Source organism: Phyllobacterium myrsinacearum, from assembly GCF_014138285.1.
Lineage (GTDB): Bacteria > Pseudomonadota > Alphaproteobacteria > Rhizobiales > Rhizobiaceae > Phyllobacterium > Phyllobacterium myrsinacearum_A.
This window is the reverse complement of the sequence record NZ_JACGXN010000004.1, coordinates 57672-115342: the sequence shown is the minus strand read 5'-3', so window position 1 is coordinate 115342 and position 57671 is coordinate 57672. Positions and strand designations below refer to the sequence as shown.

Here is a 57671-nt window from a genome sequence, read left to right as displayed (position 1 = left end):
ATGGTCTGTGTGCTCATCTTCCGCCGCGGCGTTATCGGAGAGCTTTATGCCTCGCGTCTCGGCAAGAAACTCGAGAGCAGCTCCGAGCACTGACATGACAGGCAGCTATGACTACATCATCGTCGGGGCAGGCACGGCAGGCTGTACCTTGGCCAACAGGTTGTCGGAGGATCGGAATGTATCGGTCCTTCTCCTTGAGGCGGGCGGCAAGGACGATTATCCCTGGATTCATATTCCGGTCGGGTATCTCTATTGCATTTCCAATCCCCGGACGGACTGGTGTTTCTCAACCGAGGCCGAACCCGGTCTCAATGGCCGCATTCTGAACTATCCGCGCGGGAAGGTGCTGGGCGGCTGTTCGTCGATCAATGGCATGATCTACATGCGCGGCCAGTCCCGCGATTACGATCTGTGGCGCCAAGATGGATGTACGGGATGGGGATGGGACGATGTCCTGCCGTATTTCCGCAAATCAGAAGATTATTATCTCGGTGCCGACGATTTTCACGGATCCGGCGGCGAATGGCGGGTGGAAGAAGCGCGCTTGCACTGGGATATTCTGGATGCTTTCAGGGATGCAGCCGAGGCGGCGGGAATCCCGCGCACGGACGATTTCAACCGCGGTGACAATGAGGGCAGCTCCTATTTCAAAGTGAACCAGAAACGCGGCATTCGCTGGAACACGGCAAAAGCCTTCCTTCGTCCAGCAAAGAAGCGCCCGAACCTGACAGTCGAGACCGGCGCTCATGTCCGCAAGCTTCTTCTGGAAGACTTGACTGCCAAGGGTGTCGAGATCGAGCAGGCAGGAACGATCCGGACGATCCAGTGCCGCCGCGAAGTGATCCTGGCGGCCGGCGCAGTCGGTTCGCCGCAAGTTCTTGAATTGTCAGGCATCGGACGTGGAGACATCCTGCAGAATGCCGGTATCACGCCGGTTCTCGAACGGCGTTCCGTCGGTGAAAATCTGCAGGACCATCTGCAATTGCGCTGCGCTTATAAGGTGACGGGCATTCCGACGCTCAACGAAAAGGCCAACCGCCTGCTTGGCAAGGCCTCGATCGCTCTGGAGTATCTCTTCAACCAATCCGGGCCGATGTCGATGGCGCCAAGTCAGCTCGGTGTGTTCACCCGTTCCGATCCATCTTTTGAAACTGCAAACCTGCAATATCATGTGCAGCCGCTTTCATTGGAGAAGTTCGGGGAGAACGTCCATCCCTTTCCGGCCTTTACCGCCAGCGTCTGCAATCTCCGGCCGGAAAGCCGCGGTTCGATTCATGTGAAATCGCCTGACTATCGCGCCCATCCGGCTATCCGGCCCAATTACCTTGCAACCGAGAGCGATCGACGCGTTGCCGCGGATTCAATCCGCATCACGCGCAATATCGTCGCGCAGAAACCTTTGCAGCGCTACAGACCCGAAGAGTTCAAACCGGGACCGGAATATCAAAGCGAAGCGGAACTCGTCGAAGCCGCCGGTGCCATAGGCACGACTATCTTTCACCCCGTTGGCACCTGCCGCATGGGCGCCGATCAGGAGTCAGTGGTCGATCCGCAGCTGCGCGTGCGCGGCATAAAGGGACTGCGCATCGCCGACGCATCGGTGATGCCATCCATCACCTCCGGCAACACCAATTCGCCGACAATCATGATTGCCGAAAAGGCTGCCGAGATGATCGGCCGCGCTTGATCATTGGATGGTAATGGGAACAGTCATGGACGCACGCAAACCAACGTAATCGTCTGGCGCGGCAGGAGCAGGCGACGCTTTACGCACTGTTTCAAGTGCATATTTGTCAACCTCTGGATTACCGGAACTGCCCGTTATGCTAGAAGATACAATGTTACCGTCCCGGGTTAAGGTGAATGTTATTCGCACGTTACCTGCTCCCCGATTGCGCCCCCCTGCGCGTCGGGCGTACCGCGCCAGATAGGAGTTTACTTTTTCACTCCAAGTCTGCGCTGCACGCGCAGCGCTGGCTCTCGACACGCTCGGCTGTTGCTTGGCTTCCGTTACAGTATCGGCTTTGACATCAGCAACCTGCGTCTTCACCGGTTTGCGGACAACTTTCTTCGGAACGTCCTTTTTGGGTTCATCCGGTTTCTTCGGTTCCGGTTTGACAACAGGCAGCGGCACTTCCACCTTTGGAAGTTCTACCGTTTCCTCCGGTTTGACTTCCTCCGGTACAACCTGCTCCTCAGGTGTCGGTTCCTCGACGGGTTGAGGCTCCGGCTCGGGTTCAACCGGCTTTTCCTCTTGGATTTCAGGAGCCTGTGCCTCCTGCTGAACGGGCTCCGGTGTGATCTGTTCGGGCTCAACAGGAGGTAGTTCGGCGACAGCTTCCGGTACAACTGGCGCTGGCAGCGGCTCCATATCGATCATCACAGCGGCCGCAACATCGCCCACTTCCGTCTCGGGCTGGTAACTGTACCCGTACCAACCTGCACCGGCGTGCAGACCAACCATCACAATCCCGGCAGCGGACCACAATCCGATCTCGCGCCAGTTCAGCTGAAACTGACCGGCCCTGGGTGCGGCTCGTTCACCGGACATTACTGCGCACTTCCAGTGGGAGACGGTGTTGCCGGCACTGATGGTGCACTTTCAAGCCCGACCAGCGCGATCTTGAGATAGCCGTTGTCGCGCAACGTGTTCATCAAATCCATCAACGCACCGTAATCCACGGCACGATCAGCACGCAGGAATACGCGTGTCTCCTTGTCACCCTGTGTCTTCTGGTCAAGAAACGCACCAAGTGTTTCTTTCGTCACCGTGTCATTGACGATGGCGATCGTATGATCCTCTTTCAGCGTCAGATAGAGCGGTTGCTCGGGACGCGTGGCAGGCGCTGCCGTCGACGCCGGTAGATCGACATTGATATCAACGGTTGCAAGCGGTGCTGCCACCATGAAAATGATCAGCAGAACGAGCATGACGTCGATAAAAGGCGTCACGTTGATTTCGTGGTTTTCCTGCAATTCGTCGTCAGAAACATTGTGTCTGATACCGCCAGCCATGATCTCTAACCTTTATTCTGCTGCTGCAGCGCGAGGCTGATGTACCGGCGGCACTAGCGCAAAATCCACATCACGGCTGACAAGGCGTTCAACGCCAGCCGAGGCATCAGCCAGCAGTTGGCGGTAACCGGTGATCGATCGGGCAAAGACGTTGTAGATGACAACTGCCGGGATAGCCGCAACAAGGCCGATGGCCGTAGCAAGCAACGCTTCGGCGATACCGGGGGCGACAATTGCGAGATTGGTCGTCTGGGATTCCGAAATACCGATGAAGGAATTCATGATGCCCCACACCGTGCCGAAGAGACCAACGAAGGGAGCCGTTGATCCGATTGTAGCGAGCACGCCCGTTCCACGGCTCATGCGGCGACCGGCTTGCGCTTCGATGCGCGACAGACGCGAGGCAACACGTTCCTTCAAACCGTCGGCACCGGCGTAGTTCTGCGCTTCCTGCGACATGCGCACTTCCTCACGGGCAGCGTTGACCAGTTGCGCGCCCGGCCCACCACGCCCTTCAAGCGCCTGTTCCGCATCGCGCAGAGTGCGTGCATTGCCGATGGCATTCAGCGCGCGATAGGCCCGCAGCCTTGCTCCGGCAAGTTCCAGCGTCTTGGCGAGCCAGACAGTCCACGTCACAAGAGAAGCAAAGGCCAGACCGATCATGACGCCCTTCACCACCCAGTCCGCCGCCATGAACATGCCCCATGGAGACAGATTGTGTGGCAGACTGGCCTTGCTTACCGAGGCCGGTGCCGCCGGTACTGCGGCGGTCGGCGATGGGGCCGGGTTTACAACAGGTGCGGGAGCGGGGGTTGCAGGCGCTGATTGCGCGGCAGGGGCAACCGGCGATGCCGGAGCCTGGCCGGTTTGCGGCGCTGGTTGTGATTGGGATGTTTCCGCCTGCGGGGCTTGAGGAGCGGTCTCCTGCGCCATGGCCGGGGCCATCAAGGACAATAACAGGACGGACATTAAGGCACTTGCCCGGATCCCTGCCGAAACATTCCGCATTGGAGAAAACCTGTCTGTACTTTTCCGCATGGCTTGCTGTCTTTCGCTTCTTCCGCCATCTCGGCCACCAAGCCGGGAAAGTCTGTCTGTACCCAGGTGGCTCCAACGTATGGCGGTTCATCAGATGGAGCGGCTTTAATATTCCTGAGTATAATAATCAACTAATAACTTCCGCAACCCCGGCTTTAAAAGCCCGCGTGTTGGGGTTGCTCAATCACTCTGACGGGCATTGTCGCCGTCAAATCCCCGTCGCCAGTAGGCAACAACGTGGTGTTTTGAGCGCTCGTGCTTGCGCTCCTTGCGCAGATAGGCCCGGATTTGCTTGAAATCGGCGAATTCGCAACCAACCCAGACAAACGTATCGGATGAAAGAACCGATGAATCGAGTGTCTGGATCATTTCCGCCAGTCTGCCGGTTGTTCCGGCCGGTGCTCCCAAGCGATAATGCCAGTGCACATCGATCGATGCGGGAGATTTCAGAGCCAGCTGATCCGCAGGTCCGTCAACCTCAAGAATGACGGTTGCTTTCGCGTCCGATGGCAAAGCCTCCAGGATACGGCCGATGGCCGGCAGGGCCGTTTCATCCCCGACCAGAAGGTGCTGGGGCGCATCCAAAACACCTCCCCCACCCGGCCCTGTCATACCGACGATGTCACCCGGTTTGGCGTTGAGCGCCCACGTTGCACCCGGCGTGTCATTCCCGGGATGAACGACCATATCGATATCAACTTCACCGCTGTTCACATCGATATTGCGGATCGTGTAAACGCGGGCAATCAGCGCATCCTCGCCGTCGGGCCAAACCGGCCGACCATCGCGACCCATTGTTGGCCACACCGGCTTTCTGCCTTCAGACACGAACAGCAGGCGGATATGCAGACCACCCACCGCAAAACGGGCCAGGTTCTCCCCACGCAGTCGCACGCGTCGCATGTGCGGTGTCAGATCGTAGGCACTCACCACTCGCATTTCGCGAAAATAGGGAAGATCGGTGCTGGTCAGGCCGTCGCCCATCCATGACAATTGAGGCTTCTCCTCACCCGCGAAGGTCAAAAGATTGTCAGCCAGAACCATGCGGACATAGGCCAGCGATGTTTCGTCGTCTGCCTCAACATCCATCGACAGCACATCACCGGCAATGGTCAGATGCGCTTTGCCATAGTACATCTCAATACGTCCCTGCAGATCATCGCGTTCGACGCGCGCATGTTCGGCAAACACATTGCAAAGTTTGTCGAGCATATCTTGGGGCGCATGGAGTTTGACCGCAGCGGAGCTGCTCAGAACATTCGACATGGCGGACATGGGTATTCTCCTGGCACTTTCCTCCTGCTGCAAGCCCATCAGAGGTTCGCAGAACAAGGTGCCGGGACCCTAATAAAAGATGATTGATTTAGTCAAGTATTAATACGAAAAAATCTCATATGCGACAGATGTCCGCAGGACTCGGATCGAGGCACGAGAACGATCACGCGTGCGTTGAGCTGCGTATGCCTCTCAGACGATACCCCACGCACGGTAACGACCTCTGCCCGTCATTTCGCGCACGCCCAGTTCGGCAATAAGGTTCAGAGCACCACGTGGTGTCACTTTCAGCTCTTTTGCAATCAGGGCAGTTGAAACCATCGGCCGTGATAAAATCAGATCAATCATGCCCGGCAGGCTGGACGTCGAACGCCGATCCTTCAGTTTCCGTTCCATCTGAACCCGGGCAAGAGTCAGACGGTCAATTTCTTTCAAACTGGCCGTCGCAGATGTGTGCGCCGCCTCAAGAAATGCTGTGAGCCGGGTGTTGGGATTACGGGCACGGCGACGATCACGCGGGATGGTGCGCAATCCGGCATTGAAAGCCGGCAAGTGGGCGCGCGTCTTCAAACGCTCACGCAGCATTGAGGCGACGAGCATAGGGCCGAGCCAGTGCTGGTGCTGCAATGGCTCGATTTCTTCCCAGGCATCCCAAAGCAACGCCGCCGCCAGCATAGGCGGCAAATCACGGGTCCGGTCCATCACCAAGAACCATTGCTCCATGCGCCCGTCTTCATCCCAGTCGGGGTCATAAACGAGGGGGTCGCCGTCCGGCGTTTCGTCCCTTGCAGAAGCCCCCCTGCCCCTGGGCTGCGGCTTGCCATTTGTTTCTGGCGATGGTTTCTCACCGGTAGCAGCTTGATTCAGCAGACGTTCTGAACGGTTGAGCAACGCATCCAGCCGCGCCAGTTCTTCTTCAAAGGCATTTTCCGCTTCGGAGCTGGATTCCGGCGGAATATCGACCTCTTGCCGCCTCTGCGGTTCGCTCGCAACAGGTGCGAGAAGGGCGTCAGCTCCCCACCGGCCGCGCAAACTGGCAATACCCTTGGCGCTCAGTGCCCATTGTGCCGGGCTGGCAGCAATCTGGCGGCGAGTCCGCAAGATTGCATGGGCACGCGTGAGTTCGTGCGTCGGTGTTCTGATATCCATGCGGGCATCATGGAGGACCAGATCCTCCACGTGCACAAGCTCGCCTGCCAGCCAGAGCGCGTTGCAGGCCTCCATGAAATGCGAACGCGCAATCCAGCCTTCGTTCTCGCGCAGCAGTCCATCCCTCGACTGGCGGCTACCGAGCTCACCGAAATCACCCTTGCGCGCCACCTTCTCGTCCAGCCGTGCCAACGCGTCTTCCGCAGCCACAATGGGGCGAAGCAGCTCTTTCAGGGAATAGTTTGCAGAATCATAAGCCATTGAAATCATGATAGGCGAATAGTGAAAGTGAAGCTATTACCCAAGAGACAAAACGACGCTTGCAAACATTGGCGTCAGAAGGATGGCCACTGAAGGAAATCTCTCTTGCCTTCACTTGGCTTGGTACCCAAGGCCAGAGACGGGTGATCTTCGATCATGACAGCAATCAAACGGAGAGATGCAGCCGCTTGTAATGCCAACGCGTTGGCAGAGACCGGTGGAATGCCTGCAGCGACCGAGCGCGCTGAAGCGACATACTCCGCAATCAGGCCCGGATCCCTCGTCTGCAAACTGATCGTTCTTGCCAGCTGCGCGAGATTTTCCGAGACGTGATCGGCTATGCCGTGGTCCAGCCGGCCCCACAACAACAGTCGACGCAAGCGGATGATTTCCGCTCCCAGTGTCACCGACGACAAGGCATCATCCAACACTGTCTCTCCCGCACCTCGCATCGTCCGCAGGATGGGCATCAACTGATTGATACGATCATAGGCAAGACTGTTGAACGCCGATGCGTTTGGCACCCGGTCACGCAAACAAAGACGAACAATGTCCGTTCGCAGGGCACCAATCATCCGATTCACCGTCACTTGCGTCCGCTTGGGCAAAACGACAATGAAAACCAGAATGCCTATGAGCACGCCAATCAGAACCGACAGGGAAGTTTCGATAAAAATAGACGGGGCGAATGCCATTGTCTCGTGCGGTTTCAGAAAGACGATAAAATTGATGGAAAAAGCGGTTGCCGGGCCGACATACCGGGGATCGGCCATCAGAATAGCGGCAGGCACGAGGACAGGAACGATGAAAATGGAGAACCAGAAAAGTCCGGGGAAATAAGGCAGGATCAGCTGACTGAGAACAAATGCAAAAGGGACTGCATAAAGAGTGCCCCTGAAAAATCCCCAACTCGTCTGAAGCGGATTTGGCATCGACGCGAAAAGACTGCAAACCACCGCCACGATGATCGCTGCCGCCGCGGCATCTGTATGTTTCGTCTGCATCCAGTAGGCGGTCATAAGGGTTGTTGCAACAATCGCCCTGATCGCATTGACCAGCGCCGTGTTGTGATCGCGATAGACGGGCAATGCCGGCGCTTTTCTGCCTCCAGCGATATATTGCGAACGGCTTTGCAGCGCAGAAAGACCATTCAACGTTGCCTTGAAGCCGTCAATAAACTCACCAAGCAATGTCAAACGGGCCATCATGCCGATCCGGTCATCGCCCCAGGGTTTGTTCTTGAGCTCGACAATCTCCTCCCCGATGACGTCCAGTTCACCCAGCCAGTTTCCGCTGGCGCCTAGCTTGAAGTCGTTTGCCATGGCATCCAGCAGTCTTCCAAGCTTATCACGCAGATTACGCCATGTTTCATCGGACGACGTCCGGTGAGCGACAAGAATATTCACGATCGACAGGCAAGACATGAGATGCCCCACCGTATGCCGGGAATGCCGGCCGTGGGTAACGAGGCTTGGCGCCTCCAGGCGGGCGTGGGCACGCATGGCAGCAAGGGCTTGCGTATCGGCGATCAGCTTTCTATGGGCAGTTTTCAGTTGACCAGAGTCGCTGCCAGCAATGGCATCGCTGGTGTATCGCGCCAGATCGGCAATGCAGTTTTCCAGCCCTTCTACCAGAGCCGTTCGCGCAAGCTGCGGCTGAAAGAACCGGCTGGCAATACCGGCACAGACAATACCGAGCATGATTTCCGTGCAACGGGCATAGGCGACTTCGATCAACAGATGCGACTGGCCAAAGGCAGGCAATGCGATAATCACGGCGGTATAACCAGCAAGGGCTGCACCATAGGATTCCGGGTTGCGCAGCATCGATGCCGCAAAGGTACACAGCGCCACCCACAGAGCGATCGAAGCAACGAAAAGCCATTGTGTATCGCCCGTCGCCGCGGTGATGGCTACGGCAGCCAGCGCGCCGATCAGCGTTCCGGCAAGGCGGAACAAGCCTTTGCTGATGACCATGCCGGCAATGGGTTGTGACACGATGAAGACTGTCATCATCGCCCATTGCGGTTGCTGCAGGTTCAGCGCAAAGGCAACCATGAGCGCAAAGAGTGCCGCGGCGTTGGTTCTGAGCGCGAATACCCAAGCCGTCCTACCGGGCCAGGCTGGATGTTCGGCGATCTTTTGAAGATATGGAATCATGGCGTTCGACCTGGCAGCTCCCAACCCTCGTTATATTTCGCCAGCGGACCACACAATGGAAACAAATTCCCTCTCCATGCGTCTTCTTGCCACCGGGATGGCTCTTCGCGATGCCATCTGCGTTCAACCGTCCCAATGTGTCACAGGCATGACATCCGGCGGGCGCATGATTGATCTCCCGCGATCACCCCAACGAGGACCATTTCATGCGTAGATTTCTCAGTCTGCTGACAGCATTTGTTTTTGTAGGCCTTACCGCAGCTTATGCCAGTGATGCCAAACCCTTCAGTGACAACAAGGAGATCGATCTTTTGACGATTTTGCCCCCTCCGCCCGCTAACGACTCCCAACAGACCAAAGCGGAATTGGGCGAAATTCTCACATTACAGGTCACGCGGACGCCGGAAATGGTTGCACGGGCGCAGGCCGACGCAGAGGAAGATGTCTGGCGGTTTGCCGATGTCATGGGACCTGAGTTCAACAAGGACAAACTGCCGAAACTGGCAGCATTTTTCGACCGGATTGTCGAGACGGAGGGTGCCGTGGTCGATCCCGCAAAGGATGTATTCAAACGCCCCCGCCCGCATCAGTTAAGCGATCTCGTCAAGCCTGCAGTGAAGCTTTCCAACTCCGGTGCATGGCCATCCGGCCATACAACGCTTGGCACGCTCATGGGCATCGTTCTGTCAGATATGGTTCCGGAAAAGAAGGCGGAAATCATGGCCCGTGCCTGGGAATACGGCAACAACCGTATCGTCGGTGGCATTCACTACCGCTCAGATGTGGAAATGGGCAGGATTTCCGGCAGTGTCATTGCAGCGACGATCATGAAGCATGATGACTTTAAAGCCGAATATGAGCCAGCAAAAGCAGAACTGCGTGCAAGTTTGGGGCTCGGCGGCGCCTGACATGATCAGGTAGTCTGCCACGACATGCCCGTCTTGTTTGATAAGGAATCGTAACGGGCGATCGCACTCCGGCGGTCGCCCTCGCCCGGCACACGGGCCTCATGCAAAACAACAGCACGCCGGCGCCTGATTACGCTGCACCGGATGTCTGGTCCGGATTTCGCCGCAAGGTGTTCATTTCCGCCCTTTCCCGCGCCATGTTGCTGACTGCCGTACGCAACGCCGGATGCCGTGACATGAAGACGTTGAAATCACGACGGTCAAGAATGAGAAAATCGCAAAAATCGATGGCGACAACGTCGGCCGTCCGGCGGCCACCACTCAACAATGCCATTTCGCCGAAGAATGCTCCGGGCTCCAGACGCACCGGTTCATCATCAAGCTGGACCTCCACTGCCCCGGAGGCAATGAAATACATGCCGTCACCACGATCTCCGATCCGTATGATTCGCTCGCCCGGAGATGCCGATTTGGGTTTGAACAGCAACAAAAGCTCCTCCTGTGCATGTTCATCCACCTGTGCAAACAACGGGAAGGTGTCGATCAACTGCTGCATTTTAAGCTGATGTTGACGGTTCCTCTCATCGCTGATGGCCCGGATATCGCCAAGCTCGCGAGCAAGTGCTCCCTGCCTCTTCGCACCATAACTTGCAAAGAATGCAGGCCACTTGCGATGGAATGCCTTTTCCCCAATCTCGGCTGCGAAGAACACAAGTGGATTGATGGTGATGGAGAGGATCGCTCCCGCCAGGATAATGTCCTGACCTTCGCGTGGCAGGAGGCCCAGCGAAACACCGAGACCAGCGAGAATGAACGAGAACTCCCCGATCTGCGCGAGGCTCGCCGCCACGGTCAATCCCATGCCGACCGGGAAACGCAGCAAAAGCACGATGCAAAATGCAATCAGGGATTTGCCAAAGATGATGAGCGCAAGAGCCGCCATCACGGCCATGGGTTCCCGAACGAGAATGGACGGATCAAACAGCATGCCGACCGATATGAAAAACAGGACGGAGAATGCATTCTGCAACGGTAGCGAATCGGCCGCCGCCCTATGGCTAAGGTTCGACTCGCTCATCACGACACCAGCAAAAAAAGCACCGAGAGCAAACGAAACCCCGAATATTTCCGTGGCCCCGAAGGCAATACCCAGCGCTATCGCCAGAACCGAAAGGGTGAAGAGCTCGGTTGAACCGGTGCGCGCCACCAAAGTGAGAAGCCAAGGCACCACTTTCGGCCCAAGGAAGATTGCCATCACGGCGAAAGCCCCGACCTTGAGCAGGGTTATCGCAATCGTCAGTGCAAGCGGCATCCCGGCCGCGGCCTGTCCCGCTGTGCCAGTGGCATGCGCGCCGAGAATTTCTGCCAACGCTGGCAGCAGCACGAGCGCCAGAACCATCGCGAGGTCTTCAACGATCAGCCAACCGACCGCCACGCGTCCATTTGCGGAATTCACCAGATTGCGTTCTTCCAGCGCCTTGAGCAAAACAACGGTGCTAGCTACCGACAGACTGAGGCCAAGCACCAGCCCGGCACCGATTCCCCAGCCCCACAGCGCGCTCAGCCCGACACCAAGCAGTGTGGCAAGCACGATCTGGGCAATAGCGCCCGGAACCGCAACCCCTCGAACGGCCAGCAATTCAGAAGCCGAGAAATGCAGTCCAACACCAAACATCAGAAGAATAACGCCCATTTCCGCAAGCTGACCGGCAAGAGCACCGTCGGCAATGAACCCCGGCGTAAAGGGGCCCATCAGTATCCCGGCAACGAGATAACCGACCAGCGGCGGCAGCCGCAGACGGTCCGCGAGATATCCGAATACGGCTGCAAAAACAAAACTGACTGCCACTGTGGCTATTAAGGAAACTTCGTGATGCACGTCCGCCCTTTGGTTTTTGATGATTTCCCACTCTGTGCCGCATGGTTTGCCCCAGTTCAACCCATATAGGCAAGATTGCTCCAGACATAACCTAATTCCACACAGGACAAGCTGTAGACCAGCGTTCAGGCGACCTAAACAGCTTTCGAACGCCGCACGATCTTTTTTTGCCATGTATGGGCCAGCCACGCGGCAAAACTGCCCAACCCGCTGACTGCCGCCAGCTCGGAAAACGCAAGAAAGCCCGGCTCAAGGTGCGCCGCAAAGAAGGTGATCAGCCCGAGGAAATAGCTCGGTACATTGTTGAGGTGTGGCACCGCACGAAGCGACAGGACAATGATGGCAACGACGAAGACCACTGGGCCAAAGGCGAGCGGACCGATGAGCGGCAACAATGTGCCCACTCCGAGGGCGGCGCTCATGCCGAAGGCAACGCCGATCACGAGACAAAGGTAGCTGAACAGTGCGTCCTTTGCTGAGACACCCCGGGTGAAAAATGCGACCCACCCCATAAACATAACCCAGACAGGCCAGCCAACGCTGGCGGCGGCGGTAGCGGCAATTGCTGCGGTGACGGCAGCAGCCAGCCGCAACATGCTGGCTGTTGGGGTGGATTGCGCTATGCGCTGGCTTTGGCCGGCTTCAGCAGGTCTTCAAGGCCAATGCGCCTGAACATTTCGGCACGGACGCGGTCCGCAACACCGTTGACGATTTCCGCGCCATCCTGCGAGGGATCGATATGGGTGCGGAATGGACGGGTTCCGAACGGCATGGCAACCACATCGACAATGGCCGTGGCGACAGCACCCGCGTCCGCATCGGCGGGCTCCAGAGCGGCGAGACCCTGTAGGGCTTTCTCCGGCACACCAGCATAAGGTCCTTCGTTGTATTCTGCAGCACGCTCCTTGTCGGCGGGCGATCCCGAATGGGCAAAGTGATTGGTGCCCTTCGTGAAAGCACCCGGGACGATGATCGCCGTTTCGATGCCCCAGCGGGTAAGTTCTGCAGCGTAGGATACAGCGAGTGAATCCATTGCTGCCTTGGCGGCAAAATAGGGCGACAGATACGGCGGCGTGCCGCCCCTCGTACTGGATGAAGAAACCCAGACGACGAGCCCCTTGCCCTGTTTGCGCAGATAGGGAAGCGCAGCACGATTGACCCGCTGTGTCGACAGCACGTTGACATCATAAAGTTCGGCGAACTGTTCCGGTGTGAAGGCTTCAGCGGGACCGAACGACATATGGCCGGCATTGTGCATGATCACATCGAGACGTCCCGCATCAGCGATGATCTTTGCGATTCCCGCTTCCACGGAAGCGTCAGAAGCAACATCCAGTTCCACCGATCGGAGATCGACGCGATGCTCGGCCGCAAAGGCGGCCGCATCGGCGACCTGTGGTGCGTTACGCCCTTCTGTCGCCCGCATTCCGGCGTAAACCGTATGGCCTGCCTGTGCCAGAGCGCGTGCCGTAAGAGCGCCGAAACCGCTGGAAGCGCCGGTGACAACAATAACTTGCTTGCTCATGATAATAGTCCTTCTGGTTTCTTGATTGTTGAGTGTTGGAAGAGGTTCATCAGGCGACACCGCCATTGGCGCGAACGATCTGGCCGTTGATCCAGCCAGCGTCAGGGCCGACAAGGAAGGAAACCACGCTGGCGATATCGTCGGGCTGGCCCAGCCGCTCGAGCGGCGGCATCTTGGCAAATTGGGCGACAAGCTCGTCGCTCTTGCCGTTGAGGAAAAGGTCCGTGGCAATTGGACCAGGAGCCACTGCATTGACCGTAATGTTGCGGCCGCGCAGTTCCTTGGCAAAGACGTGTGTGAACGCCTCGACAGCCGCTTTGGTGCCGTTATAAACCGCATAACCCGGCATGTTCAGTGCAAGGGTGGTGCTGGAGAAATTGACAATCCGCCCCCCATCGTTCAGGCGTTTGGCGGCTTCGCGCAAGGTGTTGAACGTTCCCTTGACGTTGATGCCAAAATGACGGTCATACTCCTCGTCACTGGTTTCGGCCAATGGAAGCGTCTTGAGAATTCCGGCATTGTTGACGAGCACGTCGACACCACCGAATGCAGTTTCCGCCGCATCGAACATGCGGGCTACTGCCTGTGCATCACTGACGTCAGCCTTGGCGGTCAAAGCGGTACCGCCCGTCTCTTCGATCTCACGGGCCAGTTCTTCAGCCGGTGCAGCGTCTCCGGAATAATTGATGACGACGGTGAAACCGTCCGAAGCCAGGCGCCCGGCAATGGCTGCACCGATACCGCGGGACGCGCCGGTCACAATTGCGATCTTCTTTTTAACTTGTGTCATGGTCTTTCTCCTTCATGTCTGCGCCGCAGCGCTGTTGATGAAGGCACCATGCTCCATTTATCTCTTGGGATAATCATGCGATAATTGGCATCACTATTCGAGAAATGAGAATAATGGACACATTGGATGCCATGCGGGTTTTCGCCCGTGTCGTCGAACGCCGCAGTTTCACACTGGCGGCAGAGGATGTCGGATTGCCGCGCTCGACCGTGACCAACGCAGTTCAGCAGTTGGAGGCGCGCCTTGGCATCGGCCTGTTGCAACGGACCACCCGGCACGTGAGCCCAACGCTGGACGGCGAGGCCTATTACCAGCGCTGCCTGGCGATTCTGGCTGACATTGAGGATGCCGAAGGCGCGTTTGCCGGGGCGAAACCAAAAGGTCCGCTGCGGGTAGACGTGCACGGAACGCTGGCGCGGCACTTTCTTCTGCCCGGATTACCGGCATTCCTGCGGACCTATCCCGAAATTCAGTTCTACATGAGCGAGGGCGACAGGCTCGTTGACCTTGTGCGTGAGGGTGTCGATTGCGTGCTGCGCGTCGGTGATCTCTCCGACAGCGACATGATCGCAAAGCGCGTGGGGATGCTGGAAGAGATAACGCTGGCCTCTCCCGGTTACATCGAGAGGTTCGGCATGCCGGAGCATCCGGATAGACTTGCCGGACACCAGATGGTCGGCTTTCGCTCGACGGCGACAGGCGGAGTTCTGCCGCTCGAGTTCATCGTGAACGGCAGCGTCCGCTTCATCACATTGCCGGCGCCTGTCTGGGTGAATGCTGCGGAGAGCTTTGCCACTGCTGCACGGTTGGGCCTCGGACTTATCCAGATTCCGCGCTACCACGCCGAAGCTGACCTTGCAGCGGGTACGCTCATCCAGATTCTCCCGGACTTTCCACTCTCACCCACGCCTGTATCCCTGCTTTATCCACGCAACAGACAGCTCTCTCCGCGCGTCCGCGTCTTCATAGATTGGATATCGCGAGAGTTTACGGCCTAGGCGATTGTCGGTGTAATTCCCCCATCCACCCGCAAAGCCGCTCCGTTTGTGGCGGCCGAAAGCGGACTGGCCACATAGGCGGCGAGATTGGCAATCTCTTCAGGCTCGATCATCCGCTGAATCAACGACGTCGGGCGCTCTTTCTGGAAAAACTCGGCTTCCATATCTTCAGGCGAAGCATCGGGATTGCTGACAACACTCTTCAGAAAGTCGACAATACCCTCCGAGCGCGTGCTGCCGGGCAGGATCGAATTGACGGTGACTTTTGTGCCCTTGGTCAATCCGGCAAGGCCACGCGATATCGCAAGCTGCGCGGTCTTGGTCATTCCGTAGTGGATCATATCCGGCGGGATGACGAGCGCGGAGTCACTGGCAACGAAGATAATCCGTCCCCAGTTTCTTTCCAGCATACCGGGAAAATACTGGCGGGCCAGACGTGCGCCACCGAGCACATTAATTTCGAAGAACCTGCGCCAGTCCGCGTCGGAAATGTCGGCAAAGGGTTTGGACTCATAGATGCCGAGATTATTGATCAGAATGTCGACCGTGGGGATCTCGGCCGCGAGCACCGCCGCACCTTCAGCTGTACCCGCATCGGCGAGGATGGCACGGACACCGGATTTAGCGTCCGGAGAAGCAGCTTCAACCACTGCGGCAAACGCCTCATCCAGCTTGGATTGCGAGCGCCCGACAATGGCAACATGGGCACGCTCCGCCGCCAGACGTTTGGCGATTGCCAGTCCGATTCCGGCAGTTGACCCGGTAACCAGTGCTGTCTTGTTGGCCAGTTGCAGATCCATAACATTCTCCCCGGACGTCTAAAGCATTCTAGGCGGATAACCGCCCTGGTGGCAGTTGGTTCCCTATTCCTCAACCTGTCTCATAAATCTCGATGGGCAGACCATCGGGATCGGTAAAGAATGTGAAGGCACGCTTGGTATAGGGATCGATCCGGACCGGCTCAGTCTCAATATCCCTTGCCTGCAACCAGACCAGTGTATCAGCCACCGACGTAACGGCGAAGGCAAGATGGCGAAGCCCGCGCGCTTCCGGGCGCGACGGACGTACCGGGGACTGCGGAAAGTGAAACAGCTCGATCTGGGTGTCGCCCGACTTCAGATCACACTTCCATGACTGGCTGTCCGGCCGCCAGTTTTCATCGATAATCTGATAGCCAAGCTTCTCGACGTAGAATTGCTTGGAACGATCGTAATCCCCGCAGATGATTGCGACATGATGAAAACGTGAGAACATCGGTATTCCTATCTATGATCCCGAAAAGCAGTCGCAAGGGTTCGCAAGGCACCGCGAGAACGCGCATCGGACAAGGACGAGTGCATGACGATGTCAAACTCCGGAAGTCGTGGCAAGCCAAGCCGCTCTCCAACCTCCACGGTCCCGATCGGAGCAACGCGCCGGGCCAGTGCAGCAACCGCAAGCCCGATGGAAACCGCGGCACCCACTGCCGCCATGCCGCCGCCAACGAAAACCTCCGTCCACGCTATATCAGCCGCATCAAGAGCGCGTGTAGCAATCGACCGGACACCGCACGAGGATGCCAACGAAGCGAGACGAAGCGGCTCGTGGTCCCTGCGCTGGAAATCGGGCGACGCAAACCAGCCAAACCGGTCTTGCGACAAGACCTCGCCGTCCCGCCGGTTGTCTTCACGGCGGACAATGACAGCATCCAGCGAACCCTTGTCGTAGGCAGCCAGCAAATCACGGGATGTGTCGACATGTACTTCCATGCACAGGGCCGGATCATGGGCGTTCAACCGCGCCAGCAGAACCGGCAGTTCCGGGCCCGCGACGTGTACGTTGATGCCAAGAGCCAGCCTGCGCGGCTGTGAGGAAAGACCTGCAACAGCGCGCTCGTGCGCGGCGAGAAACGCGCGCCCTGCTTCGAGAAACGCCGCACCCTGTACAGACAGGCGAACAAGGCGGGGCGTCCGCTCGATGAGCTTTTGCCCCAATTTCTCTTCCAGCCGCTTCAGTTTTACGCTCACGGCAGCCTGCGACGTATCAAGCGCTTCAGCTGCTTTCGTGAAGCTGCGCAGATCCGCAACCAGAACAAATGCCTGAACTGAATCAACATCGAGGGTGATCATGTGAATACCATATTGTTATCACTGATATAGTTATACATATCATTTTATTATAGATCTACGACCGTTACAATCGCTGTATGCCGCCGAAGGGCAAGGAGCCATTGATGAACGTGCAGATGGAAATCACAAGCGGGCACATCGTCCAGGAAACGGATACCGACCCGCGCCGGTGGCTCGCCCTGGCTGTCCTGCTGACGGGTGCCTTTTTGCCTTTCCTCGACTTCAACGTTGTCAATCTGGCACTCCCCACAATCCGTGAGAGCCTTGGTGCATCGTCAAGCGAGGTGCAATTTGTCATCTCGGCCTATGCTGCCACCTATGCCGTATTCCTGATCACCGGTGGGCGGCTTGGAGACCTGTTCGGGCGCAAGCGGTTTTTCATGACCGGCGTTGCAGGGTTTACCCTTGCATCGGTCGTTTGCAGTGTGGCTTGGTCGCCTTCGATCCTAATTCTCGGTCGAATCCTGCAGGGTTTGACCGCCACGATGATGACGCCACAGATTCTGGCATCGATACGGGTGCTGTTTCCGGCGGCAGAACAGAGCCGTGCTCTCGGCCTTTACGGCGCCACTTTCGGGTTTGCCAATATCAGCGGCCAGATACTCGGCGGGGTACTGGTGTCTTCGCAGCCTTTTGGGCTGACATGGCAAGCAATTTTCCTCATCAATGTGCCGATCGGGTGCGCAGCTTTCATCGGCAGCGTTTTCTACCTGCGTGATTCCCGCTCGTCACATGCCCAGAAACTCGATTTTGGCGGTATCGCCCTTCTGTCACTCACGTTGGGGTTGCTGGTCTACCCGCTGGTTGAAGGCAGGGAAACCGGCTGGCCGATGTGGATACTTGCCATGCTCATCCTATGTCCGATCGTCTTGATCGCATTCATCCGTTTTGAGGCAAAGATATCCGCGCGCGGCGGCGACCCGCTGGTCGAACTTTCCCTGTTCAGGGATGGCGCTTTTGTTATAGGCGTCATCATCGCCCTGGCATTTTACATGTTGTCCTCCTTTTACCTGACCTTCTCGGTCTATCTTCAGGGAGGGTTGCATTTGACGGCCCTAGAAGCCGGACTGGCAACATTGCCTTTCGCGGGGGGATTCTTCGCGGGATCTCTGGTTTCATCCCGTGTGATGCAAGCGCTTGGCACCCGTGCCCTCGCTCTCGGTTTTGCGCTTCAGGTTCTGGGTTTTGGCGGTGTGATCATTGCCGTCAGTCTGCCCCGATTTGCATGGGGGATGGATTTCGGCCTTTTCTGCGCAGGCCTCGGTTTTGGCATGGTGCTGCCATCCATCATCAAGGCTGTCATCGGCGGAGTCGACCAGAGGCACGCCGGATTGGTCTCCGGCCTCATGATATCAACATTTCAGGTCGGAGCAGCCCTCGGCATCGCCATCATAGGCGGCATCTTCTATACAGCACTCGGGTCAGGCCAGAACATCGCGAGCTATCAATACGCCTTCAGCGTTGCGCTTGGCTGCAATGTCTTTCTGTTGGTGCTGTGTGGTGTGCTGTCTCTGTGGCTTGCCAACACAGGCAGCAGCAATGCAGATGACCCCGTGCCCATGGAGGGATGAGACTCCGCGATACGCCTGAGCTGCCGATCCCTACCAGGTGCTGAAACGTACACCTGCACGAAGCTGATGGGTTTTGATTCCGTTGTCACGAACCGTCACATCGCCCGCCTTATACAAATCCGCACCATTGATGTCTGAATAGCGATAACCCAGATCCAGTTTGAGATTTGGGGTTACGTCAACGGCCACACCCGCCATGAGTGCCCATGCAAAACGGTTGGTGTCACTGGATGTGAGCCCGGAATAGACGGGGCCCACGAAATCGTAATTGACGTTGGCGATTCCAACACCGCCGCCAACATAGGGTGTAATGCCATAATATTTACCCAGATCCACATAGGCATTCACCATCCCCTCCCAGAGTTTGGCAGTGGTATCGAAATAGGTTGTATCCCGCTGGCTATAGCCGACCGTCACGTCTCCGCGCAGATAATCGTTGAACTGATAGCCGACGCCGAGGAACGGGGAAAATCCACGCTTCATTTCATAATCGGCCGGTGCGGTACCTCCGACATAATCAACATTGGCTTTTACGTCAGATTTGAAGTTGTAAGCCACATCGCCGCGCAAGTACCAGCCCGAAGCCTGTTCGACTGGTACAAATGCCGGCACGTCTTGCGGATAAGTCGCTGAACCGAGATCGGCGGCGAGAACATGTCCTCCAAGCAATGGAAGAAGAGCAGCTGCCGAAAGAAGTATTCTCTTGAAACGCATCATCAATCCCCGAAATCGTCATCGTGGGGAATTTCCCCTTTCCTACATCCTAGGTTGTGCTCGTTAAGTTCCGGTTAAGCATGATTTCAAGTTCCACCATGATCTCGACCCGGTTCCCAACGGTGTGCAAGAGCTCCGGCTACGCGCACAGTATCTGTTGTCGAGACTGGTGATCCGAAAAGCAGGCTGAACCTTCCGGATTGCATTGCTGATCGCAGTGAATAAGCTTTCAATACGACTCACCGTAACCTGATCAAGAAGCCGCATTCATGAAACTGTTCTTTGCCAGCCAGCAAATGGCACACCAACCCAAACAGTATATGATCAACGGCAGGATTACCGACCCACTTGAAAATCCGGCACGGGCCCACACGCTGATTGAGGCCCTGACACAACTGGGCTTCTCTCAGGAAGAACCCCACGATTCTGGACTTGATCCCATACGTGCCGTCCACGCGGATCACTATGTCGCTTTCCTGCAGACCGCCTATGAGAGATTCATGCAATTGCCGAATCATGGCCCCGAAGTCTTGCCGAACGTCAATGCCTATCAAGGGGCTGGGCAGGATTTCGCCGCTCGTCCTCGCCCGCGCCCAACAGGTATTCTTGGTCAGGCTGGCTGGTACATCAACGGCCTTTCCTGCGCGATGATGGAGCATACCTACGCTTCCGCCTATGCTTCCGCCCAGACAGCCATTGCCGCCGCCGATGTCATCTTGAATGGTGCCCGGGAGTCTTTCGCCCTGTGCCGTCCACCCGGCCATCACGCCTATGCCGACCGGGCGGCAGGATTCTGCTATTTCAACAATGCAGCCATTATCGCCCAACAATTGCGCAAGCGGCATGATCGGGTAGCAATCATCGATTTCGATACGCATCACGGGGATGGCACCCAAGCCATTTTCTACACGCGCGACGACGTGTTCTTCGGGTCCACCCATACGGATCCGTCGAACTACTATCCGCACTACAGCGGGTATGCCGATGAAACCGGTGCCGGTGCGGGCCAAGGTACCAACCTCAATCTGCCCTTGTCCGAGGGCAGCGGCGACGAGGCCTTTATTGAAGCCAATCGCGCGTTGGCCGATGCCGTTGTAAAGCACGGATCGACAGCGCTGGTCATTTCAGCCGGTTGGGATGCGCATCACAATGACCCTCTGTCAAAACTCAAGGTGACAACGGAGGCCTATGCCGAAATCGGAGCCGTTTGGGGTGCCGTCGACCTGCCGGCTGTCATCGTTCAGGAGGGAGGCTATTCGCTGAGCGCCGTCGCCGAGGCCGCACCCCGCTTCATGGCCGCCTATCAAGCATCACGCCGCAAGTCATAGGCAGAACTTTTTGGAAAAGCAGGGGCAAAGAAATGACTCAAATAACCATTGAGAGACAGCCTATCCGGGCGGCTTTGGGAGCCTTCGTCGGCACCATGATCGAGTGGTACGATTTTTACATCTACGGTACGGCGGCCGCCCTTGTATTTGGTGATGTATTCTTTGCTTCGACCGATCCCATCATGGGCATCCTTGCGTCTCTTGGAACCTTTGCAATCGGCTTTATCGCCCGGCCTTTCGGTGCTTTGCTGTTCGGTCATTTTGGCGACAAGGTAGGTCGTAAGAAATCCCTGATCATCACACTGCTGTTGATGGGCGTCGCCACGGTTCTCATTGGCCTTCTGCCCAGTTTTCATTCCATCGGATTGACGGCAGCTATTCTTCTCGTGGCCTTGCGTCTGGTGCAAGGCATCGCGGTCGGCGGAGAATGGGGTGGCGCCGTTCTGATCGCGGCGGAACACGCGCCACCACGCTGGCGGACTTTTCTGGCATCCGCCCCGCAATATGGCAGTCCTGTCGGGCTTATCCTGGCGACTCTCGCCTTCCGCACCGTCTCCGACCTGCCTCAGGAGGATTTCCTGCGTTGGGGCTGGCGTGTACCCTTCCTGCTGAGTGGTGTCCTGATCATCTTTGCCTTCATCATTCGTGCTGGGATCAATGAGAGCCCGGAACTTCTTGAGCGCCTCAAGGAGAAATCGGTCCAGAGCGTCATTCCGGCCAAGGAAATATTCCAGACAAAGAAAATGTCTCTGCTGCTCGGCATGGGATTATGCCTGCTCGGCGTGGCAGGCTTCTATTTCATCACCACATTGATGATGACATTCACAACCACGTCGCTCGGGATCAATCGTTCCGATATGCTGGAGCTGATCTCGTGGGTTGGTGTGGTCGAGCTGTTCGCCTTCCCCGCCGGTTCCTATATCGCAACCCGATATGGCGAACGCTTTCTGCTGGTTGCCATGGCGACCGCAGCGTTGATCTTTGCGATTCCAATGATGATGCTCATCGTCTCTGGAAACCTCACGAACATCTATATTGCCATACTGGGGGCAACGGTGTTTCTAGCGGCCCATTACGCCGTCATGGCGCCATTCCTGACCCGCGCCTTCCCGGTGCATTTGCGGTACACAGGGATTTCACTGTCTTCTTCCCTGAGCGGCGCCATTTTCAGTGGGCTGACTCCGATGATCGGCGTCTGGCTCGTGCATAAATATGGAGTTCAATGGGCACCGCTGGCCATACTCTTTATATTCATCGCTGGCGCGAGCCTTATATCCAGCCTCCTGCTACCCGTGGACGACAGTGCCTCGGAAACAGGCACGGCGAGCACGGCTGACGCAGTCCAAAGCAAAGCTTGAGCTGACCTCCGACACCCCAGCGACAAACATCGGGTGTCGGAGTGCCGTCGTTTTTCTGAAGGGATTTCTGTATGCCAGCACCGTGTGGAGACATCCTGTCGTGACCGAATTTGCACCCATACAATTGGGAGCAAACATATAGCGTTCAGCTACCCTGTGTTGTAAACTGGGTAACTGAAAGGTTCGGGAGATTCCTGCCAGTCTCGCAAAATTTACACACTGCCATCCATTTTTGCCTCCAGCTCATTGCACCAAACGGTTTCAAAAGGAGGATTTCAACAAAATACAACCTATTGGAATTGTTCAGAATTCAGCTTATTTGACAGCTTACGGTTATCCATGGAAAAAAGTCTAACACGCTACATCTGGTCGAACACACGGTTCCAGCAAATATGGATATTGACGGTCGTTGCGGCCTCGATGATCCCGTATTTCCTGTCGTTCGACTTGCCGAAACAGATTGTCAACGGCCCCATACAGGGCACGGGATTTGAAGCGGAAGGTGCGACGCAGACCTTCATGCGCATCCAGTACAATCTGCCCTATTTCGGCAAGGTGATGTTTTTTGAAGGGCTTCAGCTGACGCGCTTCCAGATGCTGATGGCCTTGAGCCTGGTGTTTCTGCTGCTTGTCGTGATCAACGGCCTCTTCAAGCTCTACATCAACACCTACAAGGGCCGGCTTGGCGAGCGCATGCTGCGCCGCATCCGTTTTGAATTGATCGACCGCGTTCTGCGCTTTCCCCCAAGCCAGTTCAAGCGGGTGAAATCGGCCGAAATCGCGACCATGATCAAGGATGAGGTGGAGCCCATGGGCGGTTTCACCGGTGACGCGTTTGTCCAGCCTGCCCTTCTTGGCGGACAAGCCATTACAGCGCTCGTCTTCATTATCCTGCAGAATTTCTGGCTGGGCATGATTGCGGCCGGCATCGTCGCCGTACAAGGCGTAGTCATTCCACGCATGCGCAAAAGATTGCTTGAGCTCGGCCGTCAGCGCCAGTTGACTGCACGCGAGCTGTCAGGCCGCGTAGGCGAGATTGTCGATGGCATCGGCACCATCCACGGCAACGATACGTCCAATTACGAGCGCGCGGACATTGCAGCCCGTCTCGGGCTGATCTTCTCCATCCGCTACGATCTGTATCAATGGAAGTTCCTGGTCAAATTCATCAACAATTTCCTCGCGCAGGTGACGCCCTTCCTGTTTTATTCCATCGGCGGCGTTCTCGCCTTGCAGGGCCGGCTTGATATCGGCCAGCTTGTTGCTGTCATCAATGCCTATAAAGATCTGCCCGGCCCCTTGAAGGAACTGATCGACTGGGATCAGTCACGCCAGGACGTTCAGGTCAAGTATGCGCAGGTTGTCGAACAGTTCAACGTAGATATGCTTGTGGACCCACACATCCAGGCGGTTGTTCATGAACCCGTCGGCAAACTGGAACATTCGCTGAATGCGGTGAATCTTACACTGTCTGACGACAGCGGCGCGCGCCTCGTCGAGCATGTTTCGCTTGAGATCAAGCTCGGCGAGACTGTTGCGATTGTCGGCAACAGCGGCAGCGGCGGGGAAGCGATTGCCGAGGCGTTTGCGCGCCTCATCTGGCCCGACTCCGGCCGGATCACCATTGACGGCAAGGATATTCTTGAACTCCCGGAATCCATTACCGGTCGTCGTATCGGCTATGCTGCTTCGGATGCCTATTTCTTCCATGGATCGCTGCGCGACAATCTCCTGTACGGTCTCAAGCATGCACCCTTGACCAAGGTCGAGTACGAAGGTGCGAAGGCGATCAAGTACAAATGGGATATCAACGAAGCACGCCTCGCCGGCAATCCTGACCTTGATCTCAACAGCGACTGGGTCGACTATCAATCTGCGGGTGTCACGGGTCCCCACGATCTTTTCAGTGTCGTGCGGCCAGTGCTTGAAGCGGTCATGATCTCGCAGGATATTGTCGACCTGGCGCTTCGGTCACAGGTTGACACGACTACCCATTCCGACCTGACAAACCGCATTGTGGAACTTCGGCAGGCCCTGCGCAAAAGCCTCAAGGAGGAGGATCTTGATGGGCTTGTGGTGCCCTTTGAACCGAAAGCCTACAATCCGCAGGCGACTATTGGCGAGAATTTGCTTTTCGGTACTGTAAAGCGACCGATGATGACCAATTTGAAGCTTGCTGCCCATCCGTATTTCCGCTCCATATTGCGGGAAAGCGGTCTGAATATCGATCTTTACAATATGGGTCTTGAGATCGCGGCCAACGCGATAGAACTGTTCCAGGACTTACCACCGGACCATCCGTTCTTCCAGCAGCTGACATTTATGACCGCCGATGATATCCCAACCTATCAGTTGCTGTTGCAGAAGCTGCAGGGGCGCGATTTTGATGCCGCCTCTCCCGACGAGCGGTCCAGTATCATCCGCTTGAGCTTTGCCTATATCGAACCAAGACACCGCTTTGGTCTTTTGACCGATGAACTCATGGCCAAGATCGTTGATGCGCGTCTACGCTTCCACAAGAATTTGCCTGATGATCTGAAAGCCGTAGTTGAACGGTATGATGCCAAGAAATTCATAGAGTCCGCCAACCTGATGGACAATGTTCTCTTCGGGAGAATCGGGTTCACCCAGGCAGACGGACCGGATCGCATACGCGTCATTCTTCGTGACCTTTTCGACAAGCTTGGTCTTTATGACAGCGTGCTGTCCATTGGACTTGATTTCGATGTCGGCTCTGGCGGAAAACGCATTACCAACGTGCAACGACAGAAACTGAACGTCGCCAGGGCTCTGCTCAAGCGGGCTGATTATGTGATCTTCAATCGTCCATTGCCTGCCCTTGATCAGCGCGTGCAGGATCAGATCATGCGCAATATCTTGCAAGACCTGCATGAAGAGGGTCATGCGCCCGCAATCATCTGGGTGCTGGCCAATTCTTCTCTGGCAAACTTGTTTGATCGCGTCCTTGTTTTCGACCGTGGGACTTTGGTTGAAGACGGAACCCACGCGACTCTTTTGGAGAAAAACGGTATATTCAAAGAACTCGTATCGTAATAGTCTGTGGTGTGGGTAGAATAACACTTTGGGGTAGTGGACGTTCATGCTTCTGAAAGACGAAGTCGAAATGCTGCGGCGGATTCCGCTGTTTTCCGGTGTGGCGCCAGCAAAGCTGAAGCTTCTGGCGTTTACGTCGGATCGTGTCAGCTATCGGGCTGATCAGGCCCTGTTCCGCCAAGGAGATATGGCCGACGCCGCCTACGTGATCCTCTCCGGTACCGCCGATGTCAGCGTTGATACGCCCAGCGGCCAGATCAAGGTAGCCGAAGTCGAGCATGATTCCATTGTTGGCGAAATTGCAATTCTCTGCGACGTGCTGCGCACCGCCACCGTAACCGCATCGACGCCTCTTGAAGCCCTGCGTATCAGCAAGGAACATTTTCTCAAGCTGTTGAGCGATTATCCTGAGATGACCATCGAGATCATGCGGGTTCTGGCTAGCCGGCTAAGCCATACGACGGCCGAACTGTCGGAAGAGCGCAGCAAGCACTGACCCGGATTTTGCAAAGCGTCAAATTTTATCGATCCTGCCGCTAGCAAGGTCGATCCTGAAATTGCGTGACGGCAGGCCAGAGAAATAGCGGCCCATCATCTGCAGCATCAGGGCAAAATGTGCCTGCGCGCCGCCAATCTGTATTGCATTGGAACCAGCAAAAACAGCGATCAGGGCCCGATAGATTTCCTGCCTTGCTGCAGATATGCGATCAAGCGCCATTTCGCTTGCCATGCGCAGGCGATACCAGTCGCCCAGAAGTTCCAGTGCCGTCATCCTGTCAAAATGCTCGAGCCCAATATCTTCACTCGCGAGAAGTGCCTGTATTTTGGCTTTGGTCTCGGGGCGTCCGCGTTCCGCATGAACGAGAATGATTGTTGCATCCATGTCCACCGGCTGCTCGAAAAGGCTGAGCGTGAGGAGATCGCCAAGAGTGAGCAGCGGTAATATGCGCGCAATATCCTTAGGCCACTCCCGCCTGAGATAGCGATGCACGACCAGTTGATCAACGTGTTCGGATATGAAGGCGCCATAATCCACGGCGTCCAGCATGTTCCCGACATTCTTGCCGGTCAGTTTGATTTCGGTGCGGTACTGGTCATTCAGGACGGGATCGATCGGCTGATCATCAATACTGATCGTTTCGATGTGCAGACTCTGTTCCATGAAGGTGATGACCTTGAAAGCAGGCGGGAAAGCGACGAGTGACGGCACCCCGACGTTAACGAGCCAGGACGCACCCTTCTCCGCTCGCGCTGTATCATTGACGTGAAGATGGCCGCTGAAATGAATCCGTACACCGGCCTGCATCATGGCGGCGGCAACATCAGGAAGCGGCGTGCGTTTGACCGAGCTGGTATTGCCGATCAGTTGTTTTTCATCCGCATGCGTATCGTCCAGAATATCCAGCATCGGGTAGTGCGAAAATGTAAGAAGATGCTTACCTTCGATCTCTGCACGTGCGGAAACACTCTTTATCCAGTCGATAACAAACCGCTTGTGATGCAGCATAGTATTCCAGCCTGCATTGGTGCTGTCGATGAATGCTCCGGAATCGCCTCGCTCGAAATCACCATCACGCGGCACGAATACATTGGCATCGATCATCAGTAGCCAGAGACCTGGAATTGGCTCGACCAGATAGGATGTATCCATAAGCTGATATTCGTTCGTCCCGTCCGCCGAGCGGATCGGGTAAAGCCGTCCGGCGGGATTGTCATCCAGCCCGAAGGGTGTTTCCCAATGAATATCCGTCACCCGCCTGAAAAATCCGAAGTCAGGCAATGCCTGCAGCCCCTCCGGATAGCCCTGACAGTACATCTTGTCCGTAACGACCATACCATCGGCATCCTCGTCAATGAACGCGCTGTCACTGGCCACGATCGTGTAGCTGCCGTCAGGATTCAACAATCGCTTGGCGTGATGCCGGCCTTTGGGGCCAAAAATATCATGATTTCCGGGAACCGCCGTGAAGATCAGCCCATGCGCTTGCGTGTACCCATCCAGCAGTTGCCGAAGCGCCTTGAGCGTGGAGACTTGTCCATCGTCGGAATAATCGCCAAGCAACACCACATGCTTGATGCTCCGGCTGACGACATCGTCAAGCGCGGTGCGCAGCGCAAAATAGCTTTCGTTGAAAACCCGCGTGGAACGCACCGTGTCCGTCAAGCGCCGGGCCGTCATACGTCGACCACCAGCGGCTACTCCGGCGAAATCATAGTCGCCATAAAGATCATGAAAGTGGGCATCTGCGATGACTGCGAGGGAGGGAAATGTGGCCGATGACATGAATCAGATGTTCCAATGATTTTATACATTTGTATCAGCGATTGTCATAAAGCTTAAAAAACAAATCACTATCGCCTACATATGCTGAATGGCAGACTTTTATTGCGCACTTAGCCAATAAAACAAAATCCAAGCCTCGCATAACGTCTGCAGTTTGGTTACGATGACCAAAAAAACGGGGAATTGGGTGTGAGAAACGTATGAGCGAAGAGATATTTCGGGTGAAATTCTGGGGAACGCGTGGCAGCGTACCAGTATCCGGCCCCGAATTTGAACGTTATGGCGGAAACACGTCATGTATCGAAGTACGCTGCGGCGAGCATAGACTGATTTTTGACGGGGGCTCCGGCTTGCGTCAGGCTGGTGATGCCGTGTCCGGTGAGGGTGTGGACAACCTCGACATCATCTTCACCCATTGTCACTATGACCACATTATCGGCTTGCCCTATTTCGCCCCGCTTTACAATCCAATGATGAATGTGCGGCTTTGGTCCGGTCATCTCTCAGGTATTATGACCACACGGGAAATGGTTCGCCAATTCATGCGCCCGCCATGGTTTCCCGTTGAGCCGGATATTTGCAAGGCAAGTCTCAGCTTTCGTGATTTTCGATCCGGCGACATTCTCACCCCGCACGAGGGTGTCGCAATCCGCACAGATAGTCTTAATCATCCCGGCGGTTGCATTGGCTATCGCGTCGAATGGGCAGGCAAGGTGCTGGCGCTCATTTACGACACGGAGCATGAAGCCGGCATCCTCGATCCTGCCGTGCTTGGTCTGATCGACGGAGCAGATCTCGTTGTGTATGATTGTACCTATACGGAAGATGAAATGCCGCGCCGCTTCGGCTACGGCCATTCTACCTGGCAGCACGGCGTGAAGCTGGCAGCTGCTGGAAAGGTTAACCAGCTTGCGCTCTTCCATCATGCACCATCGCGCACGGATGACGAGATAGACCGCTTTGAGCAATTGGCGAAGAAGCGCTTCGCCGGGACTTTTGCGGCGCGTGACGGTCAGATCATTGATCTCTAATGTTAACTTTGGCTCTTCATTAGCTCATTGATGGAGAGCCAGCGCCCGCCGGGCGTCTTTGCCACGACCTGGAAAAGCTTCTTCAGGAACGCCCATGCAGACTCATCGTGGACAAGATGGTGGGTCAGAATTCCGATTGGCTCGGAACTTCCGTCAAACCGCTGGCGCAACTCTGTCACGATAGCGGCGACAAGTTCCGCATGGTCGCGGCAACCTTTGGTGCCGTGCCAGTCCATCAGATCGACATGGGTGTTAACTGCAGGCAGTGAATTTGCCGGCTTTTTTGCCGCTCCAAACACCGATAGCGCCTGGAATCCGCAATCACCGAGATAAGGCAGCAGCGCTGGATCAATCCGGTTCCATGGCGGGACAAGTACGGGCACAAATCGTATCGGATGGAGCTTGGCAAGAAGTCTGCAACCATCCTGCAGTTGCTCAAGAACCAGCGCGCGCGGACGATCCGGGCCGAGTTCCTGTTTTTTCCGGTCCTTTGGCGCATTATTCTCGTGCGACCAGCCATGGACCGCCACAGAGACCCAACGTTCGCTTTCGAGGCGTTTGACCAACGGTTCCCCCGTATGCGCGGGAATCACGGCAAGTGTCAGAGGCACTTTGGATTCACCGGCGAGTTGGAGCAGGCGATCCAGCGCGTCTGTTGGCTCGACAGCATCGTCATCCCGCAACCAGAATCGGGCACTGCGATTAGCGTGAATCCAACGTGCAAGCTCGGCTTGCAGGGGCTGCCAGATTGGATCGTCCGTCATTGACTTCCTCCCATTGCATTTTTGAGCAGCGCATCAAGCCGTCCTGCGGCAACCTCCAGCGATCTCTCCTGCAACACAAAACGGCGCGCCGCTGTGCCCATTGATAACCGAAGATCGCTATCGTCGAGCAGGCTGGCGATAGCGTCAGCATAGGCCTGCGCATCATTTTCGTGCGTGAGGAAACCCGTCACACCATCATGAACCACTTCCGGCACACCCGCTGTCGCCTGTGCAACCACGGGCAAACCTGCCGCCTGCGCCTCCAGATAAGCGATCCCATAGGCTTCGCCGCAACCGGGCCAGACATAGATTCCACCTTCTTCCAACAACGCGGCAACCTCTTGCGCGTTCCGTTGGCCCAACCAGCTTATTCGCTCGCCAAATGCTGAAAACAGGGCTTTCACTTCGTTCTCGACCGGTCCGTCGCCGACAATAGTCAGCGTCCATTCGCGGTCACCGATCAGGGACAAAGATCTCGCCAGCATCTCATAGCTGTGCAGCTTGTCGCCGGGCCGCATCATCGCCACTGTCACAAGCCTATGCGGATGAGCCGCAACCGGCCCACTGCGAAAGGGATCAACATCGATAAACGGCTTCAGCCTTGCAAGTCGTGCACCTGGAATGTTCGCGGCAAGACCGTTCATATCCCGTTGCGTAAAACAGAGATTAACCGAGGCACCACGCACCGCTTCAGCCACCAATATCTGCGTCTCGGCCCAACCGGTGGCATTACGGCGCGGCGAATAGGATGCTTCCGCCGTGACATAGGGAATATCCAAAGCGATCGACAGAGCGGGACCGATCAGATCAGGCGCCTTGTAATAGGGATGGTAGCAGAACCAGAGATCGGGTTTTGCATCTGCGCCCCATAGACCCGAGAGACGTTCAATCTCCCTTTGCGCACTGGCCGCGATACGTTGCCGGTCTTCAAAAATGGGTAACTTCGAAAAACTGCGGAGCCCGGAAACCACCTCCACGCTATGGCCAGCCTTCTGAAGCGCAGCAATCAGCAAGCGGGCCATTTGCCGGTCACCCGAGGGAACCGGATGACTGGGTGATTTCAAGGGAGCATAAAACGCGACCTGCATGCGCAAGCGATCCAGTATTTCACAATCGTTTCAACCATTTCGGCGAATATCGGCCGATTCCTTCAAATCTATAGCCGGTTCAGGCCTCCTGACACTAACAATCTTTTGATCGCCATCACGCAACCGTTTGTCAAAAAGCCATCATTGCGCTTGAACGCACGCCTATGGCTCGCCAAATCAGGTGGGCTCGCATAAGCTTCCAATGAAGTGCGAAGGACGTCATATCAGGCAAGGCGCGGGGGATTGATTCGGCATTTATGACAATAGTGGCTACAGCACCCATGCTTTCCGAGCGGTCCTTGCGCAGGGCACGACTGGCATCAGGCCTGATCATGCTCACATTCCTGACGTTGCATCTGGCAAACCATTCCCTCAATCTCATTTCACTTTCTGCCGCTGAAGAGGGCCGCCGCTGGTTTCTGTTCATCTGGCGCAATCCCGTTGGTACCGTGATCTTTTACGGAGCAGCGATCACCCATGTCATTCTGGTCATGCGATCGCTTTATATGCGCCGTACACTTTATATGCCTCTTGGCGAGGCCCTGCAGATTATCCTTGGACTGCTGATACCCGTTCTGATCATCGAGCACGTGGTCGGTACACGCATCCGCTACGAGATATCCAACTACTATGACAGCTACGAGGCTGTCATACGGGGGTTCTGGATCACCTCGCCTTTCAATGGCATCAAACAAACGGTCGCGCTGATTGTCATCTGGTGTCACGGCTGCATTGGCGTGCATTTCTGGCTGCGTTACAGGCAATGGTATCAGCAGGCGGCTCCCGTGCTGCTGACCGTTGCCATACTCCTGCCGGTTCTTGCACTGCTTGGTTTTGCCAATACGGGTCGAACGATCGCCAATATGTCGCCCGCTTCCGGTTACGGCGAATATCCCTCGTCCGGCTATCAGGGCCATAAGAATTACAATTCCACCCGCTACACCTCCCCTGCCGAACGCACCGAGGTCAAGGAGGACGAATTCCTCATCAAAACCGGGCTTTATGGCGCTTTCGCCGGCGGTCTCGCGCTCGTTCTTGCCATGCGCGTTTATCGGCGCTGGCGCGAGCGGGCCAGCCAGATCCAAATCCGCTACGCCGATGGCCAAAGCGTCCGGGTACCCCTCGGCTTCAGCGTCCTCGAGGCAAGCCGGCTTGGCGGCATACCGCATTACGCTGTGTGCGGCGGCAAGGGCCGGTGTTCAACGTGCCGTGTCCAGGTTCTGGAGGGGGCTGAAACACTGCCGCCGCCGCAGCCCATCGAACAGGCGACCCTGACCCGTATCGGCGCCGATCACGGCGTCCGGCTCGCCTGTCAGTTGCATCCGACGAGCGATATCAGTGTTGTTCCGCTTCTTGTCCCAAGTCTTGAAAGCATTGTTCCAACGGGTAGCCAGCAGGCAAGTCCAGGGCGTGAGCGCGAAATCGCGATCCTGTTCTGCGATATCCGCAGCTTCACCATGCTCACCGAGGCGCGATTGCCTTATGACATCGTTTTTCTGCTCAACCGGTACTTCGCCATTGTCGGTCAAGCTGTAGAGCGCTCCGGCGGCCGCCTCGACAAATTCATTGGCGACGGTGCAATGGCACTGTTCGGACTGAACAGCTCTGCAGCGGACGCCTGCAGCAATGCGCTGAAAGCGGCAACGATCATCGTCAAGGAAATCGAGCGGCTCAACGGTGAACTTGCTGGCGAACTCAGTATTCCCTTGCGCGTGGCCATCGGTATTCATACCGGCCCGGCTATCGTTGGAGCCATGGGCTATGGCGCGGTTAAAAGCCTGACCGCAATTGGCGATACGGTCAACGTGGCCAGTCGGCTGGAAACTGTCGCCAAGGAATTCGATGTGACACTCGTCGTTTCAGAGCCGGTAATCACCTTGGCGGGTTCCGATACGACTGGCCTCGACGTGCGTGAGGTGGCTATCCGCGGACGGGCCCTGCCCCTTCGCGTTTATATCGTTCCACAGGAAAGCAGCGTTCGCTTCGTGTGACGTAGCCTGATATTCTGTTCGCGGAGAGTTGCAGTATATTATAAGCACGGGGCGGACGGTGATAAACATCAAGGCATGGCGGCGAGGCTTCCAGAAAGCCAGAAACCGCGCGGCAGGACATTTTTTCGACACACGCTATGGCCGTGAACTGATGATCAGCGCGATGGATCCGCGGGTGCTGACCATGACGGTCAACTGCGGTGATCACGTCATGACTTTCTCACCGAGCGACTATATTGGCAGGAAAATCTTCCGCAAAGGGCATTTCGAGCGGCATCATGTCAGCCGGTTGCTGTCTGTCCTCAAAGACATGCAGCTTTTGCCGGAAGGCACTACCCTGCTTGAACTTGGCGGCAATATCGGCACGCAAACCGTATACTTCAGTCTGAGCAGATCCTTCGCGCGTATCATCAGTGTTGAACCGGATCCGCGCAATTTCGAGTTGTTAAAGTCGAACATTGCCCAGAATTCAATCGAAGACCGGGTGACGCTGGTCAATTGCGCTGCAGGCGATCACGACGGAGAAATCGACTTCTTCCAGCATTCCAGCAACCATGGAAAGAGCAGCACGAACCGCCAGAGCAAATCAGACACCAGGATCGTCGTACCGGTTCGCCGGGTCGACGGCATCCTTGATGAAGCCGCTGTTCCACCGAATCAGGTCGGCCTGATATGGATGGACATCGAAGGCCATGAGCCCATCGCTTGCCGTTCGATGGAAGTCCTGCTTTCCCGCAGAGTGCCGCTGTATCTCGAGTTTTCACCGAATTTTTATGGGCCAGACCAGGCGGCAGCGTTCGTCAGATACCTGACGGGTTTTTATGATGACTGTCTCGTTTTTCACCACGGCAAACCCTTGGCGATGAAAGTCAGGGCTCTGCCGATCGATCAGGGCCAGTTCGACGTGCTGCTTTTCGGATAATTACCTGCGGCGATACAGAAAATAGCGACCCGGTTTGACGCTGTGTGGCAGAGGCAGGAGTTCGAGTTCCGGGTGATCAAGCGCCAGACCGCTGGCAACGATGCCGTGAGGGACCAGCAGATCGGCCGCAAGTTGAGGCAACCATGTAAGCGTAACGGCATCCTGATCCGGATAGCCCGTACCGATATCAGCATGGACCAGAGCCGCGTTGATTCCGGCAAAACTTTGCGCCGTCTCCTTGATCTCTCCGATCACCATGTTTTCAGGATCCGGCGTGGAACTCTTATAGGCGTGGGAGGCTCGATCAAACGCGATGATACGCCGGTCAGGGAACCGCTCGCGCAGATGGTCATAGGTGCGGCCGTTACCCAACCCGAGCTCGAGCACGGGGCCCGGCAATTCCCTCACGGTGTTTGAGATATGATTGAGGATATCACGCTGGGCCGTCATGCGGCGGATAAAGCTATCGAGGCGGCTCATGATGATCGGGTATCCATATTGTCAATTTTATGCCAGCCCGGCTTATCAGCCCGTGTGAACCGGGTCGACCACCGGCATGGGTCTATCCGGTAGATTCTTTTTGATCAGACACGGGGGAACCCTTGTTTTCCTGCTGTTTTAAACCGCCTTTCCGGCTCTGTTACAAATCGTGTTTTCTTTAACTTGACTCTTTTTCTCATGTTCTTGTATAGCTGCACACGCGACAGTTGTTGAGCCATGATTATTTCAAATTTTGAAATAATCATGGCAACACTACATGCTGACTCGAATGCCAATACGACAACTTCTTAAAAAGAATAAAGATCATGTCAAAAGAACAATATCTTCATGATGAAAATGTTCTTGTAGATGCACTGATTAAATATAAAAATAAGCTATTGGTTATTGCTGAAAGCGTACTTCATTCGCATGCTCAAGCGGAAGATATATTTCACGATGCGATCGTTAAAGCTTGCACCATGCAGACGAGTTGCATTCATTGTCCAGTCGGATACGCCTGCCGTATGGTGTATAATCTTGCACTGGATGAAGCGCGAAAGCGGCAATACGAGAAGAACAATCTGATGCCTATGGACGGCGTGGATTCAGTGCCGGCGCCTTGCGTAAACGCTCTCGACTGCATGGTTATGACCGAGGCATTGAACAAGGTTTTGGCATCACTGAAGGAACTGCCGAAGCGCACCCATGACGCATTCATCCGCCATCGAATCGAAGGCGTTCCGCAGAAGGATATTGCGGAAGAGCTCGGCGTTTCACGCACCCTTGTCAATTTCATGATCAAGGATGCGCACCGCTATTGCGAGCAATCCCTCAAAGCGGCTTAGCAGCCCTGCGCGGCCGTATAAGCAACAGCGCAAACACCGGCCCACCCAGGAGGGTAGCAATCAATCCCGTTGGCAATTGCCACGGGAAATACGCCGTACGGCCGATGAAATCCGCGACGGCCATCAGCAGTGCACCGAACAGGGCTGTTCCGAGAAGATGTGGAAAACCGCGTGTCAGGCCCAGACGCTGGGCCAGATGCGGCGCCATCAGGCCGACAAAGCTCAATGGTCCGACGACAAGCGTGGCAATGGCGGTAAGCAAGGCTGAAAAACCAAGAATGAGTATCCGGAATGTCCGGACATTGACCCCGTGCGAATGCGCCGACATTTCACCCAGAGCGAAGTGTTGCAATGGACGAAGGAAAACGGAAACCGCGATCATGGCAATGACAGCGCATACAAGCGAGATAACAGCAGCAGAGCTGGTAACACTGTAGGTAGAGCCGGTCATCCAGCTGATCAATGACATCGCTCGCGGGTCACCGGACGCAAGAATGACGGAAACGAGCGCCGTCAGAAAGGCGCTCAACGAGACGCCGATAATGAGAAACTGGTTGCCCGACTGTGCCTTGTGCCAGCTCATGGCAAACAGCGCCGCGAGTACCGCTGCTGCCCCGAGAAAGCCGCCAAGCAACCGGTGACCGTAGTCAGGCTGTGCAACAACAAACAGGACGCAAAGCAAACCAAAGGCCGTACCAGCACTGACGCCAAGCACTTCAGGGCTCGCCATGGAATTTCCGGTCAGGCGCTGCAGTAGGCTGCCGGCAAGAGCAAGCATCATGCCCGCCGAAATTGCCGCAACCAATCTCGGCAATCGCCACTGCAACAAGGACTCCAGCATTTTGCCGGTGTGAATTGTCCAGGATGAATCAACGCCCCTGCCAACGAAGATCGCAGCAACGCAAGCACATATCAGGAGTACAGCAAGCATGGTCAGCAGCAATTGCGGGTGCCGGCTTTTTCGGATGGCCGGAGCAGCGGTCGTCGGCTGTCCAACGGACTTGCGGCGCAACATGACGATCAACAAGGCAGGCACGCCGATCAGCGCGGTCACAGCACCAGTCGGGAGCACGATACCGGTGACCGTCGATTGCAATTGCAGGATCTGATCGATCAGAACAAGAAGTCCGGCACCAACAAGCGGCGCTGTAATCAGCCGGTCCTTGATACGTCGCGCGCCGATTGCGCGGGCAATGGCAGGTGAAGCAAGCCCCAGAAAGCCAATAATACCCACAACACTCACCGTAAACGTCGTCAACGCAACGGCAACCGCGAGGGTGAGAGCTCTGGTGGTGTGAAGCTTCATGCCCAGCCCCTTTGCCGCATCGCCCAGGGTCAGCACATTCAACTGCCGCGCCAACAGAAATGCAAACGCTGTAAAAACAGCGATCTTCGGCAAGAGCGCACTCACATCGCGCCAATCATTCTGGTTCAGGGACCCGCCTCCCCAGACAAACAGGCCTGCGAGATAATGATCATTCATCAACACCAGAATGGTCACGATGGCTGTGCAATAAAGCCCCATCACAAGCCCCGTCAGGATGACGGTGACGGGCTGAAACTGGAAGCGCCACGCCACGGCAAAAACAATGGCCATGGCCGCGAAACCGCCAATGGCGGTGGTCAAGTCACGATTCCAGCCGAGGAGTGCCGGAAACCACAGGATTGCGATACCAAGTGCCAGTTGAGCTCCGGCTTCAACGCCCAATGTCGAGGGCGACGCCAGCGGATTGCGCAACACGTGCTGGAACAGTGTGCCGGAAAGTCCCAGCGCAAAGCCGCAGACAGCAGACATGGCAAGGCGCGGCAACAGGCTGTAATGCAGGAGGACAGCCTCCCCGTCGCTCGCCGATGGCGGCAGAAAAACCGCCTGAATGCCGAGCCTGGTGATCATCGGCCAAAGATTGATAGCCGCCACGCCAAGTCCGAATAGCCAAAGGACGCCGGTCCAGACCAGGCGTTGCGATGAGGATGTACGCAGCATCTAGACTTTTACCTCCGCCAGAAGACGGGCGAAGCGGGAGACAGATGGCAATGCGCCGAACATCAGCACGCTCGCCATACGCTGGGCATGCCCTTTCTGGACAAAGGGCATGGCCTGCCACAAAGGACTTCCCGCCAATCCGGCAAGAACATCCGGCGGAACGGGATCCATGTAGAAGACCCTGTTGTCACCAATGGAGATCAGATCGGCAAGTCCGGCATCGCCGAAACCCCATTCATTGGTTCGTTTCGTCCAGGCATTTTGCAGTTCGAGCCGGTCGAGAACGTCCTGAAAGATACCGCCGGGACCGTAAACACGGAGATTGCGCGCATCCAGAAACGTGATGATGGCGAGTTTCTGTTCGGCAAGACGGCGTGTCGCTTTCTTCGCCGCTTGCAGGTCCCGCTCCGTACGGTCAATCAGATCCTGCGCCTGCTGCGGCCGTCCCACGAGTTGACCGAGCTCCTGCGTCGCGCGCACGATATGCGGATAGGGCGAAGACCCAAGCGCGTGGATAGGAAAAGATTTGACTGGCGCTATTTTTTCCAGCTGTGGCCTGATCCATTCAAGATAGGGTGTCGAGATGATGAGATCGGGCTGCAGCAATTGCAGCATTTCCATATTGATCTCATAGCTGGAACCGACATTGGCAATGCCTGGCGGCAACGGTGGCTCCATGACCCAGTCGTACCAGCCTTGCGTGTCGACCAGACCCGCGGGCGGAGTACCGAATTCAATCAGTGTCTGCGCCAGTCCGTAGTCGAGTGACACCACGCGCGGCCCTGCAGCCCTGCCCGGACGCGCGGACACCAACGAAGCGAGCGCGGCGGTTGAGCCAAATAGAAAATCACGGCGACACAGCGCTGCCATTACCAGAATCCCGATCCTTAGAGAACGTAGCTGATGGGCGATTGTGTTTCCGGATGCCGGAAAATACCCATGCGAACTCCGTAAATGGCATTGAGCTTGTCAGCCGTGATCAGCGCGTCGGTTGCATCATGGGCCACAAGCTTGCCACCCGAAAGGGCAATCAGCCTGTCGCAATAGCGTGCAGCCATGTTGATATCGTGCAGGACAATCAGAACTGAGCGATTGTGCTCGTGTGCCAGCGTCTGGATGAGGCTCATCACCTCTATTTGATGATTGATATCAAGCGCCGAGATCGGCTCGTCAAGCAGAAGACATTCCGTGTCCTGCGCGATGAGCATGGCGAGGAAGGCGCGCTGGCGCTCGCCGCCGGACAAGGTATCGACGATGCGATCGGCAAAGGGTGTCAGACCTGTCAGTTCCAGAGCCTCGGACACTTTGGTGCGGTCGGTCAAGGAAAACCGACCAAGTGCCCCGTGCCACGGATAGCGGCCGAGCGACACCACTTCCCTGACAGTCATGCCGTCCGTGTCAGGCGTCTGTTGCGGCAGATAGGCAACCTTCCTGGCGTAGTCCTTTGGCCGGAATGATCCGAGCGGCTGGCCGTGATATTCGGCCTGGCCGTGCGTGGGCGCCTGAAAACGGGCGAGGATTTTCAGGAGCGTCGATTTCCCCGAACCGTTATGGCCGAGAATACCGACGACCTCGCCTTTCGGAACATCCAGTGTCAGCGGATGAAGCAGCGTTCTTCCATCAATGTCAAAACCGACTCCGCTAAGTGAAAAAGACGTTCCGTTCATTTTGTACCTGACCTTAAAATTTCGCTGAAAGTACGCCCTTGATAACCCGGCCTTCGCCATAAATGCACATAGGATCGCCAGCGGCATCCGCCGAACAGTTGCCATAGTAAGTCTTGTCGAAAAGATTGCTCGCCTTTAGCGTTCCTTTCCACCCATTCTTCTCATAGCTCAGTTCGGCGTCGACAAGTGTATAGGCATCAATATTGATCTTGTTGGCATTGTCACCAAAACTGCTGCCGACATAGCGAACACCTGCGCCAACATTCAAGCCTTGCAGCACCCCAGTGTCGAAATTATACTTTGCCCACAAAGACGCCTGATGTTCGGGAACCAGAGAAGGGCGGTTGCCCTGCTCACCAGCCGTGTTGCTCGATGTAATTTCCGCATCAAGATAGGTGTAGCTTCCCGTCAGACTTACTCCGTGAAAAAGATTGACGACGCTTTCAAGCTCGAAGCCGCGATGGCGGATTTCACCAGTCTGTATTGTGTTCGTAGGATCTGCGAGATCCGGCGTCGTAACGTTCGTCTTGGTGATCTGGAATACCGAAGCCGTGACAGTACCAGGGAAGAAGTCCGGCTCATATTTTACGCCAGCTTCATATTGGGTTCCCTTTGTCGGACTGAATGTCTGACCGCTCGCATCGACGCCAATATTCGTTTTAAAAGATTCAGAATAACTGACATACGGCGTCAAGCCATTATCAAAGAGATAGCCAAGTCCAGCCTGCCATGTGAACGCCTGATCCGACTGGTCTGAGCTACTGGCGGGATCGAGCCGATTGTTTGTCTTGTTGTCAATCCAGGCTTGGCGCCCACCCAAAGTGACTACCCAGTGATCATCAATCTTGGCGTGGGTCTGCGCATAAAGGCCCACTTGGCTGATTGTCTGTCTCAGATCCTCGTAGATTGGTGGATTGGCAATATCGAGACCGTAAATGGGATTCAGGATATCAAGGTTTGGGCCATTGCCGAAACCTTTCTGTCCGTCGAGCGTGTAACGATTGTAATCAAGTCCAAAGAGCAGCGTATTCTTGATACGCTCTGACTCATAAGTATACTCGGCATTGTTGTCGACGCTAAAGGCCGATGCCTTCTGATCCACCGTAAAAGCAGTACGCGGCATAGTCCGATCATCTATCATGCTATTGCTGTAATAGAGATGACGATAGTCGGTATCCTCAGCCGAATAACGGAGCTTCTGACGGATTTTCCATGCTTCGTTGAACGTATGTTCGAAATCATAACCGATCGAGCCATGATTGGCGTGAAACCGGTCGAAATTCGGATCGGCGGTTGTAAAGCTGCGGGAAAGCTGCCCATAGGACGCCGGATATTGAACGCCAGCGAGAGGCAAGAAGTAATTGGGTGTCAGCTTATCCCACTGATAGTTTGCAAGAACTGTCAAAGAGGTATCAGCGCTCGGTGACCATGTTATGGCTGGCGCAATGAAGACGCGATCATTCTCGGAAAAATCCTTTTCCTGTTGGCCATCACGGAACAGACCGGTCAAACGATATGTCCAGATGCCGTCCTTATCCAACGGACCGCCCGCGTCGAGGCCGACTTCATAGCTGTTGAATGTTCCATAGCTGGCATAAGCACTGTAAAGTGGGTCTTTTGTCGGACGCTTGGTCACCGCGTTGATAATGCCGCCTACTTCGTTTTCACCATAGAGAACGGACGCAGGGCCCTTCAACACTTCAACACGCTCCAGCCCATAGGGCTCGATCTTGAAGCCGGAAAAATCGAGTGTCTTTTGTGGCAGCCCGTCACGGAACATGGAATTGGAACCCGCATCAAAGCCGCGGATATTGACCTGAGTGAATCGATCATCCACCCCCCAAGGCGACGCTGTCACGCCAGCTGTATACGCCAACGTATCCTCAATACGCTGGTTGGAGCGGTCATCCATCTGTTCGCGTGTGATAACGGATATGGATTGCGGGATCTCGCGTAACGGCGTGCTGGTTTTCGTGCCTGTCGTTGTATTCTTGGCAAGATATCCATTACCGGGGCCGGTGGCATCATCATTGCTGTTGATGATGATCGGGTTGAGTTCAATGGTGGGCGCCTGCTGCGCCCCTGCAACACCAGCGGTCATGAGCGTTGCCAGAGATGTCGTGATCAGCAGATGTCCATAAAAGCGCTTGCCGCTCCCCGCAGAATTGACCCCGTTCGAAACCACTGCCCCGCAACCCCGCATGACCACACCCCTGTTAAAACCCTGAGACTATTTGATATTTAATATGAGTGTTACCCTCACATTCAAAACATGACTACATTTGTCATCTTAGTGAAGTCAAGGCGCGCCCGACGAAATGTCCGCCTTTTTCCCGCGCCTTGATCAACTTTGTGCTGTGTGTGTCGTGTCTACAACTTGGCCACGTGAAGGGCCTGCTGGATGTCGTTCCAGATGACTTCAGGCTCCTCGAGACCGACGGCGAAACGGATCGTCTGGGGATTGACACCAAACCGCACGAAGGAGGTCATGCGATCAGGGATCTGCAAAGCGGCCTTGGCCGGCACTACGAGCGTTTCCGGCCCTCCCCAACTGACGCCGAGACGGATATGGCGCAACGCATTGACGAAACGCGCGACGTCGATATCGGGGCTCAGGTCGAAGGCAAACAGGCCGGAGAATCCCGTCAAGGTCTTCTTTCCCGGATGATCCGAGAAGGCCGGATGACGGACAAGCGCGATATCGTCGTGCTGCTGCAGATGCTTGGCCAGCACGAGCCCGTTGTGCATATGCTCTTTCAGCCGCACCTTCAGAGTCCGCATGCCGCGCAACAACAGCCAGGCCTCGAAAGGCGAGAGCTTTGCACCTATATAGGGATAGGTTGAGCTGTTGATCTTGGCGATCAGATCACGTGGCCCGACGACAACGCCAGCCACTGTATCGCTGTGACCGCCCAGATATTTCGAAGCCGCATGGATGACAATATCGACACCATGCTGGATGGGCTTCTGAAAGAGCGGCGTCGCCCAGGAATTATCGATGACCGTTGTCACCCCATATTCCTTGGCCATCGTCGTCAAGGCTTCGATATCCTGCAATTCGAAAACCATGGATGTCGGGTTTTCCAGATAGAGCAGTTTCGCACCGGGCAGGGCCGCGCGCACTTCGTCATGATTGGATGGATCGACGAAATCCACAGTCACACCAAACCGGGCAAGCAATTTCACGAACAGTCGGTAAATATCATTATAGAGATGCTGAACGGCAACCACGCGGTCGCCGGCTTCAACGAGGCTCAGAATTGTTGCGGTAATCGCGGCAGTACCACTGGAGAAGCCGCGACCGTCTTCCGCACCTTCAAGACGGGCTGTCAGCAGCTCGAACTCGCGCACGGTCGGATTGTCACCGCGTGAATAGATGTAATTGCGCGAACGACCGGCAAAGACATCTTCCATCGCTTCATAGGTGTCATAGGTAAAGAGCGACGTCTGGAAGATTGGCGGTGAGACGGCGTTGAAAGCTGCCATTTCGACCGGCGAGAACAGGTCATCAGGCATTTCCATTGGATCGAATTCATGGGGTGGCATGGATTTGTTCATGATGCCCTCTCAGACACGGTGTTGTTGCAGGTTGCGATGGGAAGATGAGATGTGGCGGTTTGGCTGCGCAGTTGGCGCGGTTCAACGGCTGCCTTCATGGCGCTGGGACCCAGAGCCTGTCATCGAAAAAGCGTTCGCGCAGCAGCATGACAAGCATGGCGCGCTTATGCGGAAAATCGAAGTGCTTCACTTTGGAAAACCCGGAGCGGTCGAGATTGCGGATCTGCTGCTCATGACTGGCGCGCGGCTCACCCACAATACGCTGCGTACGCGGGTCATCGAGAAACATGAAATGCATCAGCGAGGGCAGCCAAGCGGTGATCCATTGCTTGCCGCGATAGGCAGGTTCGCCGATCGCCACATGCCAACCACGGTCGTAATCCTGCGCGTCGTAATAGGGTCCGAGGCGGTTTTCCTTGGCCCAATAGACCTCGAAATAACCGAATGGCACACCATTGAAACAGCCGATCAGGGCAAGGATATGCGGATCCTGCAGCCGGTCCTCGAGAATGGCGGCGTGTTTTTCCCTGTCCCCACCGTCTTCCCAAATCACGTTGACCTGCTCGTCATTCATCCAACGGTGGAAGTGATCAAGATCCACCTGCGGGTCAGCAGCGCGGAACGAAAGGGTTTGGTCAAGCCAGGGGATATAACGTTCGTAGACTGTACCGACTGGCTTGCGTGACCGCTTGGGATGATACTGACCATTGGTCAGGGTATGCACCTGCGGGTGCGGGTAGGCAGGATTTGCGACCCACGGCATCGGCCACTGCCAGAATTCCCTGACATCAACCGTCAACGTGTTGCCGGCGCGTAAACCAAGTGGAAAATCCGACGGCTGCACATTGTCGACTTCAACCAGGTTGATCGTCCGCGACTGCGCCGAAAGGAACTCGATGGCTGATGCCAGAACAGGAACGGTTTCATCCACATTCAGATCAGGCAACCGAACCCGGACGGTGCTGGCCCCAGTTTCAACATCCGCAAGGTAACGCCCCGCTGCGGTCAAAACCAGCAGCTGGCCTGACGTTTTCATTTGCGCAGATTTCAGGAAACACGACAGCCCCGAAGCTGGAAACCGCGAAACATTGGTTTCTTTGGTGATATTGGAAACAAGAGTCATAGCGCACTCCGCAGCCTGTTCACTGGCAAGATTTGACAAGGTGATTTCTACAGAGACGGTCAGCGCGGCTTTCGATTTAGCCAAACTTTGAAAAATTTTTCTTCTGTTCCGCTTAAATCGGATGCGGGCTCATCCGTCTCTTGGTCATGTCTTTATTCTGCAAGGAGCCCGCATGATGTCGAATGCCGAGACGTCGCCAGAGACCTGGAGCATCGTTCGCGATCAGGAACACCGCTATTCTGTCTGGTCCAATGACAAGGCTCTGCCGATCGGCTGGAGCAAGGAAAGTTTCATTGGCACTCGCGAGGAATGCCTTGTCGAAATCAAGAAAATCTGGGTTGACCCGCGGCCGCTCGCCTTGCGGCAGGCGATGGCGTGATTGCCGGCCATTCCTTTCAGACAACAGATCGGTGACAACATGAACAAACTCTTCGCTCAACCCGAGACGAATGAACTCGCTTCGGTGGATGACATCGCCAATAGCGCGATCAACAGCTTTCCGCTGACATTGGCGCAAAAGCGCATCTGGTCGCTGGAGCAGATCGGCAATAGCACGGTGTTTCCCTTTCAGGTGCTTTCCCTGCAATGGGAGCAGCACGTAGCACTTGATCAACTGCATGATGCCTTGGACCGATTGGCACAACGGCACAGTGCCTTGCGCACACGCTTTCGCCGTTTTGCCGGTGGTCGTATTGAGCAGTTCTCTCTTCCGGGCGATGTCCCATCGAATGAAATCGTTGGCAGTGACAGCAATCCCCTGAGTACCGGGGAAGCCGAAACGGAAAAAGCTGGTTTTATCGCCCGCCCCTTTGATCTCCTGAATGGTGTATCCGCCCGCTACCAATTGATCGTTGCCAGCAATGATCAACTGATCTCGACAATTGTTCTGCATCCCATCGTCTGCGATGAGGCCGCGCTTGCCATCCTGCGCAGTGATCTCATCGCGCTGGTCGAGGGCACGGAATTGCTGCCACTCCAAACCGACAGCCTGCAGCGCGGGCTGCACGAAGAAGCGTGGCTCGACACATCGGCATTCACGGCGGCACTCGCCCATTGGCGCGATCTGATCGGCGAAGAATATAACGCGACGACGCTGCCGACCCGCTTTAACGCGAGCGGATATGCCGGTACCAGACGCAAACACGTGCCGTTCACCGTGGCTGCCAATCTTTGGAACCGCGTCAATACTTATGCCCAATCGAAGGGTCTGAAAGCCGAGCTGCTGCTCTCAGCTGCTTTCGCCATTCTTCTGGCGCGCTACAGCGGCACATATTCCTTGCAATACGGCACATTGCTCACGGCCCGCAATGCGGCTGAGCAACTGACGATTGCCCGTACGGAGCAGATTATTCCACTCAAATTGGAGTTGACATCGCGGGCCGCCGTTCTCGACGTTTGTGCCGCGCTCATTTCTGCAGTGGCAGCTGGAGCCGACAATCTTGTTCCATTCGAACGCCTGGTTCAGGAAATCCAGACGCACGAGGAACGGGAACAGGACGCCATCGTCAAATCCCTGTTCGAGTTCCGCCACCCAACATCACATTCCGTGCTGGCCGGCGACCACGCACCCTTTGTTGCTCCACGTTCGGATGCGGAACTCGCGCTGGTTTTGACCCCGAATGCGGACGGCGGACTTGCAGGTCTGTTCGACTATGCCGAAGACATCTATGAACCTGCATTGATCCAGCGCGCCGCCATCCACTTCACACGGATCTTGTCCCAGGGAATTGCCGGAGAACAGATCCGCATCAAGGATCTCGAGCTTATCGCCGACGATGAACTTGATATCCTCTCAGCCCCCTATGAGGACGAAGGCGTCAATGACGACAGGGCGGTGCATGAACACATCGCCGCCCATGCGCAGCGGACACCTGACAAGACAGCTATCATCTTTGCCGATGAGGTCTGGAGCCACAGCAAGCTTGACCGCAGCGCCAACCAGCTTGCCCACCGCCTGATCAGACTTGGCGTGGGTGCAGACGTCAGCGTGGCGATCGCCGTCAAACGCTCTCCCGAGGCTATCGTCGGCATTCTCGCCACGCTCAAAGCAGGCGGTGCCTATATTCCGGTCGAGCCGGATCATCCGACCAGCCGCAACCACCATATCCTCCGCGATGGCGGCGTGAAGGTTATCCTGACGCACAGCTGGCTGCTTGACCGCATTCCGGAAGGTCTTGATGCGGTCATTCTGGAACTTGACAAGCTCGACCTGTCGGAGGAGCCAGACAGCGTTCCTGCGGTCAAGGTCCACAAGGACCAGCTTGCCTACATCATGTACACATCGGGCTCGACCGGACTGCCCAAGGGCGTTGCTGTCGAGCATGGGCCTTTGACCCATCACATGCAGAACACCTCGCGCGTCTACGGCATGAGCGCGGAATCGCGCGAGCTGCCATTCCTGCCTTTCAGCTCCGACGGCGGTCACGAGCGCTGGATGAATCCCCTGATGGAAGGCGGCAGCATCATTCTGCCGGACCAGCCCCTGTGGACCCCTGAAGAAACACTGACCGCCATGCGCAAGCATGGCGCCAACAATGCCAGCATTCCGACAACCTATCTGCAGCAATTGGCCGAGTGGGCTGACCTGACCGACAGCGCACCACCGATGCGGCTCTATTCCTTCGGTGGAGAGGGTCTTGCCCAGCAGACATTCGATCTTCTCTCCACAGCATTGAAGTCCGAATGGCTGATCAATGGCTACGGCCCCACCGAAACCATCATGACCCCGATGGTCTGGAAGGTGCGCGCTGGAGAGAAATTTGAAGGCACCTACGCACCGATCGGCCGTGCGGTCGGAAATCGCCGCGTCTACGTCCTTGATCCGGACCTCAATCCCTGCCCCGTCGGTGTGACGGGCGAACTTTACATCGCCGGTGAAGGCATGGCGCGCGGCTATATCGGCAAAGCCGATACGACAGCCGACCGATTCATTCCCGACCCGTTTTCCAAGGAGGGCGGGCGTCTTTATCGCTCCGGCGACCTGACGCGCTGGCGGGAAGACGGCACGGTCGAATTCGTGGGCCGTGTTGACCATCAGGTCAAGCTGCGCGGCTACCGCATCGAGCTTGGCGAAATTGAAGCTGCCCTGCTCCAGCTTGACGGCGTTGGCGAGGCTCTCGTCGTCCTGCGGGATGATGAAGCCACGAGGCAGAAGATGCTGGTGGCCTACGTCGTACCGAAACAGGGCGTTGACCTGGATGTGACGGAGATGCACTCGGCGCTGGAGCGCCTGCTTCCGGCCTACATGGTGCCGTCGGCCATTGTCCCGCTCAAGGCGATGCCGATCAATCCCAACAGCAAGCTCGACCGCTTCGCTCTGCCCGCACCAACGCCGCTGAAGCGGAACATTGTCGAGCCGGAAAATGCGATCGAGGAGGAAATCCGCGATATCTGGCAGGATATCCTGAAAACCAGTCAGATCAGCGTCGAGGACAATTTCTTCGCCATCGGTGGCAATTCTCTCGGAGCTATCCGCATTCTCACCGCCCTGCGGCAACGCAAGCCGCAGAACAGGACGACGATTGCCGATCTGTTCAACAATCCGACGATCCGCTCGTTCGCAGAGGTCGTTGAAAACGGCAATAGCGAGGCGGGCAGCGAAGTGATCGTGCTGCGGGCATCGGGAACCAAACCCGTTCTCTATTGCTTCCCCGGCCTTCTCGTCAGCACCCGTGAATATGTCAAACTCGTCGACTATCTCGGCGCAGATCAGCCCGCCACCGGCTTCATCTGCTATTCGCTCTCCGAACAGAAGGAGATCGGGTCATCCGTCGACGATATCATTCAGGGTTATGTGGATTACATCCGCCGCGAAAGCAAAGGCCAGCCTTGCTATTTCCTCGGCTGGTCGTGGGGTGGTCTGCTTGCCTATGAAACCGCGCGCAAGCTCGGCGACGAGATCGATCTGCGTCTGATCACCATGGTCGACGTTTGCGATCTCGGTACGGAATTTGCGATCGGCGCCAAGCCTCGCTTCAAGCCGGGCGAACGCGATCAGTTGCATGCAACCGTGCAGGAATGGCTGTCCCGCACCGCCATGCGGGCCGAATGGGATCGCCTGCTCAATGTCATGGACGAAGATACCTACGAGCAGTTCCTGCGCTTTGTCGGCGACGAGAAAGACGAGCTGCCGACAGACGGTCCGGATATCAGCAGCCGCGAACACACATTCTGGATCCTGATCGACAACGCCCTGATATTCAGGCGTCACGAACTGAAGCCGCATGACGTGCCGATCCATTCCTGGGCGGCCGACGACAGCCTGAATCGGGGTCTCAACCTGATCGACTGGCGGCGCTACTCACCCCGAGCAAATCCGGCGGAAATTATCTCTGGCACCAACCATCTGCACGTAATCGGATCACAGGCATTCCACAGCCGTCTCTCCCACCGGCTGGACGAGGCCCGATAGGGCCTTTTGGAATCAAGATCACGGAAAGGAATTCTGATGACTGCCATGTTTGCGAACAATGATCATATGCGCCAGCCAAACGAGACTCTCGATCTGGCGGGTATCGGTGTCGGACCTTCCAACCTGAGCCTTGCTGCCCTGCTCGACAGCGTCGGCGACCTCAAGGCACATTTCTACGAGCGGCGGGCAGGTTTTGACTGGCACCCGGGCATGATGCTCCCGGATGTCGAACTGCAATCGTCCTATCTGAAGGATCTTGTCACGCCTGTGATGCCGACCAGTCCCTGGTCGTTCGTATCCTATCTCGTGGCTCACAAACGTCTTTATGCGTTTCTCAATGCTCAGTACGATGCGGTACCCCGACGAGAGTTCGCGCAATATCTCGCGTGGGTGGCCGGACAACTCGACAATCTCTCGTTTGATGCCACCGTCCGTGAGGTCAAGCATGACAAAGACCGGTTCATGGTGCAGTTCGACAACGGTAGCGTGGCGGCGAAAAACATTGTGCTGGGAACTGGCACCAGCCCGTTTGTGCCATCATGGGCAACGCCGTTCCTCGGAGATCGCTGCTTCCACAATTCCGAAGCCAAGTTCCGCCTGCCGGACCTCAATGTCTCACGTGTCGCCATTATCGGCGGGGGTCAGAGCGGTGGCGAAGTGGTTGAAGCCCTGCTCAATGCAAAGGCCGGATTGAAGGAACTCAACTGGTTCAGCCGACGTCACAATTTCGAACCGATCAACGATACGGCCTTCTCCAATCAGGTGTTCTCTCCGGAATATGTCTATGCGTACCTCAACCTCAACAATGATCAGAAGCTGGAGGCACTCAAAGCCTCGATCCTGACCAGCGACGGCCTTTCGCTGTCAACAATCAATTCGATCTACCGCCGGCTCTACAGCCTGCGTTACCTCGAAGGCCGGGACATCGAAGCGAAACTCTCTCCCAACCGCGACGTGATCCAGGTGGAGGCCGACAAGGACGGTTATCGCCTGATTGTGCGCAACCGCTTTGACGGCGGCGTCGAGGTTGCACACGCCGATGCGATCATTCTCGCCACGGGATATCAGTTCAAGCTGCCCGACGCCCTGTCCGGTTTGCAGGATCGCATCCAGTTCGACCGCAACAGCCGGCCTGCTCTCAATGACGAATATTGCCTTAACTGGAATGGCCCCAAACAGAATCGCATCTTTGCCCAGAATGCCGGCCGCTACAGCCACGGCATTGCCGATTCTCAATTGAGCCTGATGGCATGGCGCAGCGCCCACATCATCAACACACTCACAGGCCACGAGCACTTTGATCTGGAGCCGCACGACTCGCAGGTCAACTGGCTGTCGAGCGGTCACGAGACTCTCGGCCAGTCTATCGCCGTGGACTACTAAAATCAGAAAGCGGAATCGGGCAGGCTGTGCTGGCGGAAAACCAGCCCTGCCCGGTTGGATTGCACTGAAACCGCAATCATGTGACCTTCAGGCGACCGAAACAGGCGGTGGTGCCAGTTGACCCTATCGCATGACAGATCATGTTCCACACGAATTTCCCGGCTTACTGTATCGACCTGTACATTCAGACGATGCGGCTCGACAGTCAGCCCGTGGCCGGTGGCTTTCAAAAAACTCTCTTTCAAAGTCCAGTAGGCGAGCAGTAATGACTGACGCTCGGGGCCACGAAGCATGGAGAGTGTTGCCGATTCGGCGGCCGAACAGATGAGTTGAGACGTCCCGGTCTCGATTGCCGTAGATCGCGTTTCCGCATCCACCCCAACAGCAGAACAGTCGCGGCTAACCCCAAGCACCGCCAGACCATTGGTATTGCTGAGATTGAATGCCAGCGCAGTTTCTCCGACAAGATAGGGCTTGCCGTGCTCTCCGGTAACAATGTTCAAGCCTTCCGCAATTCCTCCGAGATAGGACGACAAGACACTGCGTTGCAGATAACGTCCCGCCATGAAGCCGATAGCATCCGTGTCAAATCGAAAGCTTGCGGCACGGTCCTGTTCCGGCAAAGTGAGTGTCGATTTGACCTTGTTCCAATCGGTTTTGCCTGACCTATAGTCCCACCACCAGATATCAACTGCTGGTTGATGCTCGCCAATCGCTGTTGCGCTGGCTTTGGGCAGGTCCAAGAGAAGACCGTATGGCAGCATCTCGCCTCTGTCCTTCTCTCCGGGGGCATCACACAGTCTGGTGCGGCTTTACAACGGCAAAGGCGGTCTGGATTGCGCGATTAACCGCGACGGGCAGCAAAGACATATGATTTTCGCCCGCGTGGATTTCAAACGCCGTCCGGATTGGCTGGCCGGACAAATTGTTCAGGCGGTTCATGAGTTCGACGGAATAAACATCATTCCGCGTGATCTTCTTCTGCGCCAGCCGATCTGCCTCATCGCGGGCACCACGCTGAAAGGGCGCCAGCTTGTCCGTTTCATACTCTCCACAGGATAGAAAAAGTTCGGCACCCGGCCGCGTGGCATGCATTGCTTCAAATTGGGGAAGAAATGCGTTGATCGCACAATTCTCCCAGTAGATCGATGCGCTTGCCGCAATCCACGTTGTAAAAGCCGAAGGGCGCGTAAACAGGCTGTAGAGAACGAAAAGTCCACCGAAGGAATGACCAAAGATCGCTTGGCGATTGCGATCAATCGGAATATCCGCTTCGATTACCGGTTTGACCTGATCTTCAATGAACGTCAGAAACTCCTCCGAACCGCCGGTCTTTACCTCCGGACTGTTTTCAAAGAAGGGTGGATAGGTCTGACCGGGAGGAGGCCCCAGATCCCATGAGCGGCGTAACGGGTCATAAGCTCCGTCAACCGGGTAACCAATTGTCACAATGACTCCGTAAGTCACATTGGTGCCGCTCGGATAACTCGCCTGCGCTCTCATCGCATCCACAGCCGTGGCGATCACTGCATTTCCATCGGTCATATAGAGAATCGGCCATCCATTCTCTGGCGGCTCTCCACCGGGGCGGTAAACAAATATCCGATAAGTCTGACCATTCTGATTCGAAACCACATCATGAAAGGTGGTGTTGCCGATGGTAGCCGATGATGCGGAGGGGAATGCTGTCATTGTTCCATACTTGCAATACTGAAAGGCGACATTCCTCTGCCGCGACCGGCTTGCGCCGCGCAAACCTGCCATGCTGTTATTAAACATGAGCATAATGGTCAATATTTATTCTGCACCGCCGGATTTCACGTTCAACAGTATATACGCCATAGTGCCAAACGACAGCCTCGCTGAGTTGTGGGACTGCTTCCGATCCCATGATCGTCAAAAGCCTTGGGAACACAGAGATTGATATGGAAAACAGTCACGCTAACCATATATTTGTTTCTATTGAGACGATTATGGAAACCTCTTGCAGAAAAGCAGGTAATTTCCGATATTTACTCTGATATAAAAACGCTCTCCCTTCAACTATATATATAGCTTACATAGTAATTAAAGATTTTGCCTTGGAAGTATCGAGCGAAGTGAGAAGCAGTTTATGAATACACATGAGAAACTTATAGAGTCCATGGCAAGGGCGATCCATTCGCAGAAATATACTGGAAGCCAGAGCTGGGACAATATTCCTGAGTTCGTCCGCCAGACATATCGGGAATATGCGAAAGCGGCGCTGCCCGTAGTGTATAATGTCATGAGAGATCCCACCAACGAGATGATTGACGCAGCCAATCGGGCCCGGCCCTCGGTGACATCAAGAACGATTCAGGCCGCTGTGGATGCTTCGCCGCTCAATCCAAACGGCAAGATCTAGGCAGGATCATTCAAAAGAATCGATGTTGCAACGTCATGCACTGACGACGAATGCCTTTTCATCCCTATAAAATTACGCAGCAATCATCGGCCAGCTTTCTTCACTGCTGTTTTGCGTCAATGTGCGATCCATACAAGTCGATGGATCCCTTTTTATCGTCCACTTCATGAAACCTCTGTAAAAATATACAGATCACGACAAACAGATATTATAAACGTCATTTTTACATCTATATATTCAATATACATATTGAAAATAATGTTCAAAACTCTTATACGCGAAACAATTGTTTGGTATTGTATGGATTACATAAATTTGTATCTAAATTTGGCATTAATCAATTCATTTGAAAAACTTAGAAAAGTTATTTCTTTAGTTGCTATTTCTGTGAATTTCCTCGTAGTCTAGAACTCCTTGAATGTCTAAAGTTTATCTTCGACTTCTAGTGCAGAAGTTGCTTGAGGGTATTTGGGTTTTTTTGGGGGAGAAATGTATAAAAATCCTATGGAACGTTCTGAATACAGATCTCTTTCGAGTTCAAGCGACGGCATATCTAATAATATTGAGAAGATTGACGAGAGCTGGCGTTGGTCTAGTTTTCCTGACGAGCAGGGGCGCTATGGCTTCAAGCGTCAAATATGCACACTTCAACAAACATCCATTGTGTATGGCGAGACAAGCGGCAGACTCGAAGTTGTATCAAATGGTGTGGGCGCGACATTAAGCTTTGTTTTCATGCTGAAGGGCGCGATTGATCTTATTGATACCAAGAATCGCAAGATACAGAACATAGCTGCCGGAAGTGCTACGAGTGTATTTGATCGCCCGGGCGTCAAGGCCAAGCTTTATCCCGGCAGCTCCTGGGTAACATATCTGGTGCCAGTGCCGACCTTGCGTGAGCATTTCGAACGCCTGATGCGCAGGCCCTATTTTCAGGAGCTCGCATTCTCACCCTTGCATGATTTTCGCACCGGCAGCGCTTCCGCGCTCTACCAGACGCTTTGCTACGTCAGCGAAGATATAGCGGCGGCCTCAACCTCGGGACGGGAAGTTCTGGCCAGCGTTTATGAGCGGTTGCTGCTTGCAAAACTGTTCATGACAAAGCCTGACAATGTCAGCGCCTTGAACAACCAATCCTCCCGCAGAATTTCGCCACGCTATCTGCAAAGCGCCGAGGCATTCATGCGCGAAAACATTCACAACTCGATCACGCTTGACGACATTGCAGCCGCTGCCGGGTGCAGCTCACGCGCCCTGCAACGCATGTTCAAGGAATATCGCGACGCGAGCCCTATGCACATTCTGTGCGAATACAGATTGTCGGCTGCCCATGATGCGATTGTCAGCGGCAGCGCGAGAAACGTAACGGATCTAGCCATGCATCTGCAGTTTTCAAATCCGGGGCGGTTTTCCTCCTTGTACCGGAACGCATATGGAATGAGCCCGTCGGCTATGATGCGATTTCATGAAAAGAGCGCGTAAAACATGCTGAGAAGGCGAGTTGGTCTTTTGTACCCAATCGGCGTCATGCCACAACGTTTCCCTTATCGGCAGTTCGGATCGGAGAGATCAGCATCGACGGTGTTGTTCATGTCGATGACATTGGCCCTTGCCTTGTCCGGCTGCGCCCTCCCCAGTTCCGGCCCTTCCGCTAAACAGGTTATCGAGCAGCGCAAAACCGAAACCCACACCAATTATGCCATGGTGGATGTGAACGACGCTGTTCTTTCCTATGCTGCAACGCGACCCCGTGAAAGCCTGGTCAATCGTTTTGGCTCAGGCCCGCGAACAACAGACCTGCGCATTGCGGTCGGCGATATAGTCGGCGTCAATCTTTGGGAAGCCCCTCCCGGCAGCCTGTTCGGCGGCACCATGATGTCGTCCGGCCTGCAGCAATCATCCGGTGGCTCCACAACTATTCCACCGCAAACGGTCTCGGGCGACCGCACCATTGCTGTTCCCTATGCGGGCCGTATCTCCGTGGCAGGGCGCACGCCTTCCGAGGTGGAACATCAGATCGCGGCGGCACTCGAGGGCAAGGCGGTTCAACCCCAGGCTCTGGTCACCATTCAGCGAAGCACGGCAAATTCTGTTACTGTAACCGGTGAAGTCGCATCCGGCGCACGTATTTCCCTGACCGGTGCCGGAGAACGTGTTCTCGACGCCATTGCCTCTTCCGGAGGTATCCGGGCGGCGGCCAGCGAAAGCATCATTCGATTGACGCGAAACGGCGTTACCGCCCGCATTCCGTTTGATGTCCTTATCGAAAACCCCGCCGAAAACATCCGGTTAAGATCGGGGGATCTTATTACCGTTGTGCGTGAACCGCGTACCATCCTCGTGCTGGGTGCAGCTGGCCGCAATGCCGAGATTCCATTCGAAGCATCACGTATCTCGATGGCCGATGCCCTTGCGAAGGCCGCTGGTCTGAATGACAACCGCGCTGATGCAAATGGCGTTTTTGTCTTGCGGTATGAGCTTGCATCCGTCGCACGCCGGTTCCTGCCCGCAGGCAGTCCGCTCATCAATTCCGGCGAATATGTTCCCGTTGTTTATCGTTTTGCGATGAAGAACACGAGTACACTGCTGGCCATGCAAAGATTTGAAATGCAGCCTCGCGATGTTATTTATATTGCCAATGCTTCCGGCGCCGAATGGCAAAAGGTCATGGCAATCTTCCAGGGTGTCGCTTCACCGGCGCTCTCAGCCACATCTATCGGTATAAATGCGGCAGCCGTAGGCAGATAAACTACAATTGAGGAGATGAAATTCTACGCATTCGTCCGTGGAATACTCATACAACTGAAACTATCACTGTCCTATGTCTTCCATTCAGGAACAGCTCTAGTGAGAATACATCATGCCATCCCAGTCGTTGCTCCATCTCCACGAGATTGCAAACTTCAAGCGCCAGGATCTGGAAATAGCCGTGCAGAATCTTGCGCGGAGCGCCTATCTTGGTGATCACACGGCAATAGCCCGTATCTTGGGACGTTATAAGTTTTACATAGATACGCGCGATCGCGGATTTGGATCGCATCTGCTGCTAGATGGTTTCTGGGAAATCTGGCTGACACAGTTTTGCGCACGCAATATTAAGGCCGGAATGTTTGCCGTCGATGTGGGTGCCAATTTTGGCTATTACTCCGTTTTGCTTGCGGAACTCGTGGGTGCTTCGGGGAAACTCCTGGCAGTTGAACCAAATCCCCATGCCATGGATTTCTTAGCCCGAAGTATTGATCTGAACGGTTTTCTGGGGCGGTCTCAACTTGAGCAAAGAGTTTTGGGCGACCAAAAACTCGGCACTGCACCACTCTTCATCCCCCATAACGAACCCAAGAATGCAACAGTTGTAGAAAACGAATTTATAGCAAATCCCGCCGCAGGTTTGCTCGTTGATGTTCCGGTGACAACTCTGGATGACCTCTGTGCATCATATGACCACGTCAATTTCATCAAGATTGATGCTGAAGGCGCCGAGCAGCGCATTTTTGAAGGCATGCAACAAACGATTGAACGTCACAAACCTATGATTGTTATGGAGTTTAATGCGGCGCGATACTTAAATGGGGCTGAATTCATCGATAGATTAACAAGTGTGTATGGTGCGTTGCGGCGGCTGGACTTCAAAGGGCAAACGCATGTCGTAAGCAGACAGGAATTGCTCAGTGAAAACGTCGGCGAAGATTGGCTTTTAGTCATTTGTGATCACGAGCCAGCATAACGTGTTCACATCGATGCAATTTAACATCTCGGAAAGAAAGACGCCGCCATGGTGAAAACCGTTCTCTATGATGGCCTCAATATATCATTAAAAAAAGGTACAGGCGTTGCCACGTACGTACGCAGTTTAATTAAGACGGCTCAAAGCCTTGGTCATAAAACGGGTGTTGTTCACGCGATCCAAGGTGCTCCACCAAAGACTCCTTTATTGCGGGAAGTTGTACTTTTTGATGACACGAGTGTGCAACCGCTCGGACCCGTCGCAACAGGACGCCGCTGGCTTCGTCGACGTATTGCTGCACCATTTGGCATAAAGCCTGTCCGCATTCCTTTATCCGGAACTGTCATTACGATGTCGCAAGAAACCAATCTTGGCGATGCAGATATATTTTATGCGGACAACGATATTTTTCAGCTCGCCCGTTCTCATTTCAAATTATACGGCAACCGACTCCAACTTGATATCAAGGACAAGCCCGATCTGTGGCATTGCACATATCCAATGCCGCTCAGTGTTCGTGATACTTTAAATATCTATACGATTCACGATCTCGTACCGTTGCGGCTGCCTTACCTGACTGAAGACAATAAGCGTTACCATTATAATATGCTGCGCCATTTGGTGAAAACTGCTGATCATATTGTTACAGTTTCCGAGAGCTCGCGCCGGGATATCATCAACATTTTAAAGGTGGACGAAAAGCGTGTCACAAATACATATCAAGCGGCACATGTTCCGCTAAAACTACGCAACAAGCCGGATGATGTTGTTGCTGATGAAATTTCCGGAATATTCAACTTGGACTGGAAAAAGTATTTCCTTTTTTTCGGTGCTTTCGAGCCAAAGAAAAATCTATTCCGGTTGGTCGAAGCTTATCTGGCAGCGAAAGTTGATTTACCCTTGATCATTGTTGGCGCGCCAGGCTGGAAAGGTGATAAGGCTCAGCAATTGGTGGATGATGAACGTTTCCGGTTTTATATGCATGCGGAGGACCGCATAGTTCCAGGCCGTCGAATCCATCGCTTTGATTTTGTCTCTTATCCACTGCTTGTTAGCCTCATCCGTGGAGCGCGATCTGTTTTGTTTCCTTCGTTGTATGAGGGATTTGGCCTGCCAATTTTGGAATCAATGCAACTTGGAACACCGGTCCTCACTTCTACGGAAGGCTCCGTTCCGGAAGTTGCTGGCGAGGCTGCGCTAATGATCGACCCGTACGATACAGATGCGCTACGCAAAGCGATAAAAGCTCTTGCAAGTGATGATGACCTTTGTGACCATCTCTCCAAAGTTGGTCCGAAACAGGCGGAGCGTTTCTCCCCGGAACGATACCAGCAAGCAATTGGAGCGCTTTATGACAATCTCCTTGATGGGAGATAAATTATAACGAGCGGACAAAGCCAATGACACTCTTGGTTGCATTTGGAATGCCGGGAATTATGTCATCGTGGGGGCTTGCAGCTTTGCATGCGATTGCCCGTGAAGCATTCGTTGACTATTGCACTTTTCAGATCGGAACATTGCCGGATCTGAAAAGTGCCTGGGATAACAGGACCAGCGAGAATGTTATTGTAACGGCGCAACATCCTGATGCACAGCTTTGCGCATTTCTAATGCGATCCAAAACGCCATACATATTATTTAGCGAGAATGCTCTGGATTCGGTACTTTATCTTGCACGGCACATGGAGCGTCAGGACGCAAGTATTGTTCAAGCGATATCGGCTAGCATTGCATGTCTGTCGCAATTGAAAAAGCATCCCTTTCTCGTCCATTTTGATCGCGAGAAAATTGGAGCAACACCGATCCATCTTATCCTCGCACACATTTGCCGGCAGTTTGGCATATCATTGTCAACCGGCGGCATGGTGCGATGTTTAAAAAGTCTCGGTTTTGATCCAGTCCAATCAAGGGCCCAGATTGATCAAATTCCAACGTTTGAACAGTCTGCTGCAAAGATCAATTATTGCTATAGCGCCCCCGGAACAAGGCATGAGGATATCCCGGAGAATCTACAGGGAATGGCTAGAGGGGCGCTTGCGCCATTTGATCACAAAATTCTGAATGGTGAGGTGTCGGGAATAGTCTGGCCTCAGGAAAGTTTTCTGTTGGCCGACAAGGGTGGAGAACCAGCCGAGGGAGAGATTACACTCGTAGGACGGGCGCGTTGCCTGGTCTACGGCCCCTATTTTCACCTTCCATCAGGCGAATGGACCGCAAAATATTCTTTGGGCATCGAGCAGAATGTCTATGGGCAAATCTTTACGATCGAGGTGCATAGCGATGGCCTGTTGAGTAAAATTCGAGTCAGACCTTCGGGAACCGGATCGTTCGCCGCCGAAGCAGCCTTCCGTATCGACAGTCCCAAGACACCAATCGAAATTCGCCTCTTTACGGATACCGGTTCGATTGAAGGTTCGATTGCCTATTGGTCTGTTGAACTGACCGCGATCGGCTTGAGAAATCATGATTCTGACCCGCCCCTCGACATGGTTCCGGAATACAATCAAGATGAGGCAGAAACGGCTCCAGAAAAAGTTAACCATGCGGAATGATGTAACTTCTGACGATGCAATACAAAATGCGACACGCGCATACAGTTAGCGACTATATTTAGCTATTCCCAGATAACTAAAGTATATCCAGTAAATATATTCTATGTCACTCTTCCACTTGAAGTTGGTCTTTTTAAGGTGGAAGTCATGCAGAAATTCGGTGCTATCGGTTTGTTCCTCGCGGCTACAGTATTTGCAGGCAATGCCTACGCTGCTGATGCGGTGTCTGAAGCGCCTCCGGAGGCAGTATTCACGGAACCAGCATTCACCTGGACAGGTTTCTACGCCGGTGTGAATGCGGGCTATGGCTTTGCCGGTGATGATAAAGTCGGTTTGCGTTCCTTTGGC

At 55.2% G+C, this 57671-nt stretch carries 49 protein-coding genes (2 of these 49 cut by a window edge); 23 read left to right on the top strand and 26 right to left on the bottom strand.

All coding sequences use genetic code 11. The annotated features are described in order from the left end of the window. Together FHW16_RS15225 and FHW16_RS15220 are read left to right on the top strand one after the other, a co-directional pair. Positions 1–93 carry the 3' portion of a branched-chain amino acid ABC transporter permease gene (locus tag FHW16_RS15225; RefSeq protein ID WP_432652037.1) on the top strand. It extends 837 nt beyond the left edge of the window, so the window shows 93 of its 930 coding nt (coding positions 838–930); the start codon falls outside the window, past its left edge; its stop codon occupies positions 91–93. Position 94: 1 nt separating this feature from the next. Then, the gene (locus FHW16_RS15220) at positions 95–1687 is read left to right on the top strand and encodes a GMC family oxidoreductase (protein ID WP_182550068.1); all 1593 of its coding nucleotides are present in this window, start codon (positions 95–97) and stop codon (positions 1685–1687) included. Here FHW16_RS15220 and FHW16_RS15215 read toward each other — a convergent pair whose 3' ends face one another. The 6 genes from FHW16_RS15215 to FHW16_RS15190 all read right to left on the bottom strand — a co-directional run bounded on the left by FHW16_RS15215 (position 1688) and on the right by FHW16_RS15190 (position 8897). Further along, complete coding sequence (locus tag FHW16_RS15215) at positions 1688–2551, bottom strand: TonB family protein (RefSeq protein WP_182550067.1); 864 nt, start codon at positions 2549–2551, stop codon at positions 1688–1690. After that, positions 2551–3015: a TonB system transport protein ExbD gene (exbD, locus tag FHW16_RS15210; RefSeq protein WP_182550066.1), complete on the bottom strand. Its 465-nt coding sequence runs from the start codon at positions 3013–3015 to the stop codon at positions 2551–2553. Before exbD ends, FHW16_RS15215 begins: the two co-directional genes overlap by 1 nt. Positions 3016–3027: 12 nt before the next feature. After that, the gene (gene exbB, locus FHW16_RS15205; RefSeq protein ID WP_432652033.1) at positions 3028–4023 is read right to left on the bottom strand and encodes a tonB-system energizer ExbB; all 996 of its coding nucleotides are present in this window, start codon (positions 4021–4023) and stop codon (positions 3028–3030) included. A 210-nt stretch (positions 4024–4233) separates the two neighbouring features. Continuing rightward, entirely contained in the window at positions 4234–5328 is a 1095-nt protein-coding gene (locus FHW16_RS15200) for a siderophore-interacting protein (RefSeq protein WP_182550064.1), read from the bottom strand. A 192-nt stretch (positions 5329–5520) separates the two neighbouring features. Then, positions 5521–6738 (bottom strand): RHE_PE00001 family protein, encoded by a 1218-nt coding sequence (locus FHW16_RS15195; RefSeq protein WP_182550063.1) that lies wholly within the window; start codon positions 6736–6738, stop codon positions 5521–5523. Positions 6739–6812: 74 nt separating this feature from the next. Continuing rightward, positions 6813–8897 (bottom strand): FUSC family protein, encoded by a 2085-nt coding sequence (locus FHW16_RS15190; protein WP_182550062.1) that lies wholly within the window; start codon positions 8895–8897, stop codon positions 6813–6815. A 206-nt stretch (positions 8898–9103) separates the two neighbouring features. On the opposite strand from FHW16_RS15190, the gene FHW16_RS15185 reads away from it, so the two are divergent. Further along, positions 9104–9805, top strand: a complete 702-nt coding sequence (locus tag FHW16_RS15185) for an acid phosphatase (RefSeq protein ID WP_182550061.1) — start codon at positions 9104–9106, stop codon at positions 9803–9805. Positions 9806–9935: 130 nt separating this feature from the next. On the opposite strand, the gene FHW16_RS15180 is transcribed toward FHW16_RS15185, so the two are convergent. The 4 genes from FHW16_RS15180 to FHW16_RS15165 form a co-directional block, all read right to left on the bottom strand. Further along, positions 9936–11684, bottom strand: coding sequence for a cation:proton antiporter (locus FHW16_RS15180; protein ID WP_182550060.1), 1749 nt, complete (start codon positions 11682–11684; stop codon positions 9936–9938). Positions 11685–11818: 134 nt separating this feature from the next. Next, entirely contained in the window at positions 11819–12280 is a 462-nt protein-coding gene (locus FHW16_RS15175) for a DUF1097 domain-containing protein (protein WP_182550059.1), read from the bottom strand. Positions 12281–12303: 23 nt separating this feature from the next. Next, a complete protein-coding gene (locus FHW16_RS15170; RefSeq protein ID WP_182550058.1) occupies positions 12304–13209 on the bottom strand; it encodes an SDR family oxidoreductase in 906 nt (301 codons plus the stop codon). A 49-nt stretch (positions 13210–13258) separates the two neighbouring features. Continuing rightward, positions 13259–13999 carry an SDR family oxidoreductase gene (locus FHW16_RS15165; RefSeq protein ID WP_182550057.1) on the bottom strand — a complete coding sequence of 247 codons (741 nt, stop codon included), beginning with the start codon at positions 13997–13999 and terminating at the stop codon, positions 13259–13261. Between the two features lie 113 nt (positions 14000–14112). Between FHW16_RS15165 and FHW16_RS15160 the strand changes: the two genes are divergently transcribed. Next, the gene (locus FHW16_RS15160) at positions 14113–14997 is read left to right on the top strand and encodes a LysR family transcriptional regulator (protein ID WP_182550056.1); all 885 of its coding nucleotides are present in this window, start codon (positions 14113–14115) and stop codon (positions 14995–14997) included. On the opposite strand, the gene FHW16_RS15155 is transcribed toward FHW16_RS15160, so the two are convergent. The 3 genes from FHW16_RS15155 to FHW16_RS15145 all read right to left on the bottom strand — a co-directional run bounded on the left by FHW16_RS15155 (position 14994) and on the right by FHW16_RS15145 (position 17105). Further along, a complete protein-coding gene (locus FHW16_RS15155) occupies positions 14994–15797 on the bottom strand; it encodes an SDR family NAD(P)-dependent oxidoreductase (protein WP_182550055.1) in 804 nt (267 codons plus the stop codon). The genes FHW16_RS15160 and FHW16_RS15155 overlap by 4 nt on opposite strands. Positions 15798–15867: 70 nt before the next feature. After that, positions 15868–16251, bottom strand: coding sequence for an SMU1112c/YaeR family gloxylase I-like metalloprotein (gene gloA2, locus FHW16_RS15150; protein ID WP_182550054.1), 384 nt, complete (start codon positions 16249–16251; stop codon positions 15868–15870). Positions 16252–16259: 8 nt separating this feature from the next. Then, positions 16260–17105, bottom strand: a complete 846-nt coding sequence (locus FHW16_RS15145; RefSeq protein WP_182550053.1) for a LysR family transcriptional regulator — start codon at positions 17103–17105, stop codon at positions 16260–16262. 104 nt (positions 17106–17209) lie between these two features. Between FHW16_RS15145 and FHW16_RS15140 the strand changes: the two genes are divergently transcribed. After that, positions 17210–18676: an MFS transporter gene (locus FHW16_RS15140; protein ID WP_182550052.1), complete on the top strand. Its 1467-nt coding sequence runs from the start codon at positions 17210–17212 to the stop codon at positions 18674–18676. Between the two features lie 30 nt (positions 18677–18706). On the opposite strand, the gene FHW16_RS15135 is transcribed toward FHW16_RS15140, so the two are convergent. Then, positions 18707–19393 (bottom strand): outer membrane protein, encoded by a 687-nt coding sequence (locus FHW16_RS15135; protein ID WP_210278147.1) that lies wholly within the window; start codon positions 19391–19393, stop codon positions 18707–18709. A gap of 266 nt (positions 19394–19659) precedes the next feature. Here FHW16_RS15135 and FHW16_RS15130 point away from each other — a divergent pair, with 266 nt between their 5' ends. From FHW16_RS15130 to FHW16_RS15115, 4 genes are all read left to right on the top strand, one after another. Beyond that, the gene (locus tag FHW16_RS15130; RefSeq protein ID WP_182550050.1) at positions 19660–20718 is read left to right on the top strand and encodes a histone deacetylase family protein; all 1059 of its coding nucleotides are present in this window, start codon (positions 19660–19662) and stop codon (positions 20716–20718) included. Between the two features lie 32 nt (positions 20719–20750). Then, positions 20751–22076 carry an MFS transporter gene (locus tag FHW16_RS15125; RefSeq protein WP_182550049.1) on the top strand — a complete coding sequence of 442 codons (1326 nt, stop codon included), beginning with the start codon at positions 20751–20753 and terminating at the stop codon, positions 22074–22076. A gap of 339 nt (positions 22077–22415) precedes the next feature. Beyond that, on the top strand, positions 22416–25130 hold the full coding sequence (locus FHW16_RS15120) for an ABC transporter ATP-binding protein (RefSeq protein WP_182550048.1): 2715 nt from the start codon (positions 22416–22418) through the stop codon (positions 25128–25130). Between the two features lie 46 nt (positions 25131–25176). Beyond that, positions 25177–25626 (top strand): cyclic nucleotide-binding domain-containing protein, encoded by a 450-nt coding sequence (locus tag FHW16_RS15115; protein WP_182550047.1) that lies wholly within the window; start codon positions 25177–25179, stop codon positions 25624–25626. Positions 25627–25644: 18 nt separating this feature from the next. Here the strand turns inward: FHW16_RS15115 and FHW16_RS15110 are convergent, their stop codons facing one another. Then, the gene (locus FHW16_RS15110) at positions 25645–27414 is read right to left on the bottom strand and encodes a metallophosphoesterase family protein (protein ID WP_182550046.1); all 1770 of its coding nucleotides are present in this window, start codon (positions 27412–27414) and stop codon (positions 25645–25647) included. Positions 27415–27614: 200 nt separating this feature from the next. Between FHW16_RS15110 and FHW16_RS15105 the strand changes: the two genes are divergently transcribed. Continuing rightward, on the top strand, positions 27615–28445 hold the full coding sequence (locus FHW16_RS15105; RefSeq protein WP_182550045.1) for an MBL fold metallo-hydrolase: 831 nt from the start codon (positions 27615–27617) through the stop codon (positions 28443–28445). 2 nt (positions 28446–28447) lie between these two features. Here the strand turns inward: FHW16_RS15105 and FHW16_RS15100 are convergent, their stop codons facing one another. Together FHW16_RS15100 and FHW16_RS15095 are read right to left on the bottom strand one after the other, a co-directional pair. Beyond that, positions 28448–29209, bottom strand: coding sequence for a polysaccharide deacetylase family protein (locus tag FHW16_RS15100; protein ID WP_182550044.1), 762 nt, complete (start codon positions 29207–29209; stop codon positions 28448–28450). After that, positions 29206–30297 (bottom strand): glycosyltransferase family 4 protein, encoded by a 1092-nt coding sequence (locus FHW16_RS15095; RefSeq protein ID WP_182550043.1) that lies wholly within the window; start codon positions 30295–30297, stop codon positions 29206–29208. Before FHW16_RS15095 ends, FHW16_RS15100 begins: the two co-directional genes overlap by 4 nt. 257 nt (positions 30298–30554) lie before the next feature. On the opposite strand from FHW16_RS15095, the gene FHW16_RS15090 reads away from it, so the two are divergent. Both FHW16_RS15090 and FHW16_RS15085 read left to right on the top strand, forming a co-directional pair. After that, the gene (locus tag FHW16_RS15090; protein ID WP_182550042.1) at positions 30555–32288 is read left to right on the top strand and encodes an adenylate/guanylate cyclase domain-containing protein; all 1734 of its coding nucleotides are present in this window, start codon (positions 30555–30557) and stop codon (positions 32286–32288) included. A 58-nt stretch (positions 32289–32346) separates the two neighbouring features. After that, positions 32347–33210 (top strand): FkbM family methyltransferase, encoded by an 864-nt coding sequence (locus tag FHW16_RS15085; protein ID WP_432652032.1) that lies wholly within the window; start codon positions 32347–32349, stop codon positions 33208–33210. Here FHW16_RS15085 and FHW16_RS15080 read toward each other — a convergent pair whose 3' ends face one another. Beyond that, positions 33211–33690, bottom strand: coding sequence for a class I SAM-dependent methyltransferase (locus FHW16_RS15080; RefSeq protein WP_182550041.1), 480 nt, complete (start codon positions 33688–33690; stop codon positions 33211–33213). 326 nt (positions 33691–34016) lie between these two features. On the opposite strand from FHW16_RS15080, the gene FHW16_RS15075 reads away from it, so the two are divergent. Next, complete coding sequence (locus FHW16_RS15075; RefSeq protein ID WP_182550040.1) at positions 34017–34535, top strand: sigma-70 family RNA polymerase sigma factor; 519 nt, start codon at positions 34017–34019, stop codon at positions 34533–34535. On the opposite strand, the gene fhuB is transcribed toward FHW16_RS15075, so the two are convergent. The 6 genes from fhuB to FHW16_RS15045 all read right to left on the bottom strand — a co-directional run bounded on the left by fhuB (position 34522) and on the right by FHW16_RS15045 (position 42780). Beyond that, the gene (fhuB, locus tag FHW16_RS15070) at positions 34522–36519 is read right to left on the bottom strand and encodes a Fe(3+)-hydroxamate ABC transporter permease FhuB (RefSeq protein WP_182550039.1); all 1998 of its coding nucleotides are present in this window, start codon (positions 36517–36519) and stop codon (positions 34522–34524) included. The two genes, FHW16_RS15075 and fhuB, sit on opposite strands and share 14 nt — an antisense overlap. Beyond that, a complete protein-coding gene (locus FHW16_RS15065) occupies positions 36520–37389 on the bottom strand; it encodes an ABC transporter substrate-binding protein (protein ID WP_182550038.1) in 870 nt (289 codons plus the stop codon). Positions 37390–37406: 17 nt separating this feature from the next. Next, entirely contained in the window at positions 37407–38186 is a 780-nt protein-coding gene (locus FHW16_RS15060) for an ATP-binding cassette domain-containing protein (RefSeq protein WP_182550037.1), read from the bottom strand. A gap of 13 nt (positions 38187–38199) precedes the next feature. Beyond that, the gene (locus tag FHW16_RS15055) at positions 38200–40389 is read right to left on the bottom strand and encodes a TonB-dependent siderophore receptor (RefSeq protein ID WP_182550036.1); all 2190 of its coding nucleotides are present in this window, start codon (positions 40387–40389) and stop codon (positions 38200–38202) included. Positions 40390–40556: 167 nt separating this feature from the next. Further along, positions 40557–41744 carry a PLP-dependent transferase gene (locus FHW16_RS15050; RefSeq protein ID WP_182550035.1) on the bottom strand — a complete coding sequence of 396 codons (1188 nt, stop codon included), beginning with the start codon at positions 41742–41744 and terminating at the stop codon, positions 40557–40559. A 94-nt stretch (positions 41745–41838) separates the two neighbouring features. Beyond that, on the bottom strand, positions 41839–42780 hold the full coding sequence (locus FHW16_RS15045) for a GNAT family N-acetyltransferase (protein WP_182550245.1): 942 nt from the start codon (positions 42778–42780) through the stop codon (positions 41839–41841). A gap of 259 nt (positions 42781–43039) precedes the next feature. On the opposite strand from FHW16_RS15045, the gene FHW16_RS15040 reads away from it, so the two are divergent. From FHW16_RS15040 to FHW16_RS15030, 3 genes are read left to right on the top strand one after another with little or no spacing between them, the layout of a single operon-like run. Next, positions 43040–43246, top strand: coding sequence for an MbtH family NRPS accessory protein (locus FHW16_RS15040; RefSeq protein WP_246711791.1), 207 nt, complete (start codon positions 43040–43042; stop codon positions 43244–43246). A 39-nt stretch (positions 43247–43285) separates the two neighbouring features. Next, positions 43286–47278 (top strand): non-ribosomal peptide synthetase, encoded by a 3993-nt coding sequence (locus tag FHW16_RS15035; RefSeq protein WP_182550034.1) that lies wholly within the window; start codon positions 43286–43288, stop codon positions 47276–47278. A gap of 36 nt (positions 47279–47314) precedes the next feature. Continuing rightward, positions 47315–48661, top strand: a complete 1347-nt coding sequence (locus FHW16_RS15030) for a lysine N(6)-hydroxylase/L-ornithine N(5)-oxygenase family protein (RefSeq protein WP_182550033.1) — start codon at positions 47315–47317, stop codon at positions 48659–48661. Positions 48662–48663: 2 nt separating this feature from the next. On the opposite strand, the gene FHW16_RS15025 is transcribed toward FHW16_RS15030, so the two are convergent. Further along, positions 48664–49425, bottom strand: coding sequence for a 4'-phosphopantetheinyl transferase family protein (locus FHW16_RS15025; protein WP_182550032.1), 762 nt, complete (start codon positions 49423–49425; stop codon positions 48664–48666). 28 nt (positions 49426–49453) lie between these two features. Then, positions 49454–50353: an alpha/beta hydrolase gene (locus FHW16_RS15020; RefSeq protein WP_182550031.1), complete on the bottom strand. Its 900-nt coding sequence runs from the start codon at positions 50351–50353 to the stop codon at positions 49454–49456. A 421-nt stretch (positions 50354–50774) separates the two neighbouring features. On the opposite strand from FHW16_RS15020, the gene FHW16_RS15015 reads away from it, so the two are divergent. The 7 genes from FHW16_RS15015 to FHW16_RS14985 all read left to right on the top strand — a co-directional run. Then, the gene (locus FHW16_RS15015) at positions 50775–51047 is read left to right on the top strand and encodes a hypothetical protein (protein WP_182550030.1); all 273 of its coding nucleotides are present in this window, start codon (positions 50775–50777) and stop codon (positions 51045–51047) included. 735 nt (positions 51048–51782) lie between these two features. Further along, positions 51783–52529, top strand: coding sequence for a helix-turn-helix transcriptional regulator (locus FHW16_RS15010; protein ID WP_182550029.1), 747 nt, complete (start codon positions 51783–51785; stop codon positions 52527–52529). Positions 52530–52637: 108 nt separating this feature from the next. After that, positions 52638–53795: a polysaccharide biosynthesis/export family protein gene (locus FHW16_RS15005; RefSeq protein ID WP_246711790.1), complete on the top strand. Its 1158-nt coding sequence runs from the start codon at positions 52638–52640 to the stop codon at positions 53793–53795. A gap of 112 nt (positions 53796–53907) precedes the next feature. Next, positions 53908–54771, top strand: a complete 864-nt coding sequence (locus FHW16_RS15000) for an FkbM family methyltransferase (protein ID WP_182550028.1) — start codon at positions 53908–53910, stop codon at positions 54769–54771. Between the two features lie 48 nt (positions 54772–54819). After that, positions 54820–56148 (top strand): glycosyltransferase family 4 protein, encoded by a 1329-nt coding sequence (locus tag FHW16_RS14995; RefSeq protein WP_182550027.1) that lies wholly within the window; start codon positions 54820–54822, stop codon positions 56146–56148. A gap of 23 nt (positions 56149–56171) precedes the next feature. Next, complete coding sequence (locus FHW16_RS14990) at positions 56172–57323, top strand: hypothetical protein (RefSeq protein WP_182550026.1); 1152 nt, start codon at positions 56172–56174, stop codon at positions 57321–57323. Positions 57324–57470: 147 nt separating this feature from the next. Beyond that, a protein-coding gene (locus FHW16_RS14985; RefSeq protein ID WP_182550025.1) for an outer membrane protein crosses the window boundary here: on the top strand, positions 57471–57671 show its beginning. 513 nt of this gene lie beyond the right edge of the window; 201 of the gene's 714 nt are visible here — the first part of the coding sequence; it begins with the start codon at positions 57471–57473; the stop codon falls past the right edge of the window.

What these genes read in the sequence shown, in the direction of transcription:
- FHW16_RS15220 (WP_182550068.1), top strand. Translation starts at nt 95, where the DNA reads ATGACAGGCAGCTATGACTACATCATCGTCGGGGCAGGCACGGCAGGC.
- FHW16_RS15215 (WP_182550067.1), bottom strand. Translation starts at nt 2,551, where the DNA reads ATGTCCGGTGAACGAGCCGCACCCAGGGCCGGTCAGTTTCAGCTGAAC.
- exbD (WP_182550066.1), bottom strand. Translation starts at nt 3,015, where the DNA reads ATGGCTGGCGGTATCAGACACAATGTTTCTGACGACGAATTGCAGGAA.
- exbB (WP_432652033.1), bottom strand. Translation starts at nt 4,023, where the DNA reads ATGCGGAATGTTTCGGCAGGGATCCGGGCAAGTGCCTTAATGTCCGTC.
- FHW16_RS15200 (WP_182550064.1), bottom strand. Translation starts at nt 5,328, where the DNA reads ATGTCCGCCATGTCGAATGTTCTGAGCAGCTCCGCTGCGGTCAAACTC.
- FHW16_RS15195 (WP_182550063.1), bottom strand. Translation starts at nt 6,738, where the DNA reads ATGGCTTATGATTCTGCAAACTATTCCCTGAAAGAGCTGCTTCGCCCC.
- FHW16_RS15190 (WP_182550062.1), bottom strand. Translation starts at nt 8,897, where the DNA reads ATGATTCCATATCTTCAAAAGATCGCCGAACATCCAGCCTGGCCCGGT.
- FHW16_RS15185 (WP_182550061.1), top strand. Translation starts at nt 9,104, where the DNA reads ATGCGTAGATTTCTCAGTCTGCTGACAGCATTTGTTTTTGTAGGCCTT.
- FHW16_RS15175 (WP_182550059.1), bottom strand. Translation starts at nt 12,280, where the DNA reads ATGTTGCGGCTGGCTGCTGCCGTCACCGCAGCAATTGCCGCTACCGCC.
- FHW16_RS15170 (WP_182550058.1), bottom strand. Translation starts at nt 13,209, where the DNA reads ATGAGCAAGCAAGTTATTGTTGTCACCGGCGCTTCCAGCGGTTTCGGC.
- FHW16_RS15165 (WP_182550057.1), bottom strand. Translation starts at nt 13,999, where the DNA reads ATGACACAAGTTAAAAAGAAGATCGCAATTGTGACCGGCGCGTCCCGC.
- FHW16_RS15160 (WP_182550056.1), top strand. Translation starts at nt 14,113, where the DNA reads ATGGACACATTGGATGCCATGCGGGTTTTCGCCCGTGTCGTCGAACGC.
- FHW16_RS15155 (WP_182550055.1), bottom strand. Translation starts at nt 15,797, where the DNA reads ATGGATCTGCAACTGGCCAACAAGACAGCACTGGTTACCGGGTCAACT.
- gloA2 (WP_182550054.1), bottom strand. Translation starts at nt 16,251, where the DNA reads ATGTTCTCACGTTTTCATCATGTCGCAATCATCTGCGGGGATTACGAT.
- FHW16_RS15145 (WP_182550053.1), bottom strand. Translation starts at nt 17,105, where the DNA reads ATGATCACCCTCGATGTTGATTCAGTTCAGGCATTTGTTCTGGTTGCG.
- FHW16_RS15140 (WP_182550052.1), top strand. Translation starts at nt 17,210, where the DNA reads ATGAACGTGCAGATGGAAATCACAAGCGGGCACATCGTCCAGGAAACG.
- FHW16_RS15135 (WP_210278147.1), bottom strand. Translation starts at nt 19,393, where the DNA reads ATGATGCGTTTCAAGAGAATACTTCTTTCGGCAGCTGCTCTTCTTCCA.
- FHW16_RS15130 (WP_182550050.1), top strand. Translation starts at nt 19,660, where the DNA reads ATGAAACTGTTCTTTGCCAGCCAGCAAATGGCACACCAACCCAAACAG.
- FHW16_RS15125 (WP_182550049.1), top strand. Translation starts at nt 20,751, where the DNA reads ATGACTCAAATAACCATTGAGAGACAGCCTATCCGGGCGGCTTTGGGA.
- FHW16_RS15120 (WP_182550048.1), top strand. Translation starts at nt 22,416, where the DNA reads ATGGAAAAAAGTCTAACACGCTACATCTGGTCGAACACACGGTTCCAG.
- FHW16_RS15115 (WP_182550047.1), top strand. Translation starts at nt 25,177, where the DNA reads ATGCTTCTGAAAGACGAAGTCGAAATGCTGCGGCGGATTCCGCTGTTT.
- FHW16_RS15110 (WP_182550046.1), bottom strand. Translation starts at nt 27,414, where the DNA reads ATGTCATCGGCCACATTTCCCTCCCTCGCAGTCATCGCAGATGCCCAC.
- FHW16_RS15105 (WP_182550045.1), top strand. Translation starts at nt 27,615, where the DNA reads ATGAGCGAAGAGATATTTCGGGTGAAATTCTGGGGAACGCGTGGCAGC.
- FHW16_RS15100 (WP_182550044.1), bottom strand. Translation starts at nt 29,209, where the DNA reads ATGACGGACGATCCAATCTGGCAGCCCCTGCAAGCCGAGCTTGCACGT.
- FHW16_RS15095 (WP_182550043.1), bottom strand. Translation starts at nt 30,297, where the DNA reads ATGCAGGTCGCGTTTTATGCTCCCTTGAAATCACCCAGTCATCCGGTT.
- FHW16_RS15090 (WP_182550042.1), top strand. Translation starts at nt 30,555, where the DNA reads ATGACAATAGTGGCTACAGCACCCATGCTTTCCGAGCGGTCCTTGCGC.
- FHW16_RS15080 (WP_182550041.1), bottom strand. Translation starts at nt 33,690, where the DNA reads ATGAGCCGCCTCGATAGCTTTATCCGCCGCATGACGGCCCAGCGTGAT.
- FHW16_RS15075 (WP_182550040.1), top strand. Translation starts at nt 34,017, where the DNA reads ATGTCAAAAGAACAATATCTTCATGATGAAAATGTTCTTGTAGATGCA.
- fhuB (WP_182550039.1), bottom strand. Translation starts at nt 36,519, where the DNA reads ATGCTGCGTACATCCTCATCGCAACGCCTGGTCTGGACCGGCGTCCTT.
- FHW16_RS15065 (WP_182550038.1), bottom strand. Translation starts at nt 37,389, where the DNA reads ATGGCAGCGCTGTGTCGCCGTGATTTTCTATTTGGCTCAACCGCCGCG.
- FHW16_RS15060 (WP_182550037.1), bottom strand. Translation starts at nt 38,186, where the DNA reads ATGAACGGAACGTCTTTTTCACTTAGCGGAGTCGGTTTTGACATTGAT.
- FHW16_RS15055 (WP_182550036.1), bottom strand. Translation starts at nt 40,389, where the DNA reads ATGCGGGGTTGCGGGGCAGTGGTTTCGAACGGGGTCAATTCTGCGGGG.
- FHW16_RS15050 (WP_182550035.1), bottom strand. Translation starts at nt 41,744, where the DNA reads ATGAACAAATCCATGCCACCCCATGAATTCGATCCAATGGAAATGCCT.
- FHW16_RS15045 (WP_182550245.1), bottom strand. Translation starts at nt 42,780, where the DNA reads ATGAAAACGTCAGGCCAGCTGCTGGTTTTGACCGCAGCGGGGCGTTAC.
- FHW16_RS15040 (WP_246711791.1), top strand. Translation starts at nt 43,040, where the DNA reads ATGATGTCGAATGCCGAGACGTCGCCAGAGACCTGGAGCATCGTTCGC.
- FHW16_RS15035 (WP_182550034.1), top strand. Translation starts at nt 43,286, where the DNA reads ATGAACAAACTCTTCGCTCAACCCGAGACGAATGAACTCGCTTCGGTG.
- FHW16_RS15030 (WP_182550033.1), top strand. Translation starts at nt 47,315, where the DNA reads ATGACTGCCATGTTTGCGAACAATGATCATATGCGCCAGCCAAACGAG.
- FHW16_RS15025 (WP_182550032.1), bottom strand. Translation starts at nt 49,425, where the DNA reads ATGCTGCCATACGGTCTTCTCTTGGACCTGCCCAAAGCCAGCGCAACA.
- FHW16_RS15020 (WP_182550031.1), bottom strand. Translation starts at nt 50,353, where the DNA reads ATGACAGCATTCCCCTCCGCATCATCGGCTACCATCGGCAACACCACC.
- FHW16_RS15015 (WP_182550030.1), top strand. Translation starts at nt 50,775, where the DNA reads ATGAATACACATGAGAAACTTATAGAGTCCATGGCAAGGGCGATCCAT.
- FHW16_RS15010 (WP_182550029.1), top strand. Translation starts at nt 51,783, where the DNA reads ATGCTGAAGGGCGCGATTGATCTTATTGATACCAAGAATCGCAAGATA.
- FHW16_RS15005 (WP_246711790.1), top strand. Translation starts at nt 52,638, where the DNA reads ATGTCGATGACATTGGCCCTTGCCTTGTCCGGCTGCGCCCTCCCCAGT.
- FHW16_RS15000 (WP_182550028.1), top strand. Translation starts at nt 53,908, where the DNA reads ATGCCATCCCAGTCGTTGCTCCATCTCCACGAGATTGCAAACTTCAAG.
- FHW16_RS14995 (WP_182550027.1), top strand. Translation starts at nt 54,820, where the DNA reads ATGGTGAAAACCGTTCTCTATGATGGCCTCAATATATCATTAAAAAAA.
- FHW16_RS14990 (WP_182550026.1), top strand. Translation starts at nt 56,172, where the DNA reads ATGACACTCTTGGTTGCATTTGGAATGCCGGGAATTATGTCATCGTGG.